The organism is Streptomyces sp. NPDC005302 (assembly GCF_040607345.1).
Lineage (GTDB): Bacteria > Actinomycetota > Actinomycetes > Streptomycetales > Streptomycetaceae > Streptomyces.
In genome coordinates this window covers 115,344-173,014 of record NZ_JBEXGN010000004.1, presented here as the reverse complement: position 1 = coordinate 173,014, position 57,671 = coordinate 115,344, and the positions used below count along the sequence as shown (strand labels likewise).

Annotated in this window: 50 protein-coding genes and 1 riboswitch (2 of these 51 cut by a window edge); of the genes, 31 read left to right on the top strand and 19 right to left on the bottom strand. The window is 71.6% G+C overall.

Annotated elements, in window-relative coordinates:
* From ABZT74_RS07485 to thiO, 5 genes are all read right to left on the bottom strand, one after another.
* Window positions 1–413, bottom strand: the 5' portion of a protein-coding gene (locus ABZT74_RS07485) for a deoxyribonuclease IV (protein ID WP_356165658.1). The gene continues 457 nt to the left of window position 1, outside the view; 413 of the gene's 870 nt are visible here — the first part of the coding sequence; the start codon lies at window positions 411–413; its stop codon lies off the left edge, out of view.
* A gap of 92 nt (window positions 414–505) precedes the next feature.
* The gene (gene pknB, locus ABZT74_RS07480; RefSeq protein WP_356433709.1) at window positions 506–2,455 is read right to left on the bottom strand and encodes a Stk1 family PASTA domain-containing Ser/Thr kinase; all 1,950 of its coding nucleotides are present in this window, start codon (window positions 2,453–2,455) and stop codon (window positions 506–508) included.
* Between the two features lie 305 nt (window positions 2,456–2,760).
* A complete protein-coding gene (locus tag ABZT74_RS07475) occupies window positions 2,761–3,555 on the bottom strand; it encodes a thiazole synthase (RefSeq protein WP_355870667.1) in 795 nt (264 codons plus the stop codon).
* A gap of 3 nt (window positions 3,556–3,558) precedes the next feature.
* Window positions 3,559–3,759 carry a sulfur carrier protein ThiS gene (gene thiS / locus ABZT74_RS07470; RefSeq protein WP_356165649.1) on the bottom strand — a complete coding sequence of 67 codons (201 nt, stop codon included), beginning with the start codon at window positions 3,757–3,759 and terminating at the stop codon, window positions 3,559–3,561.
* Window positions 3,756–4,922, bottom strand: coding sequence for a glycine oxidase ThiO (thiO, locus tag ABZT74_RS07465; protein WP_356165647.1), 1,167 nt, complete (start codon window positions 4,920–4,922; stop codon window positions 3,756–3,758). The genes thiS and thiO overlap by 4 nt, the downstream gene beginning before the upstream one ends.
* Window positions 4,920–5,033: riboswitch (TPP riboswitch) on the bottom strand. (Overlaps the previous gene by 3 nt.)
* A 52-nt stretch (window positions 5,034–5,085) precedes the next feature.
* On the opposite strand from thiO, the gene ABZT74_RS07460 reads away from it, so the two are divergent.
* From ABZT74_RS07460 to ABZT74_RS07435, 6 genes are all read left to right on the top strand, one after another.
* Window positions 5,086–5,463, top strand: a complete 378-nt coding sequence (locus ABZT74_RS07460) for a hypothetical protein (protein ID WP_356433708.1) — start codon at window positions 5,086–5,088, stop codon at window positions 5,461–5,463.
* Window positions 5,464–5,495: 32 nt separating this feature from the next.
* Window positions 5,496–6,728, top strand: a complete 1,233-nt coding sequence (locus ABZT74_RS07455; protein ID WP_356433707.1) for an FAD-dependent oxidoreductase — start codon at window positions 5,496–5,498, stop codon at window positions 6,726–6,728.
* A 76-nt stretch (window positions 6,729–6,804) separates the two neighbouring features.
* Window positions 6,805–7,176, top strand: coding sequence for an Rv2175c family DNA-binding protein (locus tag ABZT74_RS07450; protein ID WP_355870679.1), 372 nt, complete (start codon window positions 6,805–6,807; stop codon window positions 7,174–7,176).
* A gap of 92 nt (window positions 7,177–7,268) precedes the next feature.
* Window positions 7,269–7,928, top strand: a complete 660-nt coding sequence (gene thiE, locus ABZT74_RS07445; RefSeq protein ID WP_356433706.1) for a thiamine phosphate synthase — start codon at window positions 7,269–7,271, stop codon at window positions 7,926–7,928.
* Between the two features lie 207 nt (window positions 7,929–8,135).
* A complete protein-coding gene (metF, locus tag ABZT74_RS07440) occupies window positions 8,136–9,059 on the top strand; it encodes a methylenetetrahydrofolate reductase [NAD(P)H] (protein ID WP_355870684.1) in 924 nt (307 codons plus the stop codon).
* Window positions 9,060–9,114: 55 nt separating this feature from the next.
* On the top strand, window positions 9,115–10,107 hold the full coding sequence (locus ABZT74_RS07435; protein WP_356433705.1) for a hypothetical protein: 993 nt from the start codon (window positions 9,115–9,117) through the stop codon (window positions 10,105–10,107).
* A gap of 58 nt (window positions 10,108–10,165) precedes the next feature.
* Here ABZT74_RS07435 and ABZT74_RS07430 read toward each other — a convergent pair whose 3' ends face one another.
* The 5 genes from ABZT74_RS07430 to ABZT74_RS07410 all read right to left on the bottom strand — a co-directional run bounded on the left by ABZT74_RS07430 (window position 10,166) and on the right by ABZT74_RS07410 (window position 16,351).
* Window positions 10,166–11,689: an NAD(P)/FAD-dependent oxidoreductase gene (locus ABZT74_RS07430; protein WP_356433704.1), complete on the bottom strand. Its 1,524-nt coding sequence runs from the start codon at window positions 11,687–11,689 to the stop codon at window positions 10,166–10,168.
* A gap of 99 nt (window positions 11,690–11,788) precedes the next feature.
* Entirely contained in the window at window positions 11,789–12,427 is a 639-nt protein-coding gene (locus tag ABZT74_RS07425; RefSeq protein ID WP_356433703.1) for a DUF4126 domain-containing protein, read from the bottom strand.
* Between the two features lie 357 nt (window positions 12,428–12,784).
* Window positions 12,785–13,414, bottom strand: a complete 630-nt coding sequence (locus ABZT74_RS07420; RefSeq protein WP_356165632.1) for a TetR/AcrR family transcriptional regulator — start codon at window positions 13,412–13,414, stop codon at window positions 12,785–12,787.
* Between the two features lie 35 nt (window positions 13,415–13,449).
* Window positions 13,450–15,534: a YhgE/Pip domain-containing protein gene (locus tag ABZT74_RS07415; RefSeq protein WP_356433702.1), complete on the bottom strand. Its 2,085-nt coding sequence runs from the start codon at window positions 15,532–15,534 to the stop codon at window positions 13,450–13,452.
* The gene (locus ABZT74_RS07410; RefSeq protein WP_356433701.1) at window positions 15,506–16,351 is read right to left on the bottom strand and encodes an ATP-binding cassette domain-containing protein; all 846 of its coding nucleotides are present in this window, start codon (window positions 16,349–16,351) and stop codon (window positions 15,506–15,508) included. The genes ABZT74_RS07415 and ABZT74_RS07410 overlap by 29 nt, the downstream gene beginning before the upstream one ends.
* A 174-nt stretch (window positions 16,352–16,525) precedes the next feature.
* On the opposite strand from ABZT74_RS07410, the gene ABZT74_RS07405 reads away from it, so the two are divergent.
* From ABZT74_RS07405 to ABZT74_RS07395, 3 genes are all read left to right on the top strand, one after another.
* Window positions 16,526–17,107, top strand: a complete 582-nt coding sequence (locus ABZT74_RS07405; RefSeq protein ID WP_356165623.1) for an SAV_6107 family HEPN domain-containing protein — start codon at window positions 16,526–16,528, stop codon at window positions 17,105–17,107.
* Between the two features lie 234 nt (window positions 17,108–17,341).
* Entirely contained in the window at window positions 17,342–18,112 is a 771-nt protein-coding gene (locus tag ABZT74_RS07400) for a methyltransferase (RefSeq protein ID WP_356433700.1), read from the top strand.
* 274 nt (window positions 18,113–18,386) lie between these two features.
* A complete protein-coding gene (locus ABZT74_RS07395; RefSeq protein WP_355870708.1) occupies window positions 18,387–18,785 on the top strand; it encodes a DUF3040 domain-containing protein in 399 nt (132 codons plus the stop codon).
* A 327-nt stretch (window positions 18,786–19,112) separates the two neighbouring features.
* Here the strand turns inward: ABZT74_RS07395 and ABZT74_RS07390 are convergent, their stop codons facing one another.
* From ABZT74_RS07390 to ABZT74_RS07375, 4 genes are all read right to left on the bottom strand, one after another.
* Window positions 19,113–21,503, bottom strand: a complete 2,391-nt coding sequence (locus tag ABZT74_RS07390) for a DUF3488 and transglutaminase-like domain-containing protein (protein WP_356433699.1) — start codon at window positions 21,501–21,503, stop codon at window positions 19,113–19,115.
* Complete coding sequence (locus ABZT74_RS07385; protein WP_355870187.1) at window positions 21,500–22,864, bottom strand: DUF58 domain-containing protein; 1,365 nt, start codon at window positions 22,862–22,864, stop codon at window positions 21,500–21,502. The genes ABZT74_RS07390 and ABZT74_RS07385 overlap by 4 nt, the downstream gene beginning before the upstream one ends.
* Entirely contained in the window at window positions 22,864–23,901 is a 1,038-nt protein-coding gene (locus tag ABZT74_RS07380) for a MoxR family ATPase (RefSeq protein WP_355870184.1), read from the bottom strand. Before ABZT74_RS07380 ends, ABZT74_RS07385 begins: the two co-directional genes overlap by 1 nt.
* 264 nt (window positions 23,902–24,165) lie before the next feature.
* Window positions 24,166–24,714, bottom strand: a complete 549-nt coding sequence (locus tag ABZT74_RS07375; protein WP_356165617.1) for a carbonic anhydrase — start codon at window positions 24,712–24,714, stop codon at window positions 24,166–24,168.
* Between the two features lie 425 nt (window positions 24,715–25,139).
* Here ABZT74_RS07375 and rsmH point away from each other — a divergent pair, with 425 nt between their 5' ends.
* The 16 genes from rsmH (at window position 25,140) to ABZT74_RS07295 (ending at window position 42,943) form a co-directional block, all read left to right on the top strand.
* On the top strand, window positions 25,140–26,147 hold the full coding sequence (gene rsmH / locus ABZT74_RS07370) for a 16S rRNA (cytosine(1402)-N(4))-methyltransferase RsmH (RefSeq protein ID WP_356433698.1): 1,008 nt from the start codon (window positions 25,140–25,142) through the stop codon (window positions 26,145–26,147).
* A 22-nt stretch (window positions 26,148–26,169) separates the two neighbouring features.
* Window positions 26,170–26,706 (top strand): hypothetical protein, encoded by a 537-nt coding sequence (locus ABZT74_RS07365; RefSeq protein ID WP_326843368.1) that lies wholly within the window; start codon window positions 26,170–26,172, stop codon window positions 26,704–26,706.
* A 5-nt stretch (window positions 26,707–26,711) separates the two neighbouring features.
* Window positions 26,712–28,664, top strand: a complete 1,953-nt coding sequence (locus ABZT74_RS07360; RefSeq protein ID WP_355870174.1) for a penicillin-binding protein 2 — start codon at window positions 26,712–26,714, stop codon at window positions 28,662–28,664.
* A gap of 57 nt (window positions 28,665–28,721) precedes the next feature.
* On the top strand, window positions 28,722–30,389 hold the full coding sequence (locus tag ABZT74_RS07355; protein ID WP_356165606.1) for a UDP-N-acetylmuramoyl-L-alanyl-D-glutamate--2,6-diaminopimelate ligase: 1,668 nt from the start codon (window positions 28,722–28,724) through the stop codon (window positions 30,387–30,389).
* A gap of 4 nt (window positions 30,390–30,393) precedes the next feature.
* Window positions 30,394–31,800: a UDP-N-acetylmuramoyl-tripeptide--D-alanyl-D-alanine ligase gene (murF, locus tag ABZT74_RS07350; RefSeq protein ID WP_355870168.1), complete on the top strand. Its 1,407-nt coding sequence runs from the start codon at window positions 30,394–30,396 to the stop codon at window positions 31,798–31,800.
* A complete protein-coding gene (gene mraY, locus ABZT74_RS07345) occupies window positions 31,797–32,870 on the top strand; it encodes a phospho-N-acetylmuramoyl-pentapeptide-transferase (protein WP_355870165.1) in 1,074 nt (357 codons plus the stop codon). Before murF ends, mraY begins: the two co-directional genes overlap by 4 nt.
* The gene (gene murD / locus ABZT74_RS07340) at window positions 32,852–34,279 is read left to right on the top strand and encodes a UDP-N-acetylmuramoyl-L-alanine--D-glutamate ligase (RefSeq protein WP_355870162.1); all 1,428 of its coding nucleotides are present in this window, start codon (window positions 32,852–32,854) and stop codon (window positions 34,277–34,279) included. The genes mraY and murD overlap by 19 nt, the downstream gene beginning before the upstream one ends.
* A gap of 69 nt (window positions 34,280–34,348) precedes the next feature.
* Entirely contained in the window at window positions 34,349–35,713 is a 1,365-nt protein-coding gene (gene ftsW / locus ABZT74_RS07335; protein WP_356165603.1) for a putative lipid II flippase FtsW, read from the top strand.
* 6 nt (window positions 35,714–35,719) lie between these two features.
* Window positions 35,720–36,811: an undecaprenyldiphospho-muramoylpentapeptide beta-N-acetylglucosaminyltransferase gene (gene murG / locus ABZT74_RS07330; protein ID WP_081216733.1), complete on the top strand. Its 1,092-nt coding sequence runs from the start codon at window positions 35,720–35,722 to the stop codon at window positions 36,809–36,811.
* Window positions 36,812–36,836: 25 nt separating this feature from the next.
* Window positions 36,837–37,622 (top strand): FtsQ-type POTRA domain-containing protein, encoded by a 786-nt coding sequence (locus ABZT74_RS07325; protein WP_356433697.1) that lies wholly within the window; start codon window positions 36,837–36,839, stop codon window positions 37,620–37,622.
* 276 nt (window positions 37,623–37,898) lie between these two features.
* Complete coding sequence (ftsZ, locus tag ABZT74_RS07320) at window positions 37,899–39,092, top strand: cell division protein FtsZ (protein WP_355870153.1); 1,194 nt, start codon at window positions 37,899–37,901, stop codon at window positions 39,090–39,092.
* Window positions 39,089–39,826, top strand: a complete 738-nt coding sequence (gene pgeF / locus ABZT74_RS07315; protein WP_356165595.1) for a peptidoglycan editing factor PgeF — start codon at window positions 39,089–39,091, stop codon at window positions 39,824–39,826. The genes ftsZ and pgeF overlap by 4 nt, the downstream gene beginning before the upstream one ends.
* A 6-nt stretch (window positions 39,827–39,832) precedes the next feature.
* Complete coding sequence (locus tag ABZT74_RS07310; RefSeq protein WP_356433696.1) at window positions 39,833–40,552, top strand: YggS family pyridoxal phosphate-dependent enzyme; 720 nt, start codon at window positions 39,833–39,835, stop codon at window positions 40,550–40,552.
* 129 nt (window positions 40,553–40,681) lie between these two features.
* A complete protein-coding gene (gene sepF / locus ABZT74_RS07305) occupies window positions 40,682–41,323 on the top strand; it encodes a cell division protein SepF (protein ID WP_355870145.1) in 642 nt (213 codons plus the stop codon).
* Between the two features lie 53 nt (window positions 41,324–41,376).
* A complete protein-coding gene (locus tag ABZT74_RS07300; protein WP_261706878.1) occupies window positions 41,377–41,661 on the top strand; it encodes a YggT family protein in 285 nt (94 codons plus the stop codon).
* Between the two features lie 46 nt (window positions 41,662–41,707).
* Window positions 41,708–42,943 (top strand): DivIVA domain-containing protein, encoded by a 1,236-nt coding sequence (locus ABZT74_RS07295; protein ID WP_356165589.1) that lies wholly within the window; start codon window positions 41,708–41,710, stop codon window positions 42,941–42,943.
* Between the two features lie 321 nt (window positions 42,944–43,264).
* Here the strand turns inward: ABZT74_RS07295 and ileS are convergent, their stop codons facing one another.
* Window positions 43,265–46,408 (bottom strand): isoleucine--tRNA ligase, encoded by a 3,144-nt coding sequence (gene ileS, locus ABZT74_RS07290; RefSeq protein ID WP_356165586.1) that lies wholly within the window; start codon window positions 46,406–46,408, stop codon window positions 43,265–43,267.
* 582 nt (window positions 46,409–46,990) lie between these two features.
* Between ileS and ABZT74_RS07285 the strand changes: the two genes are divergently transcribed.
* The 5 genes from ABZT74_RS07285 to ABZT74_RS07265 all read left to right on the top strand — a co-directional run bounded on the left by ABZT74_RS07285 (window position 46,991) and on the right by ABZT74_RS07265 (window position 52,205).
* Complete coding sequence (locus tag ABZT74_RS07285) at window positions 46,991–48,067, top strand: TraR/DksA C4-type zinc finger protein (RefSeq protein WP_356433695.1); 1,077 nt, start codon at window positions 46,991–46,993, stop codon at window positions 48,065–48,067.
* 184 nt (window positions 48,068–48,251) lie between these two features.
* Window positions 48,252–48,914: a signal peptidase II gene (lspA, locus tag ABZT74_RS07280; RefSeq protein ID WP_355870132.1), complete on the top strand. Its 663-nt coding sequence runs from the start codon at window positions 48,252–48,254 to the stop codon at window positions 48,912–48,914.
* Between the two features lie 174 nt (window positions 48,915–49,088).
* Window positions 49,089–50,033, top strand: coding sequence for an RluA family pseudouridine synthase (locus tag ABZT74_RS07275; RefSeq protein WP_355870129.1), 945 nt, complete (start codon window positions 49,089–49,091; stop codon window positions 50,031–50,033).
* A complete protein-coding gene (locus tag ABZT74_RS07270) occupies window positions 50,030–50,539 on the top strand; it encodes a GNAT family N-acetyltransferase (RefSeq protein ID WP_356433694.1) in 510 nt (169 codons plus the stop codon). Before ABZT74_RS07275 ends, ABZT74_RS07270 begins: the two co-directional genes overlap by 4 nt.
* A gap of 79 nt (window positions 50,540–50,618) precedes the next feature.
* Entirely contained in the window at window positions 50,619–52,205 is a 1,587-nt protein-coding gene (locus ABZT74_RS07265) for a Na+/H+ antiporter (RefSeq protein ID WP_356165578.1), read from the top strand.
* A 132-nt stretch (window positions 52,206–52,337) separates the two neighbouring features.
* Here the strand turns inward: ABZT74_RS07265 and ABZT74_RS07260 are convergent, their stop codons facing one another.
* The gene (locus ABZT74_RS07260) at window positions 52,338–53,483 is read right to left on the bottom strand and encodes a mechanosensitive ion channel domain-containing protein (protein WP_356165575.1); all 1,146 of its coding nucleotides are present in this window, start codon (window positions 53,481–53,483) and stop codon (window positions 52,338–52,340) included.
* 176 nt (window positions 53,484–53,659) lie between these two features.
* On the opposite strand from ABZT74_RS07260, the gene ABZT74_RS07255 reads away from it, so the two are divergent.
* A complete protein-coding gene (locus tag ABZT74_RS07255; RefSeq protein ID WP_355870120.1) occupies window positions 53,660–54,229 on the top strand; it encodes a dienelactone hydrolase family protein in 570 nt (189 codons plus the stop codon).
* Window positions 54,230–54,282: 53 nt separating this feature from the next.
* Here the strand turns inward: ABZT74_RS07255 and ABZT74_RS07250 are convergent, their stop codons facing one another.
* The 3 genes from ABZT74_RS07250 to ABZT74_RS07240 all read right to left on the bottom strand — a co-directional run.
* Entirely contained in the window at window positions 54,283–55,953 is a 1,671-nt protein-coding gene (locus ABZT74_RS07250; protein ID WP_356433693.1) for an alkaline phosphatase D family protein, read from the bottom strand.
* Window positions 55,954–56,068: 115 nt separating this feature from the next.
* Window positions 56,069–56,917 carry a thioredoxin domain-containing protein gene (locus ABZT74_RS07245; protein ID WP_356433692.1) on the bottom strand — a complete coding sequence of 283 codons (849 nt, stop codon included), beginning with the start codon at window positions 56,915–56,917 and terminating at the stop codon, window positions 56,069–56,071.
* Between the two features lie 135 nt (window positions 56,918–57,052).
* Window positions 57,053–57,671: the 3' portion of a hypothetical protein gene (locus ABZT74_RS07240; RefSeq protein ID WP_356433691.1), read on the bottom strand. The gene runs 68 nt beyond the window's last position; 619 of the gene's 687 nt are visible here — the last part of the coding sequence; the start codon falls outside the window, past its right edge — the gene reads right to left on this strand; its stop codon occupies window positions 57,053–57,055.

Below are 57,671 nucleotides of genomic sequence, written 5' to 3'. Positions count from 1 at the left end.
AGCAGCGGCAGCAGGTGGGCCCGCACCTGCCGGAGGGCGACGGACCGCTCGCGGCCCCCGGTGGCGCTTCCGGTGTGCACGACGACGCCGAGGGCGCCGATCTCCCGGCCGCGGCGCAGTGAGTGCCGCAGCGACTCCACCGACCTCTCCACCGTGGCCTCGGTGTGCGACCCGAAGTTGATCAGGTACGGGGCGTGGACGTAGGCCGGGATCGACTCGGCGGCGCAGGCCGCGCGGAACTCCTCGTCCTGCTTCGGGTTCCCGGCGGGGGTCGCCCAGCCGCGCGGGTTGGCGACGAAGACCTGAACGGTCTCGGCCGCGAGGTCGCGGGCGTAGGACAGGCCGACGGAACTGAGGCCGCCGGCCACCGGGACGTGGCCGCCGACGGGGTTGCGGAGCTGCTTGCTGGTCACACCCATCAGGGTGTCACGCGCCGTCGGCCACCCCGCGGGCGGTCCTCGGGCACCCCGGCGACGGCGGTCCGTGAGCCGGGGGCCCTACCGGCTCAGCGGATCTGGATCGTGATGGTCGAGCCCTTGGGCGCCGTGTCGCCGCCGTCCACCGACTGCTTCTTGACCGTGTCGCCGAAGAGCCCGAGGATGCCGCGGTCCTCGTCGACCTCGAACCCGGCGTCCTGCAGCTTCTGTGTCGCGTCGTCCACGCTGTCACCCACGACGTCGGGGACCTCGATCATCTCGGGGCCCTTGGAGACCGTCAGCGTCACCGTGTCGCCGGTGGCGGCCTCGCCGCCCGGCTTCGGCGACTGCTCGGCGACCTGCCCCTTGTCGAACTCGGAGTTGACCTGCTTCGTGGCGGTCCTCACCTTCAGACCGGCGTCCTCCAGCTCCGCCGTCGCGTCCTCCACGGACGAGCCGGTGACCTCGGGGACCTCCACCCGGCTGCCCTTGCTGACCACCAGCGCGATCGCCGAACCGGCGTGCCGCGAGGTACCCGTGTCCGGGTCCGTGCCGATCACGGAGCCCCGCGACACGTCGTCGCTGAACTCCCTGGTGACCATGCCCGCGGCGAGCCCGGCGTCCTTCAGCTCCGCCTTCGCCTTCCCGAGCGCGACGCCCGTCAGATCGGGCACCTTCACCGTCCTCGGGCCGTCCGACACGGTCAGCGTCACGGAGTCGTTGTCCCGGATCCGCTCGCCGGCCCCCGGGTCGGTGCTGATGACCCGGCCCCGCTTCACGGTGTCGCTGTAGGCGTGCTTGACCTGCTTGACGTCCAGCCCGGCGTCCTGAAGACGGCCCTTCGCCTGCTGCTCGGTCTGCGTCAGGACCGGCGGGACCTTGGTGAACTGGCCGGAGTTGATGTACCAGACACCGGCGCCCACGCCGAGCACCAGCACGAGGGCGGCGACGACGAACAGCATGCCCCGCCGCGGACGCCTGCCCGCAGGACGCGACGGCGCGGTGGGCGGGGCCTGGAGGTAGCCGGTGCTCTCGAACCGGCTGGTCCGGTTGACCCCGTCGCCGCCGCCGTCGTCTTCGTTCACCGGCAGCGGGCGCTGCATGGACAGCGAACGCGGGATCACGCTCGTACGGTCGTGGGCGTTGTCGTGGCCCACGGCGAGCGCGCCCGGCGGAACGGCGTCGAGCTGGTCGGCGGTGAGGGCGGCGCGGGCCTCGAGGACCCGGCCGAGGAGCGCGACCGCGTCGGCGGGCCGCATCTCCGGATTGCGGGCGGTGGAGGTGGTGACCAGCTCGTCCAGCTCGTACGCCATTCCCGGCACCCGGGCCGACGGCGGCGGCACGTCCGCGTTGAGGTGCTGGTAGAAGACCTGGGCGGGGGAGTCCCCGGTGTGCGGCTTGGCGCCGGTGAGCATCTCGTGGAGGACGACCCCGCAGGCGTACACGTCGACGCGGGGGTCGGCGGTGCCGTGCTCGATCTGTTCCGGTGCCAGGTAGGAGACGGTGCCGAGGACGGCGCCCGTCGTGCTCGTGACCGTGTCCACACCGCGTACGAGACCGAAGTCCGCGACCTTGACCCGGCCGTCGTCCCCTATCAGGACGTTCTCCGGCTTCATGTCGCGGTGCACGAACCCGGCGCGGTGCGCGGCGCCGAGCGCGGCCAGCACCGGTTCCAGGATGTCGAGCGCGGCCCGCGGCTGGAGGGCGCCGCGGTCGCGCAGCACGTCGCGCAGGGTGCAGCCGGCGATGTACTCCATGGCCAGGTAGACGTACGACCCGTCCGTCCCCTGGTCGAAGACCTGCACCACGTTGGGGTGCGCCAGCCGGGCCACCGACTTGGCCTCGCGGATGAAACGGTCGACGAACGAACCGTCCGCGGCCAGCGCCGGGTGCATCACCTTGAGCGCGACCACGCGGTCGAGGCGGATGTCCAGGGCCCGGTAGACCGTGGCCATCCCGCCGACCGCGATGCGCGCGTCGACGCGGTAGCGGCCGTCGAGCACGTGTCCGACAAGCGGGTCCTGAAGGGTCGTATCCACGCAGGTGAGTCTACGAGCCGCCACTGTCGGACCGCCCCGTTCGGCCGATACCGGGGCATGACTGCGACCGACCTGTGACGCGCACCGCGCGGACCGGGCCCCCGCTCTCGCACTGGCGTCCGACCAGCTCGGGCCCGCTCCCGCCGGGCCGTGGCGCGCCGGTCACCACCCCACCGCGGCACCGTCGGCCATCCGGGAACCCGCGGTCCTCCACGGCCGCGGCCCCGCGTGGCGAGGCACACATCACACGGTTCACCCCGGGTGGCACCCGCCCCGAGCGGGACGGGCGGGCGGCTCCCGGGGGGTCAGAAGGCCGGGCGCTCCGGGTCCAGGGCCGCCATGCCGTCGGCGGGGGAGGACGCCGAGGCGAAGTGCCGGCGCGGGATGCGGCCCGCCCGCCGTGCCAGCCGGCCGCCCTCCACCGCGTGCCGCATGGCCTCCGCCATCAGCACGGGCTCCTGCGCACGGGTCACCGCCGAGGCGAGCATCACCCCCGCGCAGCCCAGCTCCATCGCGAGCGCGGCGTCCGACGCCGTACCGGCCCCGGCGTCCAGGATCACCGGCACGCCCGCGTGCTCCACGATCAGCTGGAAGTTGTGCGGGTTGCGGATGCCGAGCCCGGACCCGATGGGCGAGCCGAGCGGCATGACCGCGGCGCAGCCGACGTCCTCCAGCTTGCGGGCGAGGACCGGGTCGTCGTTCGTGTAGGGCAGCACCGTGAAGCCGTCGTCGACCAGCGTCTCCGCCGCGTCCAGCAGCTCCACCGGATCGGGCAGCAGGGTGCGCTCGTCGGCGATGACCTCCAGCTTGACCAGGTCGGTGCCGAGCGCCTCGCGCGCGAGACGGGCCGTCAGAACGGCCTCGCCCGCGGTGTAGCAGCCGGCGGTGTTCGGCAGGACCCGGATGCCGAGGCGGTCGAGCACCGACAGGACCGAGCCGTGCACGGAGGCGTCCACGCGCCGCATCGCGACCGTCGTCAGCTCCGTGCCGGACGCCACGAGGGAGCGCTCCAGGACGTCGAGGCTGGGCGCCCCGCCCGTCCCCATGATCAGCCGGGAGGCGTAGGTCGTCCCCCCGAGGACGAAGGGGTCGTCGGCCATGGGTCAGCCTCCCTGTACGGCGGTGAGGACCTCGACGCGGTCGCCCTCGGCCAGCGAGGTGGACGACCACTGCCCGCGCGGGACGACGGTCTCGTTCAGGGCGGCGGCCACTCCCGAGGGTGCCGGGGTGAGGGTGGCGACGAGGGTGTCGAGCGCGGTCCCGGCGGCGATCCGCTGCCGCTCTCCGTTGACGACGATGTTCATGCGGGCTGCTCCGTGAGGGCGGTGGCGCCGAAGCGCCGCGGGCTGAAGGGGCGGACGTCGTCGGGGAGTTCGCCGGTTGTCAGGACGTGCGCCATGGCGTCGCCGGTGACCGGCGTGAGGAGCACGCCGTTGCGGAAGTGCCCGGTGGCCAGCAGCAGCCCGTCCAGCGCGGTCGGGCCGAGCAGCGGGGCGTTGTCGGGCGAGCCGGGGCGCAGTCCCGCGCGGGTCTCGGTGAGGGGCAGCTCGGTGATCCCGGGCACCAGCTCGTGGGCGTCGCGCAGCAGCTCGTACACACCGCCGGCCGTCACCGTGGTGTCCCAGCCGAGCTCCTCGCTGGTCGCGCCCACCACGAGTTCGCCGTTCTCGCGCGGCACCAGGTACAGGTGGCTGCCGCGCACCACGGCCCGCACGGTGCGGTTCAGGAACGGCGCGTACCGCTGGGGCACGGTCAGCCGCAGTACCTGCCCCTTCACCGGGCGCACCGGTGGCAGGACGTCGTCGGGGACGCCGGCCAGCTGCCCGCTGAGGCTGCCCCCGGCCAGCACCACCTGGCCCGCGCCGAGTTCGGTGCCGTCCGAGGTGACCACACCGGCGGCCCGGTCACGGACGACGGTGAGGCGGTCCGCCCAGGTGCGGTGGATGCTCACCCCGGCCCGCTCGCACGCCGTGACCAGGGCCGCCGCGAGGCGTCGCGGGTCGATCTGGTGGTCGCCGTCGACCCGCAGCCCGCCGCGCACCCCGGGCGCGAGCATCGGCTCGAGACGGCGGCACTCACGACCGGTCAGCCACTCCGAGTCGAGCCCCGAACGGCTCTGCAGCGCGTGCAGTTCCCGCAGGTGGGCGCGGTCGTCGGCGTCCAGCGCGACGGCCAGCGTGCCGCACCGGCGGTAGCCCAGGTCCTGGCCGGTCGCCTCGGTGAGTTCGGCCGCGAAGTCCGGATAGCGGCGCGCGGAGGCGAGATTGAGGCCGAGCAGGGTCTCCTCGCCGTAGTGCAGCTCGGTGACGGCCGCGAGCATCCCGGCCGCGACCTGCGCGGCCCCGCCACCCGGCTCGGGGTCGACGAGCGCGGTGCCGAACCCGCGCTGCGCGGCCCGCCAAGCTGTGACGAGACCGATGATCCCGCCCCCGATGACGAGGACGTCGGACGAACGTGTAGGCGACATGGGCGTCCAGACCCTCCCTTCGCCGGCATGACCCGGATCAGGTTCGTACGGTCGGAGGCCGCCCCAGCCTCCCTCTCAGCCCGTTGCGTACGGGCTCCCGCGAGTGCTTTACGGTGGCCACCCTAGCCCGCCCTCCACGGACTCGGTAAGGGAGCCTCCGCCCATGGCACGCTCGCTCGACGGCCTCGTCCTCGCCCCGGTCGCCGACCAGGCGCCGGGCCAGGTCGGTACCCGCACCCGGTTCGCCTACCGCGAGGCGGACGGCACGGTCTGGGCCGACTACGCGGGCGGCGACGTCGTCCGCGGACACCTCATCGGGACCCGCGAGGGCGACCGCCTCGACTTCCGCTACGTCCAGCTCAAGGCCGACGGCACCACCTCGTCCGGGCACTGCGTGTCCCTCGTGACCGAACTGCCCGACGGCCGGGTGCGGCTGGAGGAGACCTGGGCCTGGGAGTCGCAGGCCGGCTCGGGCACCAGCGTGGTCGAACAGGTGCGGGAGACGGCCCCTGTGCAGCAGATCACCGCGCACGTCCGCTGACTGACGAATTGTCAGGTGTCTATGGTGATCAGGTGAGCGAGCAGACGCAGGCGAAGGCACAGGGGTCCACGGCACGGCGGGTCGTCGTGGTCGGCGCGGGCATGGCCGGGGTGCAGACGGCGGTCGCCCTGCGCGAGCAGGGCTTCACGGGCACCGTCACGCTGATCGGCGCCGAGCCCCATCAGCCGTACGACCGGCCACCGCTGTCCAAGGCCGTCCTGCTCGGCAAGGCCGAGGGCTCCGCCTTCGACGTCGACTTCGAGGCACTGGACATCGACCTGCGGCTCGGCCTGGAGGCGCTCGGCGTGCGCGCCGGGGACCACGAGCTCGACACGGCCGGCGGACCCGTCCCGTACGACGTCCTCGTCGTCGCCACCGGGGCCGAACCGATCCGGCTGCCCGGCGCCGAGGGCGTGCCGGGGGTGCACCTGCTGCGCACGCTGGACGACGCCGACCGGCTGCGGCCCGTCCTGCTCCAGCAGCACGCCATCGTGGTCGTCGGCGCCGGCTGGATCGGCGCCGAGTTCGCCACCGCCGCGCGCGAGGCCGGCTGCGCGGTGACGGTCGTCGAGGCCGCCGACCGGCCGCTCGCCGCCGCACTGCCCGCCGAGGTGGCCGCGCCGATGGCCCGCTGGTACGCGGACAGCGGCGCCACACTGCGCACGCACACGCGCGTGGAGCGCGTCGAACCCGGCGCCGTGGTCCTGGACGACGGCTCCCGGGTGCCCGCGGGCGCCGTGGTCGTCGGCATCGGGGCGCGGCCCGCGACGGGGTGGATCGCCGCCTCCGGCATCGCGCTCGGAGCGGACCGAGAGATCCTCGCCGACAACCACCTGCGCTCCTCGCTGCCGGACGTCTACGCCGTCGGGGACTGCGCCTCCTTCCCGTCGGGGCGCTACGAGGATCGCCTTCTCGTCCACCACTGGGACAACGCGTTGCAGGGGCCCCGTACGGTCGCCGCGAACATCGTCGGCGAGACGCCCGCGGCCTACGACCCGGTGCCCTACTTCTGGTCCGAGCAGTTCGGCCGCTTCGTGCAGTACGTCGGCCACCACACGCCCACCGACACCCTGGTGTGGCGCGGCGACCCCTCGGGCGCGTCCTGGTCGGTGTGCTGGCTCCGCGAGACACGCCTGGTCGCCCTCCTGGCGGTGGGCCGACCGAGGGATCTCGCGCAGGGCCGCCGGCTCATCGAGGCGGGCGCCCGCCTGGATCCGCTGCTGCTCGCGGACCCGTCGAGGCCGCTGAAGACGGCCACGGTCTAGGGCCGGGCCCCCTCCGTCTCCCCAGGTCGGACGCCCTCGGCTTCCGACTGTCGGTCCGGGATGGCAGGCTTGTCCCGTGACCGAGATTGACGCAAAGATCGATGCTCTCGTCCCCGCCTGGCTCACCCTCCCCGACATCGCCGAACAATTCGGCGTCGAGGTGACCCGCGTCCGGCAGCTGGTCAAGGACGGCCAGCTGATCGCCGTACGCCGTGGTGAGAACCGCGCGCTGCACGTCCCCGCCTATTTCATCGACGCGGACGAACAGAAGGTCGTCAAGGGCCTGGCCGGCACCCTGACGCTCCTGAGGGACGACGGCTTCTCCGACGAAGAGGCCCTCGAATGGCTCTTCACCCCCGACCCGAGCCTGCCCGGCACCCCCGCGCAGGCCCTGAGCGAGAATCGCGGCACGGAGGTGAAGCGCCGCGCCCAGGCGCTCGCCGTCTGACCTGACACGAGACAGTCCGGCGCGGGGAGCGCGGCGGCCGGGACGAACCCGGCCTCCGAGGCTCCCCGCGCACCGACCGGGGGGACCCACGCATGCCCGCACCTGCCGTAATTTCCGCCCGCGCCCGGCTCGCCGACGCCCGCGTCTACCTCTGCACCGACGCCCGCAGGCGGCAGGGAGACCTCGCCGGGTTCCTGGACGAGGTCCTCGCGAGCGGGGTCGACATCGTGCAGCTGCGCGACAAGGGCATGGAGGCGGCGGAGGAGCTGGAGCACCTCCGGGTCTTCGCTGACGCGTGCGCCCGCCACGGCAAGCTCCTCGCGGTCAACGACCGGGCCGACGTGGCCCACGCCGTCGGCGCCGACGTGCTGCACCTGGGCCAGGGCGACCTGCCGGTTCCCGCGGCCCGCGCCATCCTCGGCGACGAGGTGCTGATCGGCCGCTCGACGCACGCGGGCCCGGAGGCCGAGGCCGCCGCCGCCCAGGACGGCGTCGACTACTTCTGCACCGGCCCCTGCTGGCCCACCCCCACCAAGCCCGGCCGGCACGCACCCGGTCTCGGCCTGGTCCGGCACACCGCCGCCCTCGGCACCGACCGCCCCTGGTTCGCGATCGGCGGCATCGACCTCGGCCGCCTCGACGAGGTGCTCGAAGCGGGTGCTCGACGCGTCGTCGTCGTCCGGGCGATCACCGAGGCGGACGACCCGGGCGCGGCGGCCGCCGAGTTCGCGAAGCGGCTGCGCGAGGCGTAGGGCCGCCGGGCGGCGGGGAGCCCGCGCCTCCGCCGACCGCCCTGTGTACGGCCGGGTGGGAGGGCTCCGAGGGCTCCGTGGCCGAGAACGGACGGGCCCGCAGGCCGAGAGCGGGCCTTTGTCCGAGGGGTGGACAAGAAACCGGCAGATGGGACAAATCTCATCGGTTCGGTTGGGGGAGAGGCACCCTCTGGCTAACCTGCGAGTATGGCCCTCGGATCTGCTTCCACCAGGACTGATCGCGCACGCACCGTGCGCGACATGCTCGCGACGGGCAAACAGACGTGCTCGTTCGAGTTCTCCGCGCCCAAGACCCCGAAGGGCGAGCGGAACCTGTGGAACGCCCTGCGAAGGGTCGAGGCCGTGGCGCCCGACTTCGTCTCGGTGACCTACGGAGCCGGCGGCTCCACCCGGGCCGGCACGGTCAAGGAGACCGAGCAGATCGTGCTCGACACGACGCTCACCCCGGTCGCCCACCTGACCGCCGTCAACCACTCGGTCGCGGAACTGCGCAACATCATCGGGCAGTACGCGGACGCCGGGATCCGCAACATGCTGGCCGTGCGCGGCGACCCGCCGGGCGATCCCATGGGCGACTGGGTGCCGCACCCCAAGGGTCTGACCTACGCTGCCGAACTCGTGAGCCTCATCAAGGAGTCGGGCGACTTCTGCGTCGGTGTGGCGGCCTTCCCCGAGATGCATCCGCGGTCCACGGAATGGGACCTGGACGTCTCCCACTTCGTCGACAAGTGCCGCGCCGGCGCCGACTACGCGATCACCCAGATGTTCTTCCAGCCGGAGTCCTACCTGAGGCTGCGCGACCGGGTGGCGGAGGCCGGCTGCGAGACCCCGGTCATCCCCGAGATCATGCCGGTGACGAGCGTTCGGATGCTGGAGCGGCTTCCGCAGCTTTCGAACGCCTCCTTCCCGGACGTCCTGAAAGAGCGGATCCTCACAGTCAAGGACGATCCGGCGGCTGTACGCTCCATTGGCATCGAGTTCGCGACGGAGTTCTGTGCGAGGCTGTTGGCCGAGGGAGTCCCCGGACTTCACTTCATCACGCTGAACAACTCCACGGCGACGCTGGAAATCTACGAGAATCTGGGCCTGCACCACCCACAGCAGGCCTAGACCGGTCGCACCCGCGTACGACAGACTGCGTGCGGCCACTGGGAGAGGGGCGTACATGGGCTTGACGGTCCTCTATCTTGCATTCGGCATCGTCGCGCTGTGGCTGCTCGGCGAGGTGCTGTTGCAGTACAAGGCGCGTCTGCGGTTCCGGCTGCTCGCCTTCGCCGGATTCCTCGGTGTCGTCCTCGGCGTCCTGATGCACTCCGTCGTGGTCATCGGCCTGGGCGCGGTCGCGTTCACCGTCGGCCAGACGTATGTGACGCTCTCCTTCCGCAAGGGCTTCGCGCAGGGCTGGGCCATCAACGGCCGTTCCGCGGCCGAGAAGCCGGCCAAGCCCAGCAAGCGCCGCCGCGGCGAGCCGGAGCCTGCCGACCCGTCGCCCGAGGTCTCCGACCTCGAATCGACCGGCGGGGCGTCCTACGGCCACGACGACCCGTACCCCGGCGAGGACGACGTCTTCGCGCCCGCCCCGTCCGACCGGTTCATGCCCCCGGGTGACGGCGAGCCCACGGCCGCCGAGTCCACCGCCGTCTACGAGCCGCAGCCCCTCCCCGAGGACACCGGCTCCTACGGCGTGTACGACGCCAACGCCTACGCGGCGGCCACCGACCAGTCCTACACCGGCGCGTCGCAGGACCAGCAGCAGTACGCGGCGACGGCCCAGTCCCAGGACCAGCAGGCCTACGCGTACGACGGCTACACCGGCTACGACCAGCAGCAGTACGGCTACGACAACGGCCAGCAGCAGTACGCCGCGTACTCCGACCCGTACATCGGCACGCAGACCTACTCCGGCGCCTCGTACGACACCACGGGGTACGGCGACCAGCAGCAGTACACGCAGCAGGGCTACGGCCAGGACCAGTACGGCAACGGCACGTACGGCGGCGAGACCCCGGCCGGTGGCGTGTGGGTGCCGCAGCAGCGCAACACCGACGAGTCCTACGGCGGCGAACTCCCGCCCGAGCAGCAGCAGTACCCCTACCAGGGCAACGGCAACGGCAACGGAAACGGCAACACCGGGTACGACGAGCAGTACCGGTACTGACCCGCGCGCGGCGCGCGAAGGTCCGCGCCGGCGCCGGGACGCAGCCCCGCGGCTCCGGTCACTGCGAGCCCTGGAAGCCGGGTCCTTCCACGATCAGTCCCGCCACCAGGGCGCCCGACATGCCAGCGTGCGGCAGACCGCCGCCGGGATGCGCCCAGCCGCCGGCCGTGAACAGCCCCGGCAGCCGTGTGCTGTTCGACGGGTGCAGCAGCCGGCCGTCCGCCGCGGCGAGTGCCGGGGCGGGAACCGCGCCCCCCGCGGCACCGGTCGCCTCCGCCACGTCGGCGGGTGTCCGGACCTCGTGCCACAGCAGCCGGTCCCGCAGACCCGGCAGAGCCCGCTCGGCGGCGTCGAGGACCCGCTCCACGTCCGCCTCGGAGACCGGGGCACCCGCGGGCACCGTGACGGTCAGCGTGACCGCCTCGTGGCCGCTGTCGGGCACCAGCGCCGGGTCGTCGGGCCGCGAGACCACGACGGTCGGTGCCGCGGGCGGGCCCGGGCGCTCACCGAAGATCCCGTCCAGCTCAGCGTCCCGGTCGGTCGTGTGGACCACCGTCCGGTGCGCCGTCCCCGCGGCGCGCTCGCCGCGCAGCGCGAGCAGGACCGTCAGCCGGCTCGCACCTCCGGACCGCGCCGGCACGTCGTCGCCGTCGCGGATCACCGTCCCCCGCAGCAGCCCATCGAGGACCGCGGGGGCCACACCGGCGACCACGAAGTCCGCCTCCTCGAAGGTGCCTCCGCCCGGGCCCGGAACACCGGCGCCGCCCGGGGACAGCTCCACACCGGCGGCCCGGCCGTCCTTCTCCACGATCCGCCCGACCGCCGTCCCGAACCGGAACTCGACCTTGCGGGCCACGCACCGCTCGTACACCGCGCGTGCCAGCTCCCGGACACCGCCGCGCACGTACCAGGTGCCGAAGGCGTGCTCCATGTACGGCAGCACCGCGGCGCTCGCGGGCGTGACACGCGGGTCGAGCCCGTACGCCAGGGCGTGGCTCTCCAGGAGCGCCGCCAGACGGGCGTCGCGCAGCTCCCAGGCGGCGACCTCGGCGAGCGTGCCGGCCCGACGGGTGCGCAGCAGCTTCTTGTGCGGCACCGAGGGGTACGGGTCGCGCTCGGCCAGCACCGGCCAGTTGGGCCACAGGGGCTCCTCCAGGAGCGGTCTGCGCGCGCGGTCCCACGCCTCCCGGGCCCGCACCAGGAAGTCGCCCCAGCGCGCGCCGGCCCCCGCGCCGAGCGCTTCGTCCAGTGCCAGGAGGACTCCCGCGCGCGAGGCGTTCGGCAGGGACACCTGGGTGCCGTCCGCGAAGACGTGCCGCGCCGACGGGTCGACCTGCACCAGGCCGACGCACTCCTCCAGCGGCTGCCTGCCCGTCTTGACGAACAGGTCGCGGTACACCGCGGGCAGCGTCAACAGGCCGGGGCCCGTGTCGAAGGCGAAGCCGTCGCGCTCGACGCGGCCCACCGAACCGCCGTAGGTCTGCGCACGCTCGTACACCACCACCCGGTGGCCCGCGACGGCCAGCCGGGCGGCGGCCGCCATCGCGCCCATCCCGGCGCCGATCACCGCGATCCGTCCCATGCCGGCGACTTTATCGGCCGCCACCGACAGCCCGGTCCAGGAGGTCGGACGAGCGGGCCGGCCCGCGCGGGGCCGATCGGGACCGGACGGTCGCCGAGGTCAGTCCCGGCGTACGGGCCCGGTCCTGTCGGGTGGCTGCCCGACCCGTTCCGCGAGCCGTCTCTCCTCCCGGTGCTGTGCCCTGCGCCGCATGAACCGCCGGATGCGCGAGACGAGGAAGTAGACCACCACGAGGCCGCTGAACAGCAGAACGGCGGCGATGACGGCCGCCGCCTCCGGATGGAACATGGCGAACGTCAGGATGCCCGCGACCCCGAGATCCTCGGCGGTGCTCATCACGAAGTTGCTGAACGGCTCGGGCGAGGTGTTGATCGCCATCCGGGTCCCGGCCTTGACCGTATGGCTCGCCAGCGCCGTGGACCCGCCGAGCACACCCGCCCACAGGTCGGAGACGGAGCCGCTCTGACCGGCGAGCAGCGCCCCGACCCAGGCGCCCGCGGCGGGCCGGACCACGGTGTGCACCGAGTCCCAGACCGAGTCGACGTACGGGATCTTGTCCGCGACCGCCTCGAAGAGGAACAGCACGCCGACGGTGATCAGGATCTCGGGGCGCTGGAGCGTCTCCGGGACCTCGTCGGTCAGCCCGGTCGCGCCGAAGATGCCGAGGAGCAGCACCACCGCGTAAGCGTTGATGCCGCTGGCCCAGCCGCTGGTGAACACCAGGGGGAGTACGGACACGGACGCGATCGTAGCCACTCGGCGGGCGCACGTCCTGGGCATCCGTGCGCAGGGCTGAGTATCCGTACTCAGACGCCGAGATGAGTAGGCGCACGGATAAGGTCCGACCTGCGGGAACGAGAGAGTGGAGGCACGGAGGGGGCGCTGCTCCGGTACCGCCGGCACGGGGCGGCGGAACGGAACACGCGCCCTTGGCCGCTCCCTTCCGCCGGAAGGTTCGGCGGGAGTGGGGCACGGGGGAGCCCGGAGGACGACCGAACGGGGTCTCGTCGGGGAACGCACGGGGGAGCACGACGGAGCGCCGGTTTGCAGGGCCCGCGGGGGACGCGGCACCTGCGGACCGGCGCCTTCGTGTGCTCAGCGCCGGCCGCTGACCCGTCCCTGGAGGAGCCGGGAGAGGGCCGCGTGGACGTCGTCCAGGGAGCGCTCCGGCTGGAACGCCTGCCAGTCCAGGGCCGCCACGAGGACCATCCCGACCAGGGCCGCCGCGGTCAGCGGGATGTCGATCTCGTCGCTCAGCTCGCCCTCGGCGACCGCGTCGCGCAGCACACCCTCGACGACGGCGACCGCCTGCTGCCGCACCACCATGAGCGTGGACTGCCAGGCCCGGTTGGTGCGCCACAGTTCGGCCACGTACAGCTGGGTGAAGGCCGGGTAGCGGTCGATGAAGACGAGACCGGCGCGGATCATCGCGTCCAGCGCGTCGACCTTGCTGCCGCCGTCCCGCGCGGTCGCCTCCGCCGCCTCCCGCAGCGAGGCGGTGAGGAGTCCCACCCCGTGCCGCAGCAGCTCCTCGAAGAGGACCGACTTGCTCGCGAAGTTGTAGTAGACCGTGCCTTTCGCGACCCCGGCGCGCTCCGCGATCTCGTCCACCGTGGTGGCGGAGAAGCCCTGTTCGGCGATGAGCGTGACCGCCGCCTCGTAGAGCTTCTGCCGGGTGGCCTCGCGCCGGCCGCCGCCGCCCGCCGTGGTGCTGCTGCTTTCCATGGTCCCGATTCTCACAGGAGCGCCCGCGCGCCGAGTCACAGGCTCAGCTCCGGGTGCAGCCGGTCGAGGGTCCACACCTGTTTGCGGTGTGCCGACAGGGCGGTCAGGGCGAGAGCGGCCGCGGTGAAGGCGGTCAGGACGGCGCAGGCCAGCCAGACCGGTCCCAGGCCGCCCCCGGTGATGAGCCGGCGCAGCGCCTCCACCACGTAACTCATCGGCAGGAAGGGGTGGATCGCGCTGAAGAATCCCGGACTGGTCTGGACGGGGTACGTGCCGCCCGCGGACGTCAGCTGGAGCATCAGGAGCGCGAGGACGAGAATCCGCCCGGCCGCTCCGAAACGCGCGTTCAGCCATTGCACGATCGCCGCGAAGCACGCGGTGACGAGGAACAGGAACCCGACCGTTCCGGCCGCCCGCACCATCTGGAGGCCGATCGCCCAGTGCAGCACCGCCATCAGGGCGGCGGTCTGCAGGACGCCGACGGCGGCCACCGGGAGCCAGCCCGCCAGCGCGATGCGCCAGGCCGACGCCCCCGCGGCGAGCGCGCGCCGGTTCAGCGGCTGGATCAGCATGTACGCCACCATCGCGCCCACCCACAGGGACAACGGGATGAAGTACGGGGCGAACCCGGTGCCGTAGTTGGGCGCCTTGTGCAGGTCCCTGGAGGCCAGTTGGACCGGGTCGGCCATCACCTGTGTGCGCCGGTCGCGGTCGTGCTTGTCGTAGTCGGGGATCTTCTCGGCGCCGTCGTGCAGACCGCCGGCCAGTTTGTCGGAGCCGCCGACAAGTTTGTACAGGCCGCCGTCGAGCGTGGTCGCGCCCGTCTTCAGACGGCCCAGCCCGTTGTCGAGGTCGACGGCGCCGGTCCTGGCGGTGCCGAGCCCGGAGTGCAGCCGCTTCGCCCCCTTGGCGACCTTCGAGGCACCGTCGTTCAGCTTGTTGATCTTGGAGACGGCGTCGTCGAGGTCCTCGGAGAGGTGCGGTGAGCGGTCGGCGAGGGCCTGAGCCTGCTTCCCCAGTGTCTTCAGGTTCTTGTCCATCGCGGCGAGGTCGCCGTCCTGGTCGTCGATCAGTGTGTCGAGGTCGTCGGCGACCCTCACGACGTCGGAGGCCGCCTCCTTGGCCTTCTTCAGCTCGGGACACGCCGGGTCGGGGATCGGCAGGGTCGTGCATCGCGCGCGGTAGACGTCGTTCAGCGTGTCGGACGCCGCGTGTGCGCCCTTGGCCGCGAGCGGGGCCGTCGTCACCAGGGTGTCCAGGTTGTGGCGGATCCCCGCGGTCGAGTCGGCGACGAGCTGAGCGGTGTCCCCGATCGACTTCTCGTTGTCCTTCAGGAACGGGCCCACCGTGTCGGCGACCCCGTTGACCTTGTCCGCCAACTGCTGGGTGCCGTCCGCGACCTGACGCGAACCGTCCTCCAGGTCCCCCGCGCCCGTGGTGAGCTTCTTCAGGCCGCCGGACAGCTTCCCGCTGCCCTTCTTGGCCTCCTTCAGGCCGTCGGCCAGGTCCTTGGAGCCCTTCTTCGCCTTGCCGAGGCCGCCGTTGAGCTGGTCGGCCCCCTCGGCCGCCTGCACGGTCTTCCCGTGGATGTCCGAGAACGAGATGAAGATCCTGTCCAGGAACGAGCGCGAGGTCTTCGTGGACGCCGCCGTGCGGACCTCGCTGAACACCGTCCGGGAGATCTGTCCGACGATGTAGTTGTTCGCGTCGTTGGTCCGCACCTGGAGGGCGCTGGTCTCGGGCGAGCCCCCGGAGCTGGACGCGATCCGCTCGCTGAAGTCGTCCGGCATGGTGAGCGACAGGTAGTACGTGCCGTCCTCGATGCCCCGCTGCGCCTCGGCGGAACTCACCTGGTGCCACTCGAAGGTGTCGCTGTCGTGCAGCCCCTCGGTGATGTCGTCGCCGACCTCGATCTTCCTCCCGGCGGCGGTCGCTCCCTTGTCGTCGTTCACCAGCGCCACGGGTATGCGGTCGAGCCGGCCGTACGGGTCCCAGAACGACCACAGGTAGAGGGCGCCGTACAGCAGGGGCAGCAGCAGAAGAGCGGCCAGCGCGGCCCGGGGGAGCTTGCCCCGGCCGAAGCGGCGGAGCTCAAGAGCGGCCAGTTTCGGCGAGCGCATCGGCCGACTCCTTGTCGTTGTCGTCGGCGTTGTCTTCGCTGTCGCTGTCGCTGTCGCTGTCGCTGTCGCTGTCGCTGTCGCTGGTGGTTGCGGTTGCGGTGAGGGCGTCGGCGTCCGTCGACGCCGTGGTGGTGGACACGGCGAGGACGCCCTCGGGGGCCTCGCTGCACACGGCGAGCACCGTGGTGCCGGACGCGGCGAGCGAGGACAACAGGGCCCACGCGTCGGCCCGTTCGGCGTCCGAGAGCTTCAGGTCGATGTCGTCGACGCCGAGGAGCGGAGGGCGGCCGATCAGGGCCAGGGCGATCTCCAGCCGCAGCACTTCGAGGCGCTCCAGATCCCGTACGGCGGTCCTGGCTCCCTTGGGGAGCGCCTCCGGGTCGAGCCCCGCGGCGGCCAGGGCGGCCTCGGCCCGCAGCTCGGCCTCACGCGCCCGCTCGCCGCGCGGCCTCAGCAGAGAGCGCAGCGAACCGCCGAACCGCCGCTGCAGCAGTGCCCGTTCGCGCAGGTGTTCCCCGACGGTCAGTGCCGGGTCGAGGTCCGTGACCCCGGGCACGTGCGCGACCGCACTCGTCCGGCGCACCGCGCCCAACTGCTTCGGCAGCCGCGACGAGCCGACGGCCGCCGTCCCCTCGGTGGCCTTCATCCGTCCCGTGAGCGCGAGCAACAGACAGGTACGGCCCGACCCGGACGGTCCCTCGATCGCGACGAGCGATCCCGGCTCCGCGTCGAACCGGACCCCGCGGAACGCCCAGCCGCGGGGTCCCCTCAGCCCGAACTCCTCGGCCGTGACGCCCAGTCCCTGCGGACCGTCCACAGCTTCCCCATCCCCTGGAACATCGAACTACTTTTGAACTGACTGGTCAGTGCAAAAACTACTCCGAACCTTCGATCGAAGCAAAGTCCCAGGTCAGAACGGATTGTCAGTGCCATACCGCACGATGGGACACATACGGCCACAGTGCCGTCACACGACGACAGGAGGTTCGTCATGGCCAGCTCGTCCGCAGCCGCCGCCCGTCGGCGCCGCGCCACCGGCCCTGCCCCCTCACTGACCGGCCCCGCCGGCGACGTGCACCCCGTGCTCCGCCGGGCCACCGCGCCACCCGCCGCTCTCGACCTGCTCGCCCAGGCCCGCGCCGGCCTCGACGAGGCGACAGCGCTGGAGACGTCGAACGAGCGCTATGCGACTGCCCACTTGGCGGCACTTCGAACAGCCGCCGCCGTACTTGCCGCCCGCGGCCGCCCGGAGCCCACGTCCCGCCGCAGGGCCCGCATCCGCAGCGCCTGGGAGGTCCTGCCGGAGATCGCACCCGAACTGACCGAGTGGAGCGCGCTGTTCGCCTCGGGGGCGACCCGCCGCGCCCGCGCCGAGGCGGGCATACAGGGAGCGGCCACGACCCGCGACGCCGACGATCTGATACGCGACGTCGCCATGTTCCTGCGCCTCGTCGAGCGCCTGCTCGTCCTGCAACCCGTGCTGCCCCAGCCCCGGCAGGACCAGGAGGGAGAGCCGGGGGAGGGGAGGGAGTGGGGGAACCGGAGGGGCCGCGGGGATCAGGTCGGCACCTGATCCGCGTCCGATCCGCCTGCCGTTTGCGTCCGATCCCCACCCGATCCGCCTCCGGTGCGCGTCCGCCGGGCACGGGACCGGCACCCCGTCGTCACGCCGTCCGGCGCGCGTGAGACGGGGGATCGGCCACGGCGGCCGAGGCAATAGGGTGGAGGCGCCTGCTGCCTCCCGCCGGGAGGCCCGAAGATCGCTCCGCCGTTCACGAGGCGGTGCCGCGCCGAGGAGTCAACTGCCGTGTCGGACCCGATGCGCCCCCGCGCTTCTCTCCGTACCGCCGTGGTCTGGGAGGTCCTCAAGGACGCTCTCGACCGCCGGGTCAAGGCCGCCGGGCGGGAGTCGCTCGACGTCCTGGACACCGGAGGCGGCAGCGGCAACTTCGCCGTACCCGTCGCCCGCCTCGGCCACCGGGTCACCGTCGTCGACCCGAGCCCGAACGCGCTCTTCGCGCTGGAGCGCCGCGCCGCCGAGGCCGGCGTGGACGAGCGCGTGCAGGGCGTCCAGGGCGACGCGCACGGACTCTTCGACGTGGTCGAGCGCGGTGGCTACGACGCGGTGCTGTGCCACGGCGTCCTGGAGTACGTGGACAGTCCGGCCGAAGGTGTCCGCAACGTGGTGGACGCCCTGCGGCCCGAGGGTGTCCTCAGCCTCCTCGCCGCCGGGCTGGGCGGCGCCGTGCTCTCCCGGGCCCTCGCCGGCCATTTCAAGGAGGCGCGACACGCCCTCGATGACCCGGACGGACGCTGGGGTGAGGGTGATCCTGTTCCGCACCGTTTCACCGCCGACCAGCTCACCGGTCTGGTCACCGGCGCGGGCCTGCACGTGGCCGCCGTGCACGGGGTCCGGGTCTTCGCGGACCTGGTGCCGGGAGTCCTGGTGGACACCGAGCCGGGCGCGCTGGAGGCGCTCCTGAAGCTGGAGGCCGCGGCGGCCGAACTCGCCGCCTTCCACTCCGTGGCCACACAGCTCCATGTGCTCGGTGAGGCCCGCGGAGCCGCCGAGGGCTGAGTGGCTCCCGCGGTGCGCCGCTGATCAGGGGCTCGGCGTCAGATGGAGTACGCCACAGACCACCCGATCGTGTGCTCGGCGCCGTATGATCGAGGGAGACCGTCCGGCATGACGGACCGTTCGCTGGGGAATGCACGCCTCAGTGGATCGGGGTGCCATGGCGGGTTCCGGTCGGCGGATTGGCGTAGAGGGGCGGGTTTCACGGGGGCGATTCCCTGCCTATCCTGAAGGGGACCCCCGGTCGCCCCGGCGACTGCACGATGAGGAGGACTCCGTGCCGCTCTCGGAGCACGAGCAGCGAATGCTCGAGCAGATGGAGCGAGCGCTGTACGCCGAAGATCCCAAGTTCGCGACAGCGCTTGAGGGAAGCGGGCTGCGTACGTACACCCGGCGACGGGTCTACCAGGCGGTCGCGGGCTTCCTGGTGGGTATCGCGCTCCTCATGGCTGGAATGGTCGCAGTTCAGATCTGGCTGAGCGTGGTGGGCTTCCTCGTCATGCTGGGCTGCGCGGTGCTCGCCGTCACCGGCTGGCGCAAAGCTCCCAAGCCTGGTGAACAGCCGACCGCTGCGGGTTCTCCCGCCGCTCGCCGTCAGGGCCGGCAACGCCGGTCGGTGATGGACCGGATCGAACAGCGCTGGCAGCGTCGTCGCGACGAACAGGGCGGTCAGTAGACCTCCGGTGTCGTAGCCGAAGACCTTGTGCCTGAGGGGGCGTCCACCCGACGGGGTGGACGCCCCCTCAGGCATGCGCTCAGATCGTTCCCCTGGCCACGGCCGAAGCCGAAGCCGCGGAGGAGCGGTGGGGAGAGCACCGGAGCCGGGTGCCGTTCTGCCGTTCCGGCACGGTTCCGCAGCAGCCGGACGTCGAGGCATCAGAGCCGGCGCCGGCCGACCCAGGGGCGCCCGTGAGCGACCGCCCCACCCCCGCCCAGCCCCGCCTCGGCCCGGGCCGAGGCGGGGAGGCCGGACAGGCATCCACCCGCCCGGCCGGTGCCGGGGTCAGGGGTTCTGGCCGGATGGGCGGCGCAGGAGAGCGTCCAGGCGGGCCGACAGGCGCGTTCTGAAGCTGGTCCAGGCTGATGCCGTGGACCATGCCACCCGGATGGCCGAACGCGGGGCGAGAAGAGCGCGCAGTCGGGCGGGACGGCTCGCGGAGGCTCTCAAGGCCCCCTCGATCCGGCGCGCGTCGTCCGCGAGACCCGCCACCGGGCGGGGACGCGGAGCGTAGAGCACCTGCTCCACCGCCGCGGCCAGCCGGTACACCGAGGCCGAGGCCTCCGGTCCGAACTCGCCCAGCCGGACGATCCGCTCGGCGGACCTTCTCGGGGTCTGCGACTCCTCCGGCGTGATCCCGTAGTCCCACGCCGCGTCCGTCACCTCCAGCCAGGCAGCCAGCGTGTACGCCGCGACATCCGTCTCGGTGCGGCCGTGGCCGCCCAGCCGGACGGCACGGACCCTCACCCGCCAGAGCATCGGCAGCAGCGGCACACCCAGGACCAGAAGACCGGCCAGGGCGAGTCCGAGGATCTTGAACCAGGGCCAGTCGTCGTCGGACGGGCCGACCGCCGCGGCGGAGGACTCGCTGGGGCAGGCCTGCAGCTTGCGCAGCTGCGTCGAGCAGCTCTCGCCGGCCGACGGGGCCGTGGAGGGCGCCGAGGACGCCGAGTCGGACGGCTTCGGTACCACCGGCAGGTCGTTGCCCGGGGTGTCCGACTGCGTGTACGCCGGTACCGTCCCCCGGCTGGGGGTCGGCTCGAAGCGGGTCCAGCCCACGCCCTCGAAGTACAGCTCGGGCCAGGCGTGCGCGTCCCGCAGTCCCACCGACATCGATCCGTCGGCCTGCGGGGTGCCCGGGGTGAAGCCGACCGCGACGCGGGCCGGGATCCCCAGCGTCCGCGCCATCGCCGCCATCGCGAAGGAGAAGTGGACGCAGAAGCCCTCCTTCTCCTTCAGGAACCGCGCGATCGCCGCGGAGCCGCTGCCGGCCTGCACCTGGGTGTCGTACCGGAAGTTGCCGCTGACGGCGAAGTAGTCCTGGAGCTTGACCGCTTCCTCGTAGTGGTTGGCCGAGCCCCGGGTGACCTTGCGGGCCGTGTTGGCGACGACCGCGGGCAACGACTCCGGCACCTTCGTGAACTCGCGCTGCAGGGAGGTCGGCGGGTCCGGAGCGTCCGCCAGCTGCCGCGCCGTCGGCTGCACCATCAGGCTGGTCACCTGGTACTGCACACCGCGGGTGTTCTGGCCGTGGTCACCGACGAGGGTGCGCCCCACCGGCTCGTACCGCCAGGAGCCGTTGATGTCGACCTTGCTGGCCGGGTACGGCATCGGCAGCCAGTCCTGCCCGTACCACTCGGCCGCCGAGATGCGGGTCTGGATCGAGGAGCGCCGGACGTCCCCGCCGAGACCGACCGGTGCCGGGAACGTCTTCGGCACCTCCTGGATGTGCCGCTGGGCCGGTTTCCAGGCCGTGCCGTCGAAGTCGTCCAGCGAGACGATCCGCAGATACAGGTCCTGGGTCTCGTTCGTGTTGGTGCGGTAGGTCATGACCGTGCGGTCCTCGTCCACGTTCAGACTGTCGCGGAGCGAGACCAGCGGGTTCACGGCGGAGATGGTGCCGCCGCCTCCGGTGCCGTTGCCGATGCCCTGTCCCGTGCCGTCCAGCAGACCGCCCTCCAGGGAGGGCAGGGCGAGCGGCACGACGAGGGCGATACCCAGCGCGACCGCGCCGATCCGCCGTCCGGTCCTGACGGGGGCGACGGCGCCGGTGGCGAGGTCCGGGCCGGGCGCGCGGGCGGCCCCGCCGAAGACGCGGCCCCACTGGGAGAGCCGGTCGCGGCCCTCGGCCAGCAGAAGCATCAGGTAGCCGGCCGCGGCGAGCAGGAACCACAGCCAGGCGGCGCCGCCACCGGCGAGGCCGGCGGCGACCGAGTACAGGGCGAGGAGCGGCAGTCCGGCGGGCGCGGCGCTGCGATAGGTCACGGCGAGCGCGTCCACCGCGAGCCCGATCACCAGGACACCGCCGACCAGCATCAGCCGGATGCCGTCGGACAGCGGGGCCGGGATCGAGTACCTGCCGACGTCGTCGGTGCCCGCCTGGAGCAGGGCCCCCAAGTGCTGGAGGGCCTCCGGGCCGGGCACGACCAGGGCGACGGCCTGCTGACGGGCGAAGACCAGGGTCAGCAGCATCAGCGTCACCAGCGCCTGCGCGGCCACGGTCAGCGGCCGGGCCAGCGGGACCCGCCGGGTCAGCGCGCCCACACCGCTCTGCACGGCCAGCAGGAACGCGGCCTGGAAGAGCCAGGTCGCGGGATCCACCAGCGGCAGCAGCGCGCAGGACGTCATGAGTGTGGCCGCGCTCGCGCACAGTGCCAGTCGGGCCCGCCCGCTCATATGCCACCACCCCCCGTGGTAGTCCCCGTCGACGCCATGTGCGTGCGCAGGCGGTCCGCCTCGCGCCACAGCTCGGCGAGGGTCGCCCCCCGCGGCACCGTGACGGCGGTCCAGCCCGCCTCGCGCAGCATGCGCAGCCTGTCCTCGCTCCTGTCCAACGGGCCGGACACGTCGGACGGTTCCCGCACCCAGGACTCGCTGTCCAGCAGGAACGCGACGGCCCCGCCGCTGCGTTGGCGCATCTTGCCCAGCACCGAGGCCTGTTCCTCGTCGAGATCCCCGAGGAAGGCGATCAGCAGTCCCTCGTTCCCGCCGCGCAGCACGTCGTACGCGGGGGACAGGCCCGCACCGTCCGAGTGGTCGATCACGGCGAGCGTGTCCATCATCATCCCGGCGGCGTCCGCGGACTCCTGGCTGGCGCCCGTGAACCCCTCGGCCCCCTCGCCGGGGACCGAGCTGCCGGTGTCCGTCAACAGCCGCACGGAGAAGCCCCGTTCGAGCATGTGCACCAGCGTCGACGCCGCGCCCGAGACGGCCCATTCGAAGGCCGAGTCGGGACCCGCGCCCCGGAAGGCGATGCCCCGGGTGTCGAGCAGCACGGTGCAGCGGGAGCGTTGGGGCTGCTCCTCGCGGCGGACCATCAGCTCGCCGTAGCGCGCGGTGAGCCGCCAGTGCACGCGGCGCAGGTCGTCGCCGTAGCGATAGCCGCGCGGGATGATGTCGTCCTCGCCGGCGAGGGCCAGCGACCTCTGACGTCCGTCGCCGTACCCCTTGGCCTCGCCGGTCAGCCGCACCGGCGGCAGCGCCTCCACGCGCGGGATGACCGTCAGGGTGTCGTACGTCGAGAAGGAACGGGTCAGCTCGCACATTCCGAACGGGTCGGTCAGCCGCAACTGCAGGGGACCCAGCGGGTACCGGCCGCGCAGGTCCGAGCGCACCCGGTAGGACACCTCGCGACGGCCGCCCGCCTCCACCCGGTCCAGTACGAACCGGGGGCGGGGGCCGAGCACGTAGGGCACGCGGTCCTGGAGCATCAGCAGGCCCGTGGAGAGCCGCGAGACGTTCTCCATGCGCAGATGGACGCGGGCCTCCGAGCCGGCGGGTACGCGCCCGGGGGAGAGCCTGCGGCTGCCCGCGACCCGGTAGCGGGTGCGGTACAGCACGGTCGCGCAGACCAGCGGCAGCACCGCGAGGAGCAGGCCGACCCGGAGCAGGTCGCTCTGTCCGAGGACGTAGGCACAGATCGCGGCGGCCACTCCGGCGGCCAGGAAGGACCGCCCGCGTGTGGTGAGTCCGGCGAGCGCGGTGCGCAGACCGCCCTTGTCCTCCTCGGCGGTGTGCTCCGTGCCCCCGTGGCTCATCACAGCCTCCGGGGCGGCTGCTGGCCGAACGCGGGCGCGCCCCGGCCCATCGTGAGACCGGACTGGTGCTGGGGCGCGGCGGGCACCGCGGTGTGCTGGAGGATCTCCTGGACGACCTGCTCGGCCGTGCGGCGGTTCAGCTGTGCCTGGGCCGTGGGCAGCAGGCGGTGCGCCAGGACCGCGACGGCGAGGGCCTGAACGTCGTCCGGCAGGGCGAACTCACGGCCGCTGAGCGCGGCGGAGGCCTTCGCCGCGCGCAGCAGGTGCAGCGTCGCACGCGGCGAGGCGCCGAGTCTGAGGTCCGGATGGGTGCGGGTGGCGGAGACCAGGTCCACCGCGTACCGGCGGACGGGGTCGGCGACGTGGACCGTGCGGACCGCGTCGATCAGCTTCACGATGTCGTGCGCGTGGGCGACCGGCTGGAGGTCGTCCAGCGGGTTCACCCCGCCGTGCACGTCCAGCATCTGCAGTTCGGCCTCGGCGCTCGGGTAGCCGATGGAGACGCGGGCCATGAAGCGGTCGCGCTGGGCCTCCGGGAGCGGGTAGGTGCCCTCCATCTCGACCGGGTTCTGGGTGGCGACCACCATGAACGGGCTGGGCAGTTCGTAGGTCTGCCCGTCGATGGTGACCTGCCGCTCCTCCATCGACTCCAGGAGCGCGGACTGGGTCTTCGGCGAGGCGCGGTTGATCTCGTCGCCGATCACGATCTGCGCGAAGATCGCACCCGGTTTGAACTCGAAGTCACGCCGCTGCTGGTCCCAGATGGACACACCGGTGATGTCCGAGGGAAGCAGGTCGGGTGTGAACTGAATGCGCCGCACCGAGCAGTCGATGGACCGCGCCAGCGCCTTGGCCAGCATGGTCTTGCCGACGCCGGGGACATCCTCGATCAGAAGATGTCCCTCGGCGAGCAGCACGGTCAGCGAAAGCCGTACGACCTCAGGCTTGCCTTCGATCACTCCTTCCACCGAACTGCGGACACGCTCCGCAGTGGCGGTCAGATCAGTGAGGCTCGCTCGATCGTCATAGGTCGTCACCCGGCCCTCCTCGGCCCTTTCACGGGCCGACGCCCTGTGCGGACCGGCCCACCCCGAAACACGGACACCACGCGCGAACAGTTCCGCGTGACGCCACACCCGCATTCTTGTTGCCGTTACCGGTTCGTGTCACTCGCCTGTGGACAACTGGCCGCGATATGTCAGCTCTTACGGTCCTTTGGGCACCGCAGGGCCGGGGTTTTTCGTGAAGAGAGGGTCCCACGCGGTGACCACCGTGGCGACCTGGGGCTTCGCGGGCCGGGGTCAGGCGGGGTCGATCTCGCGGAGCAGGCCCGTGGTGACGTCGAAGACGAAGCCGCGCACGTCGTCGGTGTGCACCAGGAACGGGGAGGTGCGCACGCGCTGCATGGACTGGCGTACGTCCTGTTCGACGTCCCGGAAGGCCTCGACCGCCCACGCCGGGCGCTGGCCGACCTCCATCTCCAGGTCGTGCCGGAACTCCTCGGTGAGGGACTCCAGGCCGCACCCGGTGTGGTGGATGAGGACGACGCTGCGGGTGCCGAGCGCCCGCTGGCTGATGGTGAGGGAGCGGATCACGTCGTCGGTGACCACGCCGCCCGCGTTACGGATGGTGTGGCAGTCACCGAGTTCCAGGCCGAGCGCGGCGTGCAGGTCGAGGCGGGCGTCCATGCACGCGACCACGGCGACGTGCAGCACGGGGCGGGCGTCCATCCCCGGGTCGGTGAACGCGGCGGCGTACTGCCCGTTCGCGTCGACGAGACGGTCCGTGACGGTGCGGTCCGCGGCTATGGCGCCTTCGGGTTCGGTGGGGACGGATGCAGAAGTCGTCATACCCACGACGTTACTGGTCACGTAGGGAGTAGTCCTGCTGTGAGAGGGGACAAAGAACGCCATCGCGGCTTGTTGTGAGCTAATCCACACGGGCGGTGACCACCCGCCCGTACGGGTGATTCATGCCGATATGCGGCTTCGTTCCGAGCGGCGCCCGCGACGCGCAGGCCGGTTGATTGACCGCGCGACACCGTGGACTAAAGTGACGCGAAGCGGGAGGCGAGGCCCTCCCCGCTGGACTGTTTTCCCTGGAAACCCGGCGACTTTCCGGCGTTTCCCCACGTGCGCGGCGCGTACGTACGGCTCGGCCTCCTCCCGCTCCCGGTCGGCTGACGCCTCTCATCCGGCGCCAGCAGGCCTCCCCTTCCCGAGCGGGTGGGGACCCGGCGGTGCGTACGGCCGCGCCGGACCTGAGAGGGCCCGGAATGCAAGGGCGCGAAGCGCTTCCGACCGAGGACGGCAGCGAGCGACCGGAGGGACGGAACCGGCACGTCCCGGTCATGCTCCGACGGTGTCTGGACATGCTCGCCCCGGCCCTCACCGAGCCCGGAGCCGTGGTCGTCGACTGCACGCTCGGGCTCGGCGGTCACAGCGAGGCACTGCTCACCCGGTTCCCCGACGCACGGCTCGTCGCCCTGGACCGCGACAAGGAGGCGCTGCGACTCTCCGGAGAGCGCCTGGCGCCCTTCGGCGACCGGGCCTCCCTGGTGCACGCCGTCTACGACGAACTCCCCGACGTACTGCACCGCCTGGACATCCCGCGCGTCCAGGGCATCCTGTTCGACCTCGGCGTCTCCTCCATGCAACTCGACGAGGCGGACCGCGGGTTCGCGTACGCGCAGGACGCGCCGCTCGACATGCGCATGGACCAGACGACCGGCATGAGCGCGGCCGAGGTCCTCAACACCTACCCGCCCGGTGAACTCGTGCGCATCCTGCGCGCGTACGGCGAGGAGAAGCAGGCCAAGCGGATCGTCTCCGCGGTCGTGCGCGAGCGCGAGAAGGAGCCGTTCACCAACAGCGCCCGTCTCGTCGAGCTGATCCGCGACGCGCTGCCCCAGGCGGCCAAGCGCACCGGCGGCAACCCCGCGAAGCGGACCTTCCAGGCGCTGCGCATCGAGGTCAACGGCGAACTGAGCGTTCTGGAGCGGGCCGTTCCCGCGGCGGTGAAGACGCTGGCCGTCGGCGGCCGCATCGCCGTGCTGTCGTACCACTCGCTGGAGGACCGGCTCGTCAAGCAGGTGTTCGCGGCCGGCGCCGCCAACACCGCGCCGCCCGGACTGCCCGTCGTCCCCGAGCGGTACCAGCCCCGGCTCAAGCTCCTCACCCGCGGTGCCGAACTTCCCACCGAGGAAGAGGTCGCCGAGAACCGGCGAGCGGCACCCGCCCGGCTGCGGGGAGCGCAACGCATCCGTGAGGACGCCGCCGAGTGAGGCGCGGGGAGAAGGAGGGCGAGTGAGCGGAAAACCCGAACTCAAGGGGAGGGCCGCCCGGCTCGCGCGGCTTCTGCCGGCCGGCGCCGGACAGGCGGCCCGCACCCCCTTCGTCCTGCTGGTCGTCCTCCTGCTCGGCGGCGGCCTCATCGGACTCCTGGTCCTGAACTCGGCGCTCAGCGAGGGCGCGTTCCGCCTCGACGACCTGCAGAAGGACACCAAGAGCCTGACCGACGAGGAGCAGGCGCTGCAGCGCGACGTGGACGCCTACTCCGCTCCCGACGCCCTCCAGCGCCGCGCCCGTGAACTCGGCATGGTCCCCGGCGGCGACCCGGCCTTCCTCAACCCGGACGGCACGATCCTGGGCGTCCCCGGGTCCGCCGCCCGGCAGTCCGCGGCGCGGACCCCGGTGACCCCGCCGCCCGAGGTGCTCGCCCCGGTCACGGCCGCACCGGCGAGCCCCGCCGCGACGCCCGCCCCCGGGCAGTCCTCCCCGGGCCCGCTCACCACCCGGGCCCCCGCCCCGTCCACACAGCCCTCCACGATCCCCGGCAGGTGACGGAAGTGTCCGACAGGGAACCGCCCCGCCGCCGAGTGCCCGGACCCGCCCGGCCCGTACGACCCGGAGGCCAACGCCGACCGGGCCCCGGCGGCCGGCCCGTGCGCCGGCCGGCCTCGCGCCGCCCCGAGGGCCCGCGCGTCATCCGGCTCGGCAGCCCGCGCCCCCGGCTGCGCATGGTGAGCCTCGCGCTGACGCTCGTGATGATCGCGTTCGTCGTGCGGCTCCTCCAGGTCCAGGCCGTGGACGCGAGCACCTACGCGGCGAAGGCCGAGCAGAACCGGTACGTCGGGCGCACACTGGCCGCCGTCCGCGGTGGGATCACCGACCGCGACGGCATCGAACTGGCCACCAGCGTCGACGCGTACGACATCACCGCGGACCCGACGATGTTCACGCGGCAGGCGACCAAGGTGACGGACGCGCCCGAGCAGGCCGCGGCGCTGCTCGGCCCGATCATCGGCCAGGACACCGACACCGTCGCCAAGAAGCTGCGCGCGAAGAACACCCGCTACACGCTCCTCGCACACCGGCGCACCCCGCAGGTCTGGCAGCAGATCAAGGACCTGAAGAGCACGCTCGCGACCAAGGCGGAGACCGACAAGGCCACCGTCAACGTCCTCGCCGGCGTTCTCGCCGTGCCGGCCAGCAAGCGCGTGTACCCGAACGGCGAGCTCGCCGCCGGGATACTGGGCTGGGTCAACGCCGACGGCAAGGGCGGCGGCGGCGTCGAGCAGCAGCTCGACAAGGAGCTGTCCGGCAAGGACGGCAAGATCCGCTACGCCCAGTCCGGCGGCCGCCAGGTGCCGACCGTGGGCTCCACCGAGACGCCCGCCGTGGCCGGCTCGGACGTCGAGCTGACCATCGACCGGGACATCCAGTGGGCGGCGCAGGACGCCATCACCGAGCAGGTGAAGGAGTCCCGGGCGGACCGCGGCTACGTGATAGTGCAGGACACCCGGACCGGCCAGGTCCTCGCCATGGCCAACTCGCCCGGCTTCGACCCCAACGACCTCACCCAGGCCAACGCGGCGGCGATGGGCAACGCGGCCCTCCAGGACGCCTACGAACCCGGCTCCACCGCCAAGCTGATGTCGATGGCCGCCGTCCTGGAGGAGAACGCGGCGACGCCCACCACCCATGTCGTGGTGCCCAACCGCCTGCACCGCGGCGACCGGCTCTTCCAGGACGACATCGACCACGCCACCTGGCACCTGACGCTCAACGGCGTCCTCGCCAAGTCCAGCAACATCGGCACCATCCTGGCGACCGGGCAGCTCGGCAAGACCCAGAAGCAGGCCAACCGGGTCCTCTACTCGTACCTGCGCAAATTCGGCATCGGCAGCCACACCGGACTCGGCTTCCCCGGCGAGACGGCGGGCATCCTCGCGCCCCCGGACACCTGGTCGACCTCGCAGCAGTACACGATTCCCTTCGGCCAGGGCGTCTCGATCAACGCGATGCAGGCCGCGTCGGTCTACTCGACGATCGCCAACGGCGGCGTCCGGATCGAACCGACGCTGGTGCGCGGCGCGAAGGGTCCCGACGGGCGCTTCACCCCCGCCGCCGAGCCCAAGAAGACCCGGGTCGTCAGCGAGAAGACGGCGAAGACCCTCGCGCAGATGCTGGAGTCCGTGGTGGACGACGAGCAGGGCACGGGCATCAAGGCGCGCATCCCCGGGTACCGGGTCGCGGGCAAGACGGGTACGGCCAACCGCGTGGATCCCGCCACCGGCAAGTACCACGGCTACACCTCGTCGTTCGCCGGGTTCGCGCCCGCGGACAAGCCCCGCATCACCGTGTACTGCGCGATCCAGAACGCCACCAAGGGCAGCTACTTCGGCGGCCAGATCTGCGGCCCCGTCTACAAGCAGGTCATGGAGTTCGCCCTGAAGACCCTCCAGGTCCCGCCCACCGGCGCCCAGGCCGCCCGACTCCCCGTCACCTACACACCGTGACCGCCCCCGGCCGCACGCCCCGACCGGCCCCCACGCACAACGGACCAGGAACCACTCGTGACAACGATCACCCCGGACCCCGGGAACCGCTCCTCATCGCAGGACCCGTCCCCGCCCTCGCTTCGCCCCGGCGGGGGTGCGCCCGGTACGCTCACCGCCGTGCCAACCGCTGATCAGTCCCAAACCCCCCAGAAGGGCGTTCCTGTGACATATCCGGGGCCGCCGCGACCGGTTCACGTCTCCGCCACACACCTCGGAGAACTGGCCGGTCAACTGGGCGCCGAGAAGCCGGGGAGCGACGCGGAGGTCACGGGCATCACCCATGACTCCCGCGCGGTGCGCCCCGGTGACGTGTACGCCGCCCTGCCCGGGGCGCGTCTGCACGGCGCCGACTTCGTGACCCAGGCGGCCGGCCTCGGTGCCGTCGCCGTCCTCACCGACCCGACCGGCGCCGAACGCGCCGCGGCCACCGGTCTGCCGGTCCTCGTCGTCGAGGACCCGCGCGGATCGATGGGTGAACTGGCGGCCACCATCTACGGCCACCCGGGGCGCGATCTCCTGCAGATCGGCATCACGGGCACCTCCGGCAAGACCACGACCGCCTACCTGGTCGAGGGCGGCCTGAAGACCGTCCGTTCCACCGGGCTCATCGGCACGGTCGAGATGCGCATCGGCGACGAGCGCATCAAGTCGGAGCGCACCACGCCCGAAGCCACCGACCTCCAGGCCCTGTTCGCCGTCATGCGCGAGCGCGGGGTCGACTCGGTCGCGATGGAGGTCTCCAGTCACGCGCTGGTCCTCGGCCGGGTCGACGGCTGCGTCTTCGACATCGCCGTCTTCAACAACCTGAGCCCGGAACACATGGAGTTCCACTCCGGCATGGAGGACTACTTCCAGGCCAAGGCCCAGCTGTTCACGCCGGAGCGCAGCAGGCTCGGTGTGGTCAACCTCGACGACGAGTACGGTCGCCGGCTCACCGTGGAGGCCGGCGTCCCCGTCGTCACCTTCTCCGCCGAGGGCCACCCCGACGCCGACTGGCGCGCCGAGGACGTCGAAGTCGGTCCGATGGACTCGACGTTCACCGCGGTCGGCCCCAAGGGTGAGCGGATCACCGCGCGCTCGCCGCTCGCCGGCCCCTTCAACGTGGCGAACACCCTCGCCGCGATCGTCGCCCTCGCCGTCGCGGGGATCGACCCGCAGACCGCCGCGGACGGCGTCGCCGCCGTGCCGGGGGTCCCGGGCCGGCTGGAGCGGATCGACGAGGGCCAGCCGTACCTCGCCGTCGTCGACTACGCCCACAAGACGGACGCCGTCGAGTCGGTGCTGCGCGCCCTGCGCAAGGTGACCGAGGGCGAGCTGCACGTGGTGCTCGGCTGCGGCGGCGACCGGGACAGGACCAAGCGGATGCCGATGGGCGCGGCCGTGGCCCGGCTCGCCGACACGGCCGTCCTGACCTCAGACAACCCCCGCTCCGAGGACCCGCTGGCCATTCTCGCCACGATGCTCGCGGGTGCCGCCGAGGTACCGGCGCACGAGCGCGGCGAGGTCCAGGTCTTCGAGGACCGGGCCGCCGCCATCGCCGCGGCCGTCGCGCGCGCAAAGCCGGGCGACACCGTGCTGATCGCGGGCAAGGGACACGAGCAGGGCCAGGACATCGCCGGGGTGGTGCGTCCCTTCGACGACCGCCAGGTGCTTCGCGAAGCTATCCAGCAGACCCAGGGATGAACTTGTGATCGCCCTCTCTCTCGCCGAGATCGCAGCAGTCGTCGGCGGGCAGACGTACGACATACCCGATCCGGCGGTACAGGTCACCGGACCGGTCGTCAGGGACTCCCGTGAAGTGGAGCCCGGCAGCCTCTTCGTCGCCTTCGTCGGCGAACGCGTGGACGGCCACGACTTCGCCGAGGCGGTGGTCGCGGCGGGCGCGGTCGCCCTCCTGGCGTCCCGCCCCGTCGGCGTGCCCGCCATCGTGGTCGACGACGTGCAGGCCGCGCTCGGCGCCCTCGCCCGGCATGTCGTCGAGCGCCTCGGCGCGACCCTCGTCGCCCTCACCGGCTCCGCGGGCAAGACCAGCACCAAGGACCTGATCGCCCAGGTGCTGCGGAGCAAGGCCCCGACCGTCTTCACGCCCGGGTCCCTCAACAACGAGATCGGACTGCCCCTCACCGCGCTCAGCGCCACCGAGGAGACCCGGTTCCTCGTCCTGGAGATGGGTGCCCGCGGCATCGGGCACATCCGCTACCTCACCGGACTCACCCCGCCGAAGATCGGTCTCGTCCTCAACGTCGGCACCGCCCACATCGGCGAGTTCGGCGGCCGCGAGCAGATCGCGCAAGCAAAGGGCGAGATGGTCGAGGGCCTTCCCGAGGAGGGCGCCGCGATCCTCAACGCGGACGATCCGCTCGTCCGCGCGATGGCGTCCCGCACCAAGGCGCGCGTGATCCTTTTCGGAGAGTCCGACGAAGCGGACGTACGTGCCGAGAACGTCCGCCTCACGGAGAACGGACAGCCCGCCTTCAGCCTTCGCACACCCTCCGGGTGCAGTGATGTGACCATGCGCCTGTACGGTGAGCACCACGTGTCGAACGCGCTCGCCGCCGCCGCCGTCGCCCATGAGCTGGGCATGTCCGCAGACGAGATCGCCCGTGCGCTCTCCGAGGCGGGCTCCCTCTCCCGTTGGCGGATGGAGGTCACCGAGCGTCCGGACGGCGTGACGGTCGTCAACGACGCCTACAACGCGAACCCCGAGTCCATGCGAGCCGCCCTGCGCGCGCTCGCGTCGATGGGCAAGGGGAGGCGGACCTGGGCGGTGCTCGGTCAGATGGCCGAGCTCGGGGACGAGGCGCTCGCCGAGCACGACGCGGTCGGACGGCTTGCCGTCCGGCTCAATGTCGGCAAGCTCGTCGCGGTCGGGGGCAGGGAAGCGTCCTGGCTGCAACTGGGCGCATATAACGAGGGTTCGTGGGGTGAGGAGTCGGTGCACGTGTCCGACGCACAGGCGGCTGTCGACCTGTTGCGCAGCGAGCTGCGCCCGGGAGACGTCGTACTCGTGAAGGCGTCCAGGTCCGTCGGGCTGGAACGGGTGGCGCTGGCGCTGCTCTCCGACGGCGCCGAGGGTGAGGTTTCCGCCCGATGATGAAGCAGATCCTGTTCGCGGGAGTCATTGGCCTGTTCTTGACGCTGGTCGGCACTCCGCTGCTGATCAAGCTGCTGGCCAAGAAGGGCTACGGCCAGTACATCCGCGACGACGGCCCGCGCGAGCACGCAAGCAAGCGCGGTACGCCGACCATGGGTGGTATCGCCTTCATCCTCGCGACGATCATCGCGTACTTCCTGTCGAAGGTGATCACGGGTTACACGCCCACGTTCTCCGGCCTGCTGGTGCTCGGCCTGATGGCGGGCATGGGCCTGGTCGGGTTCCTGGACGACTACATCAAGATCATCAAGCGGCGTTCGCTCGGCCTGCGGGCCAAGGCGAAGATGGCCGGGCAGCTGATCGTGGGCATCAGTTTCGCGGTGCTGGCGCTGATGTTCGCCGACAACCGCGGCAACACCCCGGCCTCCACGAAGCTCTCCTTCGTCCAGGACTTCGGCTGGTCCATCGGCCCGGTGCTGTTCGTGGTCTGGGCGCTGTTCATGATTCTCGCCATGTCGAACGGCGTGAACCTGACGGACGGTCTGGACGGCCTCGCCACCGGCGCCGCGACGATGGTCTTCGGCGCATACACCTTCATCGGGGTCTGGCAGTTCCAGGAGTCCTGCGCCAACGCGGCGACCCTGACCAACCCGGGTGCCTGCTACGAGGTACGAGATCCACTCGACCTGGCCGTCGTCGCCTCCGCCCTCATGGGCGCCTGCTTCGGCTTCCTGTGGTGGAACACCTCGCCCGCCAAGATCTTCATGGGCGATACCGGTTCGCTGGCCCTCGGCGGAGCGCTCGCCGGTCTCGCGATCTGCTCGCGCACGGAGATCCTGGTCGCCCTGCTCGGCGGTCTCTTCGTCCTCATCACCATGTCGGTGGTCATCCAGGTCGGCTCCTTCAAACTGACCGGGAAACGCGTCTTCCGCATGGCCCCACTGCAACACCACTTCGAATTGAAGGGGTGGTCCGAAGTCCTTGTCGTGGTCCGCTTCTGGATCATCCAGGGCATGTGCGTGATCGTCGGACTCGGCCTCTTCTACGCAGGATGGGCAGCCAAGAAGTGACCAACTGGCAGGGCAGGAACGTCACCGTCGCCGGCCTCGGTGTCTCGGGCATCCCGGCGGCCAGGGTCCTGCACGGCCTCGGCGCGGTCGTCACCGTCGTCAACGACGGCGACGACGACCGGGCCCGGGCGCAGGCCGCGGAACTGGAGGCGCTCGGCGTCACCGTGCGCCTCGGTGACGGCGCGACCCTGCCCGAGGGCACCGACCTCGTCGTCACCGCGCCCGGCTGGCAGCCCGGCAAGCCGCTGTTCGCCGCGGCCGCCGCGGCCGGTGTCCCCGTCTGGGGCGACGTCGAACTCGCCTGGCGGCTGCGGGACCTGGACGGACGGGAGCCCGCACCCTGGCTCGCCGTCACCGGCACCAACGGCAAGACCACCACCGTGCAGATGCTCGCCTCCATCCTGAAGGCGGCGGGCCTGCGCACGGCCGCGGTCGGCAACATCGGCGTCTCCCTGCTCGACGCGGTCCTCGGCGAGGAGAAGTACGACGTCCTCGCCGTCGAACTCTCCAGCTACCAGCTGCACTGGGCGCCCTCGCTGCGCGCCCACTCCGCCGTGGTGCTCAACCTCGCGCCGGACCACCTCGACTGGCACGGCTCCATGGAGGCGTACGCCGCCGACAAGGGCCGCGTGTACGAGGGCAATCGGGTCGCCTGCGTCTACAACGTGGCCGACAAGGCCACCGAGGACCTGGTGCGCGAGGCCGACGTCGAGGAGGGCTGCCGGGCGATCGGCTTCACCCTCGGCGCGCCCGGACCCTCCCAACTCGGCGTCGTCGACGGCATCCTGGTCGACCGCGCCTTCGTCGAGAACCGGCAGAAGAACGCCCAGGAGCTGGCCGAGGTCTCCGACGTCCGGCCGGCCGCCCCGCACAACATCGCCAACGCCCTTGCCGCGGCGGCCCTGGCACGCGCCTACGGGGTGCCTCCCCGGGCCGTACGGGACGGGCTGCGGGACTTCACCCCCGACGCCCACCGCATCGCGCACGTGGCCGACGTGGACGAGGTCGCCTACGTCGACGACTCCAAGGCGACCAACACGCATGCCGCGGAAGCCTCCTTGGCGGCCTACGAGTCGATCGTGTGGATCGCCGGCGGTCTCGCCAAGGGCGCGACCTTCGACGAACTCGTCAGCAAGTCGGCGAAGCGGCTCCGCGGCGCCGTCCTGATCGGCGCGGATCGCGCTCTGATCCGCGAAGCCCTGGCGCGACACGCCCCGGAAGTACCCGTCGTCGACCTCGACCGGACCGACACTGGGGCGATGCTCGCGGCTGTCCGGGAGGCCAAGGGGCTCGCCCGGGCCGGCGATACGGTGCTGTTGGCGCCGGCCTGTGCGTCCATGGACATGTTCGCCAACTACAACAAGCGCGGTGACGCGTTCGCGGAGGCGGTTCGCGAACTCGGCGCCTGACCCCGGCCGGCTCGCCGGGCGAACCTGGGAGGGACGGACGCGTGACATCGCTGTGGCCCGGAGACGCCGATGCCGACTAGCCGTACCGGACGACCTCCCGTGCAGCGGGCGGCCCGGCGCCCCGCCCTCGCCCGCACCCCCCACGACAACCCCGCGGGCCGGTTCGTCACACGCGCCCGCAGGGCCTGGGACCGGCCCCTGACCGCGTACTACCTGATCCTCGGCGGCAGCCTGCTGATCACCGTGCTGGGCCTCGTGATGGTCTACTCGGCCTCGCAGATCACCGCGCTCCAGCTGTCGTTGCCCGGGTCGTACTTCTTCCGCAAGCAGTTCCTGGCCGCCGTGATCGGCGGGGTGCTCATGCTGGTCGCCTCACGGATGCCGGTGAAGCTGCACCGGGCCCTGGCCTACCCGATGCTGGCGGGTGCCGTCTTCCTGATGGCCCTGGTCCAGGTCCCCGGCATAGGGGTCGAGATCAACGGCAACCAGAACTGGATCTCCCTCGGCGGTTCCTTCCAGATCCAGCCCAGCGAGTTCGGCAAGCTCGCGCTCGTCCTGTGGGGCGCCGACCTGCTCGCCCGCAAACAGGACAAGCGGCTGCTGACCCAGTGGAAGCACATGCTGGTGCCGCTCGTGCCCGCCGCCTTCATGCTGCTCGGCCTGATCATGCTCGGCGGCGACATGGGCACGGCCATCATCCTCACGGCCATCCTGTTCGGCCTGCTGTGGCTGGCCGGAGCGCCCACGCGGCTGTTCGTCGGCGTGCTCTCCGTCGCCCTCGCCATCGGCTTCATCCTCATCAAGACGAGCCCCAACCGCATGTCCCGGCTGGCGTGCATCGGCGCCACCGAACCCGGCCCGCACGACACCTGCTGGCAGGCCGTGCACGGCATCTACGCCCTCGCCTCCGGCGGGCTCTTCGGCTCCGGCCTCGGGGCCAGTGTGGAGAAATGGGGCCAACTGCCGGAAGCGCACACCGACTTCATCTTCGCCATCACCGGGGAGGAACTGGGCCTCGCGGGGACGCTGTCGGTCCTCGCCCTCTTCGCGGCTCTAGGCTATGCGGGTATCCGCGTGGCCGGACGCACGGAGGACCCCTTCGTGAGGTATGCCGCGGGAGGCGTGACCACCTGGATCACGGCACAGGCCGTGATCAACGTCGGTGCGGTGCTCGGTCTGCTGCCGATCGCCGGTGTTCCGCTCCCGCTGTTCTCCTACGGGGGTTCCGCCCTGCTGCCGACCATGTTCGCCATCGGGCTCCTGATCGCCTTCGCGCGTGAGGATCCCGCTGCGCGGGCGGCCCTCGCCATGCGGCAACCCCGCTTTGGCAGAAAGCGGCCTGCGGTGAGAGGCTCCGCGGGGGCCGCGGGGCCTCGGAGATGGAACACGATGCGACGGCGTGCCTCGGCGGCGCGTTCGTCCGGAGAGCGGTGAATTTCGGTGCATGTCGTACTCGCCGGCGGGGGGACCGCCGGCCACATCGAGCCCGCGCTCGCCCTCGCGGATGCCCTGCGGAGGCAGGACCCGACCGTGGGGATCACGGCCCTGGGCACAGAACGCGGACTTGAGACCCGACTCGTACCCGAGCGCGGCTACGAACTCGCGCTCATTCCCGCCGTACCCCTGCCGCGCAAGCCCACCCCCGAGCTGATCACCGTCCCCGGACGGCTGCGCGGCACGATCAAGGCCGTCGAGCAGATCATGGAGCGCACCAAGGCGGACGCGGTCGTCGGCTTCGGCGGCTACGTGGCCCTGCCCGGCTACCTGGCGGCCAAGCGCCTCGGCGTGCCGATCATCATCCACGAGGCCAACGCGCGCCCCGGGCTGGCCAACAAGATCGGCTCGCGCTACGCGGCCCAGGTCGCCGTCTCCACGCCCGACAGCAAGCTCCGCGGCGCCAGGTACATCGGCATCCCGCTGCGCCGCTCGATCGCCACCCTCGACCGTGCCGCGGTACGGCCCGAGGCGCGCGCCGCGTTCGGGCTCGACCCGAACCTGCCCACGCTCCTCGTGTCGGGCGGCTCGCAGGGCGCCCGCCGCCTCAACGAGGTGGTGCAGCAGGCCGCTCCGTACCTCCAGCAGGCCGGAATCCAGATCCTGCACGCGGTCGGCCCGAAGAACGAACTGCCGCAGGTGCACCAGATGCCGGGGATGCCCCCGTACATCCCGGTACCGTACGTGGACCGGATGGATCTCGCGTACGCCGCGGCCGACATGATGCTCTGCCGCGCGGGCGCGATGACCGTCGCCGAACTCTCCGCCGTCGGGCTCCCCGCCGCCTACGTCCCGCTGCCCATCGGCAACGGCGAACAGCGGCTGAACGCCCAGCCGGTGGTCAAGGCCGGCGGCGGACTGCTGGTCGACGACGCGGAACTGACCCCGCAGTGGGTGCAGCAGAACGTGCTGCCCGTGCTCGCCGACCCGCACCGGCTGTACGAGATGTCCCGCGCCGCCAGCGAGTTCGGCCGCCGGGACGCCGACGACCTGCTCGTCGGCATGGTGTACGAGGCGATCGCCTCGCGCCACCGCTAGGACCGCATGAGGGAAGGCAGGGAGCGTGGCCGGACCGACGACCGCCGAGCGCGGTGAACGGCAGAAGCTGGAATCCGGCCCGCCCCGGCCGCCCTTCCTCGGGCGGCTCCGCCGCCCTCATAGGCTCATCATCCTTATTCTCACTGTGGTGTTGGCCCTCGCCGCCACCCTGTGGATTCTGTACGGTTCGCCCTGGTTGCGGGTGGAACGCGTATCGGCCTCCGGTACACGGGTCCTGACGCCCGAACAGGTGCGGAAAGCGGCCGACGTTCCCGTCGGCTCCCCGCTGGTCTCCGTCGACACGGGCGCGATCGAGGCCCGGCTGCGCCGGAAACTGCCCCGGATCGACTCGGTCGACGTCGTCCGTTCCTGGCCGCACGGAATCAGCTTGAACGTGACCGAGCGGACGCCGGTCCTGCTGATCGAAAAGGGCGCAAACGTCATCGAAGTGGACGACGAGGGCGTGCGATTCGCCACCGTTTCCGATGCGCCGAAGAACGTACCGTCGCTGGAATTGGCCGTGTCCCGCCCCGAGTCGCTGCGCCGTTTCCCCACCGACCGGCTGGTGCGCGCGGCGGTCCGGATCGCCGGCGACATTCCTTCCGCGGTCGCCCGCGACACCCGTGCGGTCAAGGTCCGTTCCTACGACGCCGTGTCGCTGGAGTTGAAGGACGGCCGGACCGTGGCGTGGGGCAGCGGCGAGAACGGCCGGGCGAAGGCCAGAACACTCACCGCTCTCATGAAAGCCGCTCCGAAGGCCCGGCACTTCGACGTGAGCGCTCCCACCGCCCCTGCCTCATCAGGGAGTTGACGCACATCTGTGCAGGCCAGCACCCTGGTTGGGCAGCGACATGGCTGATCACATAGGGTGAAAAGAAAAACGGGAGGTTCGGCGTGTTCGTTGAACGTGCGCCACTTGTCGACCTAGTGTCCTGTTCGGAAGAGTCCAAGGAACAGACACACTGGTAACCCTAAACTTCAGCGTTAGGGTTCGGGTCGGCGTTCGGACCGTCCCATTCGGCATCAGTCGTCGGATCGCGAACACCGCGAGGCGACGACACGTAACTCGAGGCGAGAGGCCTTCGACGTGGCAGCACCGCAGAACTACCTCGCAGTCATCAAAGTCATCGGTGTCGGCGGCGGTGGTGTCAATGCCATCAACCGGATGATCGAGGTCGGTCTCAAGGGCGTCGAGTTCATCGCCATCAACACCGACGCACAGGCGCTGTTGATGAGCGACGCCGACGTCAAGCTCGACGTCGGCCGGGAACTCACGCGCGGCCTCGGGGCCGGAGCCAACCCGGCAGTCGGCCGCAAGGCCGCCGAGGACCACCGCGAGGAGATCGAGGAGGTCCTCAAGGGGGCCGACATGGTCTTCGTGACAGCCGGTGAAGGCGGTGGCACGGGCACCGGCGGCGCTCCGGTGGTGGCGAACATCGCCCGCTCGCTCGGCGCCCTCACCATCGGCGTGGTCACCCGCCCCTTCACTTTCGAGGGCCGGCGCCGCGCCAACCAGGCGGAGGACGGCATCGCCGAACTCCGCGAAGAGGTCGACACCCTCATCGTCATCCCGAACGACCGGCTGCTGTCCATCTCGGACCGCCAGGTCTCGGTCCTCGACGCCTTCAAGTCGGCGGACCAGGTCCTGCTCTCCGGTGTTCAGGGCATCACCGACCTCATCACCACGCCCGGTCTGATCAACCTCGACTTCGCCGACGTCAAGTCCGTGATGTCCGAGGCGGGTTCGGCCCTCATGGGCATCGGCTCGGCCCGCGGCGACGACCGCGCGGTGGCCGCCGCGGAGATGGCGATCTCCTCGCCGCTCCTCGAGGCCTCCATCGACGGCGCCCGCGGCGTCCTGCTCTCCATCTCCGGTGGCTCCGACCTCGGTCTGTTCGAGATCAACGAGGCCGCCCAGCTGGTGAGCGAGGCCGCGCACCCCGAGGCCAACATCATCTTCGGCGCGGTCATCGACGACGCGCTCGGCGACGAGGTGCGGGTCACCGTCATCGCCGCGGGATTCGACGGCGGCCAGCCGCCGGCCAAGCGGGACAACGTCCTCGGTTCGACCTCGGCCCGACGTGAGGAGCCCGCCCCGGCGCGCGCCTCCGAGAGCCGCCCGTCCTTCGGGTCGCTCGGCAGCGTCACCCCGAAGGAGGCCGCCCCGGAGCCCGCTCCGGAGCCGGTCAGCGAACTGCCCGTCTCCCCGCCGGTCCCGCCGTCCCGTTCCTACTCGGACAGCGCGGCCGAGGAACTGGACGTGCCGGACTTCCTGAAGTGATAGGACAGCGCTCCGGAACGAGCAACGCGAACGGCGCCCATTTCGCCTTCACCGACCGGTGGGGCGGAGTGAGCGCCGTTCCGTACGAGGAGCTCAACCTCGGCGGAGCGGTCGGCGACGACCCGGAGGCCGTACGCGCCAACCGGGACCTCGCCGCCAAGGCGCTCGGGCTCGACCCGGCCGGGGTCGTCTGGATGAACCAGGTGCACGGCCCGGACGTCGCGGTGGTCGAGGGACCGTGGGACTCCGCGGACATCCCGTCCGTCGACGCCCTCGTCACCACGCGGCGCGGACTGGCACTCGCCGTCCTGACCGCCGACTGCACCCCCGTTCTGCTGGCCGACCCGGTCGCCGGGGTGGCGGCCGCCGCCCACGCGGGACGGCCGGGCATGATCGCCGGCGTGGTGCCCGCCGCCGTGCGGGCCATGGTGGAACTCGGCGCCGATCCGGCCAGGATCGTCGCCCGCACCGGCCCCGCGGTGTGCGGCCGGTGCTACGAAGTACCGGACGCGATGCGCGCCGAGGTCGCCGCCGTCGAACCGGCGGCGTACTCCGAGACGAGTTGGGGAACTCCCGCGGTCGACGTGACCGCCGGGGTGCACGCGCAGTTGGAACGGCTCGGCGTGCGCGACCGGGAGCAGTCGCCGGTCTGCACGATCGAGTCGGGGGACCACTTCTCGTACCGACGGGACCGCACCACCGGGCGGCTCGCGGGCTATGTCTGGCTGGACTGATGGGGCATGACGGACCGTAAGGCTCAACTCGCCGAAAACCTGGCGAAAGTGGAAGACCGCATCACGGCGGCGTGCATGATGGCAGGTCGTCGGCGTGAAGAGGTGACCCTCATCGTGGTCACCAAGACGTATCCGGCGAGCGATGTGCGGATTCTCTCGGAACTCGGTGTGCGGCATGTCGCCGAGAACCGGGACCAGGACGCGGCGCCCAAGGCGGCGGAATGCTCCGATCTGCCCCTCACATGGCATTTCGTCGGACAGCTGCAGACCAACAAGGTGCGTTCCGTGGTCGGTTACGCGGATCTCGTGCAGTCCGTCGACCGCGCGCGTCTCGTCACGGCCCTCTCGAAGGAGGCGGTGCGGACGGAGCGCGAGATCGGATGCCTGATCCAGGTGGCGCTGGACGCGCAGGAGAGCGGTCGCGGCGAGCGCGGAGGCGTGGGAACCGGCGGGATCGCGGAGTTGGGCGACCTCGTCGCCGGGGCTCCCGGGCTCCGGCTCGACGGACTGATGACCGTCGCCCCGCTCGCCGGTGAGTACGCGGGCCGGCAACAGGCGGCGTTCGAGCGGCTGATGGATTTGTCGACTGTCCTGCGCAGGGCGCATCCGGCTGCGAACATGGTCTCGGCAGGGATGAGCTCGGACCTCGAACAGGCCGTGGCAGCCGGAGCGACACATGTACGCGTCGGTACTGCGGTACTCGGAGTCCGACCCAGGCTCGGGTAACGTCGCCAAGAAGTCGGACCACAGCAGAAAATATGGTCATTTCCGCCGCAGGCGGGCATAACGACCTCGTGGATCGCGGGCACTTGGCAGTTCGTCAGCCGATCCACCACAGAGCGGAGGACTCAGAGCATGGCCGGCGCGATGCGCAAGATGGCGGTCTACCTCGGCCTCGTGGAGGACGATGGGTACGACGGCAGGGGATTCGACCCCGACGACGACTTCGAGCCCGAGCTCGACCCGGAGCCCGAGCGGGACCGGCGACGGCATGAGCCGCCCCACCAGTCACATCAGGCGCACCAGTCCCAACGGGACGAATCGGTACGAGTGGTACAGCCCTCGGCCCCGCGCGACCCGGTGCCCCATTCCGCTTCGCTCGGCGCGGAGTCCGGGCGTCCGGCACGCATCGCCCCCGTGGCGTCCATCACACAAGAACGTCAGCCCCTGGAGAAGAACGCCCCGGTGATCATGCCCAAGGTCGTGTCGGAACGAGAGCCGTACCGGATCACCACGCTGCACCCCCGGACCTACAACGAGGCCCGTACCATCGGGGAACACTTCCGTGAAGGCACCCCGGTGATCATGAATCTGACCGAGATGGATGACACCGATGCGAAGCGACTTGTCGACTTTGCGGCCGGTTTGGTGTTTGGTCTCCACGGCAGCATCGAGCGGGTGACGCAGAAGGTGTTCCTGTTGTCGCCTGCTAACGTCGATGTCACGGCGGAGGACAAGGCCCGCATCGCAGAGGGCGGGTTCTTCAACCAGAGCTGAGACGCAGGACCGGAACACCGCAGGGGAAACAGGGGAGAGGGAAGCACGGGATCATGAGCGTGGTCGGGCAGGTCTTCTACATCGCGCTGATGTGCTTCCTCATCGTGCTGATTTTCCGGTTGGTCATGGACTACGTCTTCCAGTTCGCCCGCTCATGGCAACCCGGCAAGGCGATGGTGGTCGTTCTGGAGGCCACCTACACTGTCACCGATCCACCGCTCAAGCTTCTGCGGCGGTTCATTCCGCCGCTGCGTCTCGGGGGCGTGGCGCTTGACCTGTCCTTCTTCGTACTGATGATCATCGTCTACATCCTGATCTCCGTCGTGAGCCGGCTGTGAACGATACGGTCTTGCCGAATGCCGACGACTACGTTGAGGTGAAGAGATGCCGTTGACCCCCGAGGACGTGCGGAACAAGCAGTTCACGACCGTCCGCCTCCGAGAAGGCTATGACGAGGACGAGGTCGATGCCTTCCTCGATGAGGTCGAAGCCGAACTGACGCGCCTGCTCCGCGAGAACGAGGACTTGCGCGCCAAGCTGGCCGCTGCCACGCGCGCGGCCGCGCAGAACCAGCAGCAGCAGGGGATGCGCAAGCCTCCTGAACAGCAGGACCAGCAGGGTCCGCCGCAGGGCATGCGCGGTGGCCCGGGTGCTCCCGTGCCCGCGGGCATATCGGGCCCGCCGCAGCAGCAGATGGGTGGCCCCATGGGCGGCCCGCCCCAGCTGCCGAGCGGTGCACCGCAGCTTCCCGCCGGCCCCAGCGGCCAGGGCGGCCAGCAGGGCCAGGGCGGTCCCATGGGCCAGGGTGGTCCGATGGGCCAGGGCCCGATGGGTCAGGGTCCGATGGGCCAGGGCCCCATGGGCCAGGGTGGTCCGATGGGCCAGGGCCCCATGGGTCAGGGTCCGATGGGCCAGGGTCCCGGTCAGATGCAGCAGATGCAGCAGATGGGCGGCCCGATGGGCGGTCCCATGGGTGGCCCCATGGGCGGCCACGGTCCGCAGATGCCGCAGCAGGGTCCCGGTGGCGACAGCGCCGCCCGTGTTCTCTCGCTCGCTCAGCAGACCGCCGACCAGGCGATCGCCGAGGCCCGTTCCGAGGCCAACAAGATCGTCGGTGAGGCCCGCAGCCGCGCCGAGGGTCTGGAGCGCGACGCCCGTGCCAAGGCCGACGCCCTGGAGCGGGACGCGCAGGAGAAGCACCGCGTCGCGATGGGCTCCCTGGAGTCCGCCCGCGCCACGCTGGAGCGCAAGGTCGAGGACCTGCGCGGCTTCGAGCGCGAGTACCGCACGCGTCTGAAGTCCTACCTGGAGTCGCAGCTGCGCCAGCTGGAGACGCAGGCGGACGACTCGCTCGCCCCGCCGCGCACCCCGGCCACGGCCTCCCTGCCGTCGTCCTCCGCGCCCTCCATGGCTCCCGCGGGCGCCGGTGCCCCGTCCTACGGCGGCGGCAACCAGGGCATGGGTGGCCAGGCTCCGGCCGCGCCGTCCTACGGCGGACAGCAGCAGATGTCGCCGGCGATGACCCAGCCGATGGCTCCGGTGCGGCCCCAGGGCCCGTCGCCGATGCAGCAGGCGCCCTCGCCGATGCGCGGGTTCCTCATCGACGAGGACGACAACTGACGGCCTTGAGTACGCCTTAGGCGTCGGCAGCGTTCAGGGCGGAGCCCCCGGATCATCCGGGGGCTCCGCCCTTTTGCGCTGTCCGTGAGGTGCCAGGGCGGGGATGCCCGGTGCGAGCGCCCGGGGGCGACGCGGCGGGGGACGCGTACGGGGGCGCCGGGACGCGGGTGCCTGAACGGCAGCGGTCGTACGAGCGTCCTGAACGGGGCTGCTCGCGCGGGAGCTTGTGCGGGGTGCGCGACGACGAAGGCCCGGGTCGCCAGGAAGTCCTGGCGGCCCGGGCCTTCGGTCCGTACGGCCCCGGAGGGTCGTGCCGGGGTGTTACGCCTTGCGGAGGCGGAACGTCAGGGACAGACCCTCGTCTGTGAAGGGCTCCCCGTAGGCGCCGTCGGCGTCGCCCTGCGCGAAGTCCGTGGCGAGCACCTCGTCGGAGATCAGCGTCGCGTGCTCACCGAGTGCCGCGGCGACCGCCGGGTCCGTGGAGGTCCAGCGGAGCGCGATGCGGTCGGCGACGTCCAGGCCGCTGTTCTTGCGGGCCTCCTGGATCAGCCGGATCGCGTCACGGGCGAGGCCCGCCTGGCGCAGCTCCTCCGTGATCTCCAGGTCGAGGGCGACGGTGGCGCCGGAGTCGGACGCGACCGACCAGCCCTCGCGCGGGGTCTCCGTGATGATGACCTCGTCCGGGGCCAGCGTCACGGTCTCGCCGTCCACCGCGACCGACGCGGTGCCCTCGCGCAGAGCGAGCGACAGGGCGGCGGCGTCGGTCTCGGCGATGGCCTTCGCGACGGCCTGGACGCCCTTGCCGAAGCGCTTGCCCAGCGCGCGGAAGTTCGCCTTGGCGGTCGTGTCGACCAGTGAGCCGCCGACCTCGGAGAGCGATGCGAGGGAACTCACGTTCAGTTCCTCGGTGATCTGCGCGTGCAGTTCGCGGTCGAGCGTCTCGAAGCCGGTCGCGGCGACCAGCGCGCGCGACAGCGGCTGACGCGTCTTGACGCCCGACTCCGCGCGCGTGGCGCGGCCGAGCTCCACGAGACGGCGGACCAGGAGCATCTGGCGCGACAGCTCCGGGTCGATGGCGGACAGGTCCGCCTCCGGCCACGTCGACAGGTGGACCGACTCGGGGGCGTCCGCGGAGACCGGGACGACCAGGTCCTGCCAGACCCGCTCGGTGATGAACGGGGTCAGCGGGGCCATCAGCCGCGTGACCGTCTCCACGACCTCGTGCAGGGTGCGCAGCGCGGCCTTGTCGCCCTGCCAGAAGCGGCGGCGGGACCGGCGCACGTACCAGTTGGAGAGGTCGTCGACGAACGCCGACAGAAGCTTGCCGGCGCGCTGGGTGTCGTAGGCCTCCAGCGCCTGCGTCACCTGGTCGGTGAGCGCGTGCAGTTCGGAGAGCAGCCAGCGGTCGAGGACCGGACGGTCGGCCGGGGCCGGATCGGCCTCGCTGGGCGCCCAGCCGGCGGTGCGGGCGTACAGCGCCTGGAAGGCGACGGTGTTCCAGTACGTGAGGAGCGTCTTGCGGACGACCTCCTGGATCGTGCCGTGGCCCACGCGGCGTGCCGCCCACGGGGAGCCGCCGGCCGCCATGAACCAGCGCACGGCGTCGGCGCCGTGCTGGTCCATCAGCGGGATCGGCTGCAGGATGTTGCCCAGGTGCTTGGACATCTTGCGGCCGTCCTCGGCGAGGATGTGGCCGAGGCACACGACGTTCTCGTACGAGGACTTGTCGAAGACCAGCGTGCCGACGGCCATCAGCGTGTAGAACCAGCCGCGGGTCTGGTCGATGGCCTCGCTGATGAACTGCGCCGGGTAGCGGCTCTCGAACAGTTCCTTGTTCTTGTACGGGTAGCCCCACTGCGCGAACGGCATCGAACCCGAGTCGTACCAGGCGTCGATGACCTCCGGGACGCGGGTCGCGGTCAGACCGCAGCCGCCCTCCGGGCACGGGAAGGTGACCGCGTCGATGAACGGGCGGTGCGGGTCCAGGTCCGACTGGTCGCTGCCGGTCAGCTCGCTCAGCTCGGCGCGCGAGCCGACGCAGGTGACGTGGCCCTCCTCGCAGCGCCACAACGGGAGCGGGGTGCCCCAGTAGCGGCTGCGGGAGAGCGCCCAGTCGATGTTGTTGTTCAGCCAGTCGCCGAAGCGGCCGTGCTTGACGGACTCCGGGAACCAGTTGGTCCCCTCGTTCTCCTCGAGGAGGCGGTCCTTGACGGCGGTGGTGCGGATGTACCAGGACGGCTGCGCGTAGTACAGCAGCGCGGTGTGGCAGCGCCAGCAGTGCGGGTAACTGTGCTCGTACGGAACGTGCTTGAAGAGCAGGCCGCGGCTCTGGAGGTCCTCGGTGAGCTTCTCGTCCGCCTTCTTGAAGAAGACACCGCCCACCAGGGGGACGCTCTCCTCGAAGGTGCCGTTCGGGCGGATCGGGTTCACCACGGGCAGGCCGTACGCGCGGCACACCTTGAGGTCGTCCTCACCGAAGGCGGGGGACTGGTGGACCAGACCCGTACCGTCCTCGGTCGTCACGTACTCGGCGTTGACCACGAAGTGCGCCGCTTCGGGGAACTCGATGAGCTCGAAAGGACGTTGGTAGGTCCAGCGCTCCATCTCGGCGCCCGTGAAGGACTCGCCCGTGCTCTCCCAGCCCTCGCCGAGCGACTTCTCGACGAGCGGCTGCGCGACGACGAGCTGCTCCTCGCCGTTCGTCACGACGACATAGGTGACGCCCGGGTGCGCGGCGACGGCGGTGTTGGAGACCAGGGTCCACGGGGTGGTCGTCCACACCAGGAGCGAGGCACGGCCGGCCAGCGGACCGGAGGTGAGCGGGAAACGGACGTAGACGGAGGGGTCGACGATCGTCTCGTAGCCCTGCGCCAGCTCGTGGTCCGACAGGCCCGTCTCGTCGCGCGGGCACCAGGGGGCCACACGGTAGTCCTGGACGAGCAGGCCCTTGTTGAAGATCTCCTTGAGCGACCACCACACGGACTCGATGTACTCGGGGTCCATGGTCCGGTAGGCGTCGTCCAGGTCGACCCAGTAGCCCATGCGGTTCGTCAGCTCGGTGAACGCGTCGGTGTGACGGGTCACCGACTCACGGCACTGCGCGTTGAACTCGGCGATGCCGAACGCCTCGATGTCCTGCTTGCCGGTGAAGCCCAGCTCCTTCTCGACCGCCAGCTCCACGGGCAGCCCGTGGCAGTCCCAGCCGGCCTTGCGCCCCACGTGGTAGCCACGCATGGTGCGGAAGCGCGGGAAGACGTCCTTGAAGACGCGCGCCTCGATGTGGTGAGCGCCCGGCATGCCGTTGGCGGTGGGCGGACCCTCGTAGAACACCCACTCCGGCCGGCCCTCGGACTGGTCGAGGCTCTTGGCGAAGATCTTCTGCTCACGCCAGAAGTCGAGCACGGCGTGCTCGAGGGCGGGCAGGTCGACCTGGGCGGGCACCTGGCGGTACGTCGGCGCTGTCATCGGCGAGCTTCCTCCAACGGACTTTCTGCCTTCCGTCGGAGGGACGAGAGCCTTGTTGCTGCGGACGCCGTGTTCGGCGCGCTCCCGCGGTACCACCCTCCTTGGCCCGCCCGTGCGCCGTTCGCACCGGTGAGCCCCCTCATTGGGGTCGCGATGCCGGGTCTACTGGCCCCTCAGGGGTGTTCTGCCGGCGGCTCCGGGGTGATCTTCGCGTCGCGCTGGCCCCCGGGCTTCCACCGTCCCCGGGTCTCTCTTGGCCGCGTACGCCGCTACTCGTCCCCATCCACGCTTCTCGCTGCGCCCAGTGTACGGCGCCCCGGGGACAGTGGCCGACCGGTTTTCCCGGTCACCGCCGTGGCCTGCGCGGTGACCCGAATGCCGCGCGGCGGCCGTCCGGATCCCGGGACAGCGGTCCCGGCGGATTACCCGGCGGGGAGCTGGGCACAACGCTTGCATGCCTGCCGCGCGGGACCCTCGGGGCGGGCGATTCGCGGGCGTGCCCCGTTGCCGCGGGCCAGAAGTCGATTTATCGTCCCAGCACGACGCGCGAGCAAGATCACAAAATGTGAAGGGGCCGCGGCCATGGTGGCGAAGAAGACCGCCGTACAGCAGTCGGCGTCCGGCAGATCCACGGGTTCGGCGGCCAAGAATGTGGGTGGGAAGAAGAGCGCACAGGGGGCTTCCGCGACGAGCGAGGCGAAACCGGTGAAGACGACCTCCAGGACAGCGACCCCGGCCGCGACGGTGACCGCGAAGACGGTGACGGCCGAGACCGTGACCGCGAAGACGGCCGACACGACTGTCGCCAAGAAGGCCACCGACAAGAAGGCCGGCGCCAAGGCGGCCGACAGGAAGAAGGCCGCCGCGAAGGCACCGGCGAGGAAGACCTCGGCCGCGAAGACCGCGTCCACGGGGACGGCGGCTTCCGAGGCGGGGACCACCAAGGCGGGTACCGCGAGGAAGCCCGCCGCGAAGAAGGCCACGGCGAAGAAGGCCACGGCGAAGAAGGCCACGGCGAAGAGGACTCCCGCCAAGAAGGCGGCGGCCGCGGCGAAGAAGCAGGTGTCCGGGAAGACCGCGGGTACGGCGCGGAAGAGCAGCAGTACGGCCAAGAAGACGGCCGCGTCCGCGGCCGAGGGCGCGGCGGAGGCCGCGGAGACGACGGGAGCCACGACGGTGGTTGCGAAGAAGACCCCTGGCACGGCCACGGCCGCCAAGAAGTCCACCGCGGTTCCCAAGGCGCGGCTCGCCGCGGCGGAGTCCGGCGAGCTCGCCGTGCGCCCCGGCGAGGACCCCTGGACACCGGACGAGGTCGAGGAGGCCCGTGCGGAGCTCCAGTCGGAGGCGCTGCGGCTGAGCGCCGAGATCTCGACCTCCGAGGCGGCCCTCGCCGGCCTGATGCGTGACTCCGGTGACGGCGCGGGCGACGACGAGGCGGACACCGGCACGAAGAACATCACGCGCGAGCACGAGATGGCGCTGAACTCCAACGCGCGCGAGATGCTGGAGCAGACCGAGCGCGCCCTGCACCGCCTCGACGCGGGGACGTACGGCCTCTGCGAGAACTGCGGCAACGCCATCGGCAAGGCGCGGATGCAGGCCTTCCCGCGGGCCACGCTCTGCGTCGAATGCAAGCAGAAGCAGGAACGCCGGCACTGAACGGCGGGCCGGGCCTCCCGCGCGCCGCGCCGTCGTCCCCGTGCCGCCCGGGGCGCACCGCCGTCCACACCGAGTGGGAGGTCTCCGCGCGCGCGGCGTGGGAGGCCTCCTGAGCACGGGGGCCCGCAGGGGTGTGCCGTACCCTCGTCCTCAGTCAGGAACCTAGGTCGAGGGACTCACTCACGTGGCAGAGGCGGAGCGCATCATCGGTACGCCGGGCATCCCAGGGGCGGCGTCTGCCGAGCCGGAGCAGTCCGACGGGAACGCGGCGTCGGGAGACCGGTCCGGCGGCGACGGGCAGGCCCCCTCCGGGGACTCCGCCCCGGCGTCCGCGACGGACGGGACGGACGAGCGGCCCAAGGGCCGGCGCAAGATCGCCGTGCTCTTCACGGTGGCCGTTCTGGCGTACGCCCTCGACCTGATCAGCAAGATGATCGTCGTGGCGAAGCTGGAGCACCACGACTCGATCGAGATCATCGGGGACTGGCTCAAGTTCGAGGCGATCCGCAACGCGGGCGCGGCCTTCGGCTTCGGTGAGGCGTTCACGATCATCTTCACGGTGATCGCCGCCGCGGTGATCGTCGTCATCGCCCGGCTCGCCCGCAAGCTGTACAGCGTGCCGTGGGCCATCGCCCTCGGTCTGCTGCTCGGTGGCGCGCTCGGCAACCTGACCGACCGGATCTTCCGTTCGCCGGGGGTCTTCGAGGGCGCGGTCGTGGACTTCATCGCCCCCAAGCACTTCGCCGTCTTCAACCTCGCCGACTCGGCGATCGTCTGCGGCGGCATCCTGATCGTGCTGCTGTCCTTCCGGGGCCTCGACCCCGACGGAACGGTCCACAAGGACTGACGTACGCCCCGAGGGCGGGCCGGGGGAGCACCCCTGCCCCGCTCGGCTCGGTCCGTCGCGGGCCCCACGGACGGCCTGCTCACCGTCCCGGGAGCCCCTTCCGCGGGGGCTCCACGGGTACGCGTGTTCGGGCCGTGGTCCGGGGGTGTCCGAGGCGTCCGGCATACTCGACGGGTGAGCACCATTCCCGAGATCCGCACCCTGCCCGTGCCCGACGGCCTGGAGGGCGAGCGTGTCGACGCCGCCATCTCCCGCATGTTCGGCTTCTCCCGTACGAAGGCCGCAGAGCTCGCCGCGGCGGGGAAGGTCTCGGTCGACGGCTCGGTGGTCGGCAAGTCCGAGCGGGTGCACGGCGGCGCCTGGCTCGAGGTGGAGATGCCACAGGCCCCCGCGCCCGTGCAGATCGTCGCCGAGCCCGTCGAAGGCATGGAGATCGTCCACGACGACGACGACGTGGTCGTGATCGTCAAGCCCGTCGGCGTGGCCGCACACCCCAGCCCCGGCTGGTCCGGCCCGACCGTCATCGGCGGTCTCGCCGCCGCCGGCTACCGGATCTCCACCTCCGGCGCGGCCGAGCGCCAGGGCATCGTGCACCGCCTCGACGTGGGCACCTCGGGCCTGATGGTCGTCGCCAAGTCGGAGTACGCGTACACCTCGCTGAAGCGCCAGTTCAAGGAGCGCACGGTCGACAAGCGCTACCACGCGCTCGTGCAGGGCCACCCGGACCCGACCAGCGGCACCATCGACGCGCCCATCGGACGCCACCCGAACCACGACTACAAGTGGGCGGTCACCGCCGAGGGCAAGCCCTCCGTCACGCACTACGACCTGATCGAGGCCTTCCGCGCCGCCTCCCTGCTCGACATCAAGCTGGAGACCGGCCGCACCCACCAGATCCGCGTCCACATGTCGGCCCACCGCCACCCCTGCGTCGGCGACCTGACGTACGGCGCGGACCCCACCCTCTCCAAGCGCCTCGGCCTCGCCCGGCAGTGGCTGCACGCGAAGCGTCTCGGCTTCGAGCACCCCGGTGACGGGCAGTGGGTCGAGTTCGAGAGCGGCTACCCCGAGGACCTCCAGCAGGCCCTCGACAAGGTCCGTGAGGAGAGCTACGCGTGACGGGCCCGGACGGGACCGGGGCAGGCTCCCCCGCGGCGCGGGACGCCTCGTATGTGGTGCGCGTCGCCGAGGAGACGACCGACCGCGAAGCCTGCTTCCGGGTGCGCAAGGACGTCTTCGTCGGTGAGCAGGGCGTCCCGGAGGACATCGAGTACGACGCGTACGACGCCGGTGCCCTGCACGTGCTGGCGGTCCGCGAGGACGGCGTACCGCTCGGCACCGGGCGGCTCCTGCACGGCGAGGCGGCCGCGGCGAAGACCGGCGGGGACCCGGCCGTGGGCTCCCTCGGGCGGCTCGCCGTGACGCGCGAGGCACGCGGGCTCGGCGTCGGCGCCGCGCTCGTCGGCGCCATCGAGCGGGCCGCACACGCGCGTGGCCTGGCCGCCGTGGACCTGCACGCGCAGACCCACGCCCTCGGCTTCTACGAACGGCTCGGATACGCGGCCTACGGCCCGGAGTTCCCCGACGCCGGAATCCCGCACCGCGCGATGCGCAAGGCCCTGTGAGCGGGGTTTGTCCTAGCGGCATGGCACGCTTGAGGTCCGGATCGACCTTGATCGCCTAGACCTCGCCGGAGCGCTGACCGTGGATCAGTTGGCCCTGCTGTTCGTGCTGTTGCTCGGGGCCGTGATCAGCGTCCCGGTCGGAGACCGGCTCGGGCTGCCCTCTCCGGTGCTGATGACATTGCTCGGCATCGCCCTGGCCCTGCCGTCGTTCGTCCCGAACGTGGACATCCCGCCGGAGCTGATCCTGCCCGCGCTGCTGCCTCCGCTGCTGTACGCGGCGGTGCGGCGCACCTCCTGGAGACAGTTCGCCGCCAACCTGCGGCCGATCTTCCTGCTCGCCGTGGCCCTGGTGTTCGTCACCACGCTCGTCGTGGCGGCCGTCGCCAGCGCCATCGTGCCCGGCCTGCCCATCGCCGCCGCCATCGCGCTCGGCGCGCTCGTGGCACCCCCCGACCCGGTCGCCGCGACCGCCGTCGCCGGCCAGCTCGGTCTGCCGCGCCGGCTGGTGTCGATCCTGGAGGGGGAGGGGCTCTTCAACGACGTGACGGCCATCGTGCTCTACCACGTGGCCATCGCCGCCGCGGTCAGCGGGTCCTTCTCGCCCTGGCGGGCCGGGCTCGACCTCGTGCTGTCCGCCGTCGTGGCCGTCGCCATCGGCTTCGCGCTGGGCTGGGCGACGAACAAGCTGATGACCCTGCTCGACGACACCACCCTGCAGATCGGCCTCACCCTGCTGGTGCCGTTCGCCTCGTACGTGCTGGCCGAGGAACTGCACGGCTCCGGCGTGCTCGCCGTGCTCACCACCGCCCTGTTCCTGTCGGAGTACGCCACCGACGCCGACGACGTCATGACCCGGCTCGCCGGGTCCACGGTCTGGGACGTGGTCGACACGCTCGTCACCGGCGTCGCCTTCGGCCTCATCGGGCTCGAACTGCACAACGCCCTCCGTACGGCGGCCGGGCGGTGGGGCGAGATGCTCGGCTGGGCCGGCGCGATCGTGGCCGTGGTCGTGCTCGTACGCCTGGCCTGGCTGCTGCCCGCGACCTGGCTGACCAAGCGGCTGCACGCCAAGCGGGACTACGACGAGGAGATCCCCACGTCCTGGCGGGAGACCGTGGTGATGTGGTGGGCCGGAATGCGGGGAGTGGCGTCCGTCGCCCTCGCGCTCGCCATCCCGCTGGAGATGGACGACGGATCGCCGTTCCCCGACCGGGACGAGATCGTCTTCATCGCCTTCGGGGTGATCATGGCCACGCTGGTGATCCAGGGGCTCACCCTGCCGTGGCTGGTGAGGAAGCTCGGGGTGCGGGCCGACGAGGACGTCGAGAAGGCGTTCGAGAAGGAACTGGCGATGCGGGCCGCGAAGGCCGCGAAGAAGCGGCTGCGGGAGATCGAGGACGCGGAGGAGCTTCCCGAGGAGGTCTCCGAGCAACTGCTGCGCCGGGCCTTCGAGATCGGGGTGCGGATCAGCCCCGAGATGGGGGACGAGGAGCGTCGCGAGGGGCACGAGAAGCGGGTCCGCAGGATCAAGCGGATGCGGCGCATCCAGGCGGAGATGATGAGCGCGGCCCGGCACGAGGTGCTGTCCGCGCGCAGCGAGCCCGGGGCCGATCCGGAGATCGTGGACCGGGTCCTGCGGCATCTCGACGTACGCAGCCTGCGCTGACCGAGGCCGACCGGGCCGCCCTCGCAGGAAGACCGCGCCGCCCTCGGCGGACGACCGCCCGCAGGTCCCGGCCGGCCCGCGCGTGCGGAGCGCGGGTGACCCGGACCGGGTGAAGGGCGGGAGGGGCGGAGGTCAGGTACGGCCGGCCCCCTTCTGGAGCGGCTCGTGGAAGTACCGGCTGCCGTCGTGCCTGCCGGCCGGCACGCCGTCGCTGTCCTCGTGGGCCGTGGGCCGCGTCTGTTCCTGCGGCAGCGTCGCCGCGGCGGTGTTCACGCGGGGCAGCGCGTAGGGGTGCCGATCGGCCAGCCAGCTCATCATCTGCTCGCGGACCGTGACCCGTACCGTCCAGATGTCGTCCGCGTCCTTCGCGGTGACCAGGGCGCGGACCTGCATGGTGTTGGGGGTGGTGTCGGTGACGGCGAGGCCGTAGTCGCGGCCGTCCCAGGCCGGGCACTCGCGCAGGATGTCGCGCAGCTTCCCGCGCATCGCCTCCACCGGGGCGGAGTGGTCGAGGTGCAGGAAGACGATCCCGGTCATCTGCGGCGTGCCGCGGGACCAGTTCTCGAACGGCTTGGACGTGAAGTACGACACCGGCATGGTGATCCGGCGCTCGTCCCAGGTCCGCACCGTGAGGAAGGTCAGGGTGATCTCCTCCACCGTGCCCCACTCGCCGTCGACGACCACGGTGTCACCGAGCCGCACCATGTCGCCGAAGGCGATCTGCAGTCCGGCGAAGAGGTTCGACAGCGTGGACTGGGCGGCGACACCGGCGACGATGCCCAGGATTCCGGCAGAGGCCAGCAGGGAGGCGCCGGCCGCCCGCATCGCCGGGAAGGTCAGCAGCATCGCGGAGACGGCGACCACGCCGACGACGGCGGTGACCACGCGCTGGATGAGCGCGACCTGGGTACGGACGCGGCGCACCCGCGCCGGATCGCGGTGCGCGTTCGCGTAGCGCGAGTACGAGGTGTCGACGATTGCCGTCGTGATGCTCACCACCAGCCAGGCGGCGGCGCCGATGAGGATCAGGGTCAGGGTCCTGCCGATGCCGACGCGGTGCTCCATCAGCAGCTTCGCCTGGTCGAAGGAGCCTCTGAGCAGTGCCGCGAACAGGACCAGCTGGAAGGGGATGCGGCCACGGCGGAGCAGACCCCACAGGGAGGTCTCGCTGTGCCGGTCGTCCACCCGACGCAACAGGAGGTCCACGGACCACCCGATGAGCAGTGCGAGCACGACCGAGCCGCCGACGACGATCACCGGGCGCAGTACGTTCTCCATGCCAAGGAACGTAACCGGCCCACGGCGGTCATGAACATGTGATCTCTGGACGAAACGGGGTACGTCGCGAGGCCTGCCGCGCGAAGGGCGCCCGATCGGCGGGGTCCGGGCCCCGGTGTGACACGAGACACGGCCTCCGTCCTGGGCTGTCGGTCCCGGCTGGCACCATGGAACCCATGGACATCATGCTTTTCCACTCGACGTACGGTCTGCGCCCCGCGGTGCGCGCGGCGGCGGACCGGCTGCGGGCCGCGGGACACGAGGTGTGGACGCCCGACCTCTTCGAGGGGCGCACCTTCGACACCGTGGAGGAGGGCATGGCCTTCAACGAGGAGATCGGCAAGGTCGAGCTGCTCAAGCGTGCGGTGCTGGCCGCCGCGCCCTACTCCGACCGGGGCCTGGTCTACGCGGGCTTCTCCCTCGGAGCCTCCGTCGCGCAGACCCTGGCCCTCGGGGACGAGAAGGCCCGCGGCCTGCTCCTGCTGCACGGCACGTCGGACATCGCGGAGACCGCGTCGGTGGACGACCTGCCCGTCCAGCTCCATGTGGCCGAGCCCGACCAGTTCGAGACCGACGACTGGCTGAGCGCCTGGTACCTCCAGATGCAGAGAGCCGGCGCCGACGTGGAGGTCTACCGCTACGCGGGCGCCGGCCATCTCTACACCGACCCCGACCTCCCCGACTACGACGCCGAGGCGGCCGAGGCCACCTGGAAGGTGGCGCTCGGCTTCGTCGACAGCCTCTAGTCGACGGCCTCTAGCTGTAGCTGTGGCCGGAGGCGGGGGACCGCGACCCGGTGCTACGCCGGGTCGTAGGTGCGCTCCACGGTCTGGGTGCCGCTGCGGGTGCGGTAGGAGCGGACCCAGGACGACGTCGCGTTCGGGTTCGCGCGGTCGGAGAGGACGTAGAAGTCCATCTGCGCGCGGGCGGGCGTGATGTCCAGGACGCCGTAGCCGTGGCGGTCGGTGTCGATCCAGTGGACGTGCCGGTTGGCCGCGCGGATGACCGGCGAGGCGAGGGCGGAGACGGTGCCCTCGGGGACCTTGACGATGTCGTCGAGGTTGTCGGAGGTCATCGAGGTGACCACGAACTCGGTCGCGGCGGAGGCCGACAGGGGGTAGGTACCGGCGTCCACCGGCACGTCGTTGGCCCAGGCCATGTGGATGTCGCCGGTCAGGAACACCGTGTTGCGGATCGCGTTGGAGCGCAGGTGCGCGAGCAGTTCGCGGCGGTCGTCGGTGTAGCCGTCCCACTGATCGGTGTTGAGGGCGATGCCCTCCTGCGGCAGTCCGAGCAGCTTCGCGAGCGGCTTCAGCAGGTCGGCGGAGAGCGCCCCCACCGCGAACGGCGAGATCATCACCGAGTTGCCGACCAGTCGCCAGGTGGTGTCCGAGGCCTTGAGCCCGGTCTTCAGCCAGTCGAGCTGCGCGCGGCCGGTGATCGTACGGTCCGGGTCGTCGACCGAGCCGCTGGCCGTGGACGCCTGCTGCGACCGGAAGGAACGCAGGTCGAGCAGCGAGAGGTCCGCCAGCTTGCCGAAGCGCAGCCGGCGGTAGGTGGTGCCGGCTATCGCCGGGCGGACCGGCATCCACTCGAAGTACGCCTGCTTGGCCGCGGACTGACGGGCCGACCAGGTGCCCTCGGCGCCCTCGGTGTGATTGACGGCACCGCCCGACCAGGAGTTGTCGGCGAACTCGTGGTCGTCCCAGATCGCGACGACGGGCGCCTTGTGGTGCAGGGCCTGCAGATCCGGGTCGGTCTTGTAACGGCCGTGCCGGGTGCGGTAGTCGGCGAGGGTGATGATCTCGTTGGCCGGGGCGTGCGGCCGGACGACCGTGCCCCGGGTGCCGTACTCACCGGACTTGTACTCGTAGATGTAGTCGCCCAGGTGCAGCCAGGCGTCGAGGTCGCCGCGGGCCGCGAGGTGCCGGTACGCCGAGAAGTAGCCAGCCTCCCAGTTGGCGCAGGAGACCACGCCGAAGCGCAGGCCGGGGACCGCCGCGTCCGCCGCCGGCGCGGTGCGGGTACGCGCCGCCGGGGAGTCGGTACCGCCGGCGGAGAACCGGAACCAGTAGTCGGTGGCCGGCAGCAGGCCGCGGATGTCCGCCTTGACGGTGTGGTCGGAGGCGGCCGTCGCGACGGTGGAACCCTTGGCGACGACCGTGGTGAACGCCTTGTCCGTGGCGACGGTCCAGCTGACGGGGGTGTCCGCGCCGAGCCCGGAGCCCGGTACGGCGGCTGACTCCGGGGTCACCCGGGTCCAGAGCAGGATGCCGTCCGGCAGCGGGTCGCCGGAGGCGACGCCGTGCAGGAAGGCGGGCGCCTCCGTCGCGGCGCGCGCGGGCAGCGCGGCGGCGAGGGGAGCGGCGAGGACGGCGGTGGCGGCCGCGGCCTTGACGACCGAACGGCGGCTGGGAGCGCGGGAGTCGAGGACGCCCGCGGGCTCGGATGATCTCTGTCGACTGGTCACGGACGATCAGGTTACCGACCGGTACAGGTAAAGAGCGGGCGAACTTGTGAAAGTTCGCCCGCTCTTCGCCTTCCGGCCGCTCAGGTCACCCGGACCGCCGGGTCGCCCGCACCGGTCAGGCCTTGACCGCGGCGTCGATCGCCTTGGTGAAGTCGGCGACCGTCATCGGGGCGTTGGTGCCGTCCGAGCCGGTGAGCTTCTTGCCGTCCATCACCAGGCTCGGCGTGCCGTTGACGTCGTCCTTGTTCGTGTTGAACGTCTGGGACATGGCCAGGGCCCAGGCGTCGTACTTCCCGTCCTTGACGGCGCTCTGGAACGCGGTGTTGTTCTTCAGCGCGTCGACCGTGTTCGCGACCTTGATCAGGTAGTCGTCGCTCTTGAACTTGTCGTCCGTCTCGTCGGGGTGGTACTTCGACGAGTAGAGCGCGGTCTTGTACTCCAGGAAGGCCTCGGGGCTCACGTTCAGCGCGGCGCCCAGGGCGCTCATGGCGTTCTTGGAGCCCTCGCCCCGGGAACCGATCTGGATCTTGCCCTTGCCGTCGGTGTCGCCGTCGAGGAAGGTGCCGCCGATGTACTGGATCTTGAACTTGCCGGCGTCGAAGTCCTTCGTCAGGGTCGGTCCGACGGTCTGCTCGAAGGAGGCGCAGATCGGGCAGCGCGGGTCCTCATAGAGCTTCAGGGTCTTCTTCGCGGTGCTCTTGCCGAGGACGACCGTCGTGCCGTCCTTGCCCGTGGTGTTGGCCGGGGCGACCACCTTGTCGCTAGCGACGGCCTCCCACTGGGACGGCTTGTTGTTCTGCACGACCGCGTAGCCGATGCCGCCGGCTATCGCGAGGACCGCGACGAGGGAGCCGGCCACGATCGCCTGGCGCTTGACCTTGTCTCGCTTGGCCTGGCGCTCGCGTTCGACACGCAGGCGCTCGCGGGCCGCCGTCTTCTCCGACTGGCTGTTCCGCTTGCTCATAGTGGTGATCTCCAGGTGGGACGCGCACATGCCGTACGCGGAATACGTGAGGGGGACTGCCGGCGCTCGGGGAGCCGTGGCGCGGGACGGTTGCGCGGAGCCGCCGCTCGGAAGGCGTTCCCCGGGAGCGGTCGCTCAGGCGAGAGCGGCGGCGGTGGGCGGCCCGCGTCGTCCCAGGGAGTGCACGAACAGGCGGGTTCGGGCGGCGGTCGTCCGGCGCGGGGCGCGCGGCAGCGGGCGGGCCGGGGCGAGCCGTACGGTCACCGTGGCGACCGCGAGCAGCAGCGGTCGGAACGTCGAGGCGGCCACCGCGCGCAGCAGCTGGTCCAGGGCACGCTCGCCGCGCCGCAGCCAGGCGGCCGCCAGCAGGCCGACGGCGAGGTGGGCGCCGAGCAGCAGCCAGGAGGCGGCCGGGTCGGCGTGCGCGATCAGGGCGCCGGCGCGGTCGGGTGCGCCCCCGGTCACCTGGGACAGGGGCGTGCCCACGCTGCCGCCGCCGCACAGGACGTCGAGGCCCACGGAGCGCAGGGGGCCGGCGACCGGGCCGCCCGCCCTGCCGTAGCAGACGTGCTGGCCCGTGGTGAAGACGGTGTCGGCGGCCAGCTCCAGCGGGATCAGCAGGGCCGCGATCCGGCCGAAGCCGCGCTCACGGCCCGCCAGCGCGAAGGCGACGGCGAAGACGGCGGCGGTGATCGCGGCCACGGTCGTCAGCGGCAGCGGGACCCGGGACAGCAGCACGTGCGACGCGGCGGAC

Bases quoted from the DNA above. Each gene is read 5' to 3' on its own strand.
- ABZT74_RS07475 (WP_355870667.1), bottom strand. From the start codon at position 3,555: ATGGCCGACGACCCCTTCGTCCTCGGGGGGACGACCTACGCCTCCCGG.
- thiS (WP_356165649.1), bottom strand. From the start codon at position 3,759: ATGAACATCGTCGTCAACGGAGAGCGGCAGCGGATCGCCGCCGGGACC.
- thiO (WP_356165647.1), bottom strand. From the start codon at position 4,922: ATGTCGCCTACACGTTCGTCCGACGTCCTCGTCATCGGGGGCGGGATC.
- ABZT74_RS07460 (WP_356433708.1), top strand. From the start codon at position 5,086: ATGGCACGCTCGCTCGACGGCCTCGTCCTCGCCCCGGTCGCCGACCAG.
- thiE (WP_356433706.1), top strand. From the start codon at position 7,269: ATGCCCGCACCTGCCGTAATTTCCGCCCGCGCCCGGCTCGCCGACGCC.
- metF (WP_355870684.1), top strand. From the start codon at position 8,136: ATGGCCCTCGGATCTGCTTCCACCAGGACTGATCGCGCACGCACCGTG.
- ABZT74_RS07435 (WP_356433705.1), top strand. From the start codon at position 9,115: ATGGGCTTGACGGTCCTCTATCTTGCATTCGGCATCGTCGCGCTGTGG.
- ABZT74_RS07430 (WP_356433704.1), bottom strand. From the start codon at position 11,689: ATGGGACGGATCGCGGTGATCGGCGCCGGGATGGGCGCGATGGCGGCC.
- ABZT74_RS07420 (WP_356165632.1), bottom strand. From the start codon at position 13,414: ATGGAAAGCAGCAGCACCACGGCGGGCGGCGGCGGCCGGCGCGAGGCC.
- ABZT74_RS07415 (WP_356433702.1), bottom strand. From the start codon at position 15,534: ATGCGCTCGCCGAAACTGGCCGCTCTTGAGCTCCGCCGCTTCGGCCGG.
- ABZT74_RS07405 (WP_356165623.1), top strand. From the start codon at position 16,526: ATGGCCAGCTCGTCCGCAGCCGCCGCCCGTCGGCGCCGCGCCACCGGC.
- ABZT74_RS07390 (WP_356433699.1), bottom strand. From the start codon at position 21,503: ATGAGCGGGCGGGCCCGACTGGCACTGTGCGCGAGCGCGGCCACACTC.
- ABZT74_RS07385 (WP_355870187.1), bottom strand. From the start codon at position 22,864: ATGAGCCACGGGGGCACGGAGCACACCGCCGAGGAGGACAAGGGCGGT.
- ABZT74_RS07375 (WP_356165617.1), bottom strand. From the start codon at position 24,714: ATGACGACTTCTGCATCCGTCCCCACCGAACCCGAAGGCGCCATAGCC.
- rsmH (WP_356433698.1), top strand. From the start codon at position 25,140: ATGCAAGGGCGCGAAGCGCTTCCGACCGAGGACGGCAGCGAGCGACCG.
- mraY (WP_355870165.1), top strand. From the start codon at position 31,797: ATGATGAAGCAGATCCTGTTCGCGGGAGTCATTGGCCTGTTCTTGACG.
- murD (WP_355870162.1), top strand. From the start codon at position 32,852: ATGGGCAGCCAAGAAGTGACCAACTGGCAGGGCAGGAACGTCACCGTC.
- ftsW (WP_356165603.1), top strand. From the start codon at position 34,349: ATGCCGACTAGCCGTACCGGACGACCTCCCGTGCAGCGGGCGGCCCGG.
- ABZT74_RS07310 (WP_356433696.1), top strand. From the start codon at position 39,833: ATGACGGACCGTAAGGCTCAACTCGCCGAAAACCTGGCGAAAGTGGAA.
- sepF (WP_355870145.1), top strand. From the start codon at position 40,682: ATGGCCGGCGCGATGCGCAAGATGGCGGTCTACCTCGGCCTCGTGGAG.
- ABZT74_RS07300 (WP_261706878.1), top strand. From the start codon at position 41,377: ATGAGCGTGGTCGGGCAGGTCTTCTACATCGCGCTGATGTGCTTCCTC.
- ABZT74_RS07295 (WP_356165589.1), top strand. From the start codon at position 41,708: ATGCCGTTGACCCCCGAGGACGTGCGGAACAAGCAGTTCACGACCGTC.
- ileS (WP_356165586.1), bottom strand. From the start codon at position 46,408: ATGACAGCGCCGACGTACCGCCAGGTGCCCGCCCAGGTCGACCTGCCC.
- ABZT74_RS07285 (WP_356433695.1), top strand. From the start codon at position 46,991: ATGGTGGCGAAGAAGACCGCCGTACAGCAGTCGGCGTCCGGCAGATCC.
- ABZT74_RS07260 (WP_356165575.1), bottom strand. From the start codon at position 53,483: ATGGAGAACGTACTGCGCCCGGTGATCGTCGTCGGCGGCTCGGTCGTG.
- ABZT74_RS07255 (WP_355870120.1), top strand. From the start codon at position 53,660: ATGGACATCATGCTTTTCCACTCGACGTACGGTCTGCGCCCCGCGGTG.
- ABZT74_RS07245 (WP_356433692.1), bottom strand. From the start codon at position 56,917: ATGAGCAAGCGGAACAGCCAGTCGGAGAAGACGGCGGCCCGCGAGCGC.